The organism is Burkholderia sp. MSMB1498 (assembly GCF_001526245.1).
Taxonomy (GTDB): Bacteria; Pseudomonadota; Gammaproteobacteria; order Burkholderiales; family Burkholderiaceae; genus Burkholderia; species Burkholderia savannae.
In genome coordinates this window covers 1-54,118 of record NZ_LOYJ01000055.1, presented here as the reverse complement: position 1 = coordinate 54,118, position 54,118 = coordinate 1, and the positions used below count along the sequence as shown (strand labels likewise).

General features: G+C 68.3%; 43 protein-coding genes and 3 pseudogenes. 27 read left to right on the top strand and 19 right to left on the bottom strand.

What is annotated here, in order from left to right; all coding sequences use genetic code 11:
* On the bottom strand, positions 1-638 hold a 638-nt coding region (locus WS91_RS10440), incomplete at its 3' end, for a pyridoxal-phosphate dependent enzyme (RefSeq protein WP_156432348.1).
* Here WS91_RS10440 and WS91_RS37915 point away from each other — a divergent pair.
* Positions 627-712 (top strand): annotated as a pseudogene (locus WS91_RS37915) (DNA methyltransferase); the annotation flags it as partial. The gene WS91_RS10440 and the pseudogene WS91_RS37915 overlap by 12 nt on opposite strands.
* Before the next feature lie 158 nt (positions 713-870).
* Here WS91_RS37915 and WS91_RS38145 read toward each other — a convergent pair.
* Positions 871-1,272, bottom strand: a pseudogene (locus tag WS91_RS38145) (hypothetical protein).
* Here WS91_RS38145 and WS91_RS10435 point away from each other — a divergent pair.
* The 18 genes from WS91_RS10435 to WS91_RS10350 all read left to right on the top strand — a co-directional run bounded on the left by WS91_RS10435 (position 1,243) and on the right by WS91_RS10350 (position 23,528).
* Complete coding sequence (locus tag WS91_RS10435; RefSeq protein WP_038751218.1) at positions 1,243-5,262, top strand: DUF3683 domain-containing protein; 4,020 nt, start codon at positions 1,243-1,245, stop codon at positions 5,260-5,262. The pseudogene WS91_RS38145 and the gene WS91_RS10435 overlap by 30 nt on opposite strands.
* Positions 5,263-5,296: 34 nt before the next feature.
* On the top strand, positions 5,297-5,740 hold the full coding sequence (locus WS91_RS10430; protein ID WP_038751154.1) for an HIT family protein: 444 nt from the start codon (positions 5,297-5,299) through the stop codon (positions 5,738-5,740).
* Complete coding sequence (locus WS91_RS10425) at positions 5,737-6,150, top strand: gamma-butyrobetaine hydroxylase-like domain-containing protein (RefSeq protein WP_038751156.1); 414 nt, start codon at positions 5,737-5,739, stop codon at positions 6,148-6,150. The genes WS91_RS10430 and WS91_RS10425 overlap by 4 nt, the downstream gene beginning before the upstream one ends.
* A gap of 48 nt (positions 6,151-6,198) precedes the next feature.
* A complete protein-coding gene (gene ubiE, locus WS91_RS10420) occupies positions 6,199-6,930 on the top strand; it encodes a bifunctional demethylmenaquinone methyltransferase/2-methoxy-6-polyprenyl-1,4-benzoquinol methylase UbiE (protein WP_059670231.1) in 732 nt (243 codons plus the stop codon).
* Between the two features lie 42 nt (positions 6,931-6,972).
* Positions 6,973-7,992 (top strand): Tim44 domain-containing protein, encoded by a 1,020-nt coding sequence (locus WS91_RS10415; protein ID WP_052145131.1) that lies wholly within the window; start codon positions 6,973-6,975, stop codon positions 7,990-7,992.
* Positions 7,993-8,099: 107 nt separating this feature from the next.
* Complete coding sequence (locus tag WS91_RS10410) at positions 8,100-8,747, top strand: ubiquinone biosynthesis accessory factor UbiJ (protein ID WP_059670230.1); 648 nt, start codon at positions 8,100-8,102, stop codon at positions 8,745-8,747.
* Positions 8,748-8,759: 12 nt separating this feature from the next.
* The gene (ubiB, locus tag WS91_RS10405; protein WP_059644026.1) at positions 8,760-10,337 is read left to right on the top strand and encodes a ubiquinone biosynthesis regulatory protein kinase UbiB; all 1,578 of its coding nucleotides are present in this window, start codon (positions 8,760-8,762) and stop codon (positions 10,335-10,337) included.
* A 64-nt stretch (positions 10,338-10,401) separates the two neighbouring features.
* Entirely contained in the window at positions 10,402-11,166 is a 765-nt protein-coding gene (locus WS91_RS10400) for a methyltransferase domain-containing protein (protein ID WP_059670229.1), read from the top strand.
* Between the two features lie 101 nt (positions 11,167-11,267).
* Positions 11,268-11,606 carry an FmdB family zinc ribbon protein gene (locus tag WS91_RS10395; protein ID WP_059577298.1) on the top strand — a complete coding sequence of 113 codons (339 nt, stop codon included), beginning with the start codon at positions 11,268-11,270 and terminating at the stop codon, positions 11,604-11,606.
* Positions 11,607-11,673: 67 nt separating this feature from the next.
* Positions 11,674-12,324 (top strand): DUF502 domain-containing protein, encoded by a 651-nt coding sequence (locus WS91_RS10390; protein WP_059644015.1) that lies wholly within the window; start codon positions 11,674-11,676, stop codon positions 12,322-12,324.
* Positions 12,325-12,378: 54 nt separating this feature from the next.
* Entirely contained in the window at positions 12,379-14,181 is a 1,803-nt protein-coding gene (gene aspS, locus WS91_RS10385; RefSeq protein WP_038751170.1) for an aspartate--tRNA ligase, read from the top strand.
* A 266-nt stretch (positions 14,182-14,447) separates the two neighbouring features.
* Positions 14,448-14,924, top strand: a complete 477-nt coding sequence (gene nudB / locus WS91_RS10380; protein WP_059670228.1) for a dihydroneopterin triphosphate diphosphatase — start codon at positions 14,448-14,450, stop codon at positions 14,922-14,924.
* Complete coding sequence (gene clsB, locus WS91_RS10375) at positions 14,921-16,195, top strand: cardiolipin synthase ClsB (RefSeq protein ID WP_038751174.1); 1,275 nt, start codon at positions 14,921-14,923, stop codon at positions 16,193-16,195. Before nudB ends, clsB begins: the two co-directional genes overlap by 4 nt.
* Positions 16,196-16,393: 198 nt before the next feature.
* Positions 16,394-16,993, top strand: a complete 600-nt coding sequence (locus WS91_RS10370; RefSeq protein WP_004522799.1) for a TetR/AcrR family transcriptional regulator — start codon at positions 16,394-16,396, stop codon at positions 16,991-16,993.
* A 57-nt stretch (positions 16,994-17,050) separates the two neighbouring features.
* The gene (locus tag WS91_RS10365; protein WP_059644010.1) at positions 17,051-18,838 is read left to right on the top strand and encodes an acyl-CoA dehydrogenase C-terminal domain-containing protein; all 1,788 of its coding nucleotides are present in this window, start codon (positions 17,051-17,053) and stop codon (positions 18,836-18,838) included.
* Positions 18,839-18,953: 115 nt separating this feature from the next.
* A complete protein-coding gene (locus WS91_RS10360; protein ID WP_059670227.1) occupies positions 18,954-21,389 on the top strand; it encodes a 3-hydroxyacyl-CoA dehydrogenase/enoyl-CoA hydratase family protein in 2,436 nt (811 codons plus the stop codon).
* Positions 21,390-21,464: 75 nt separating this feature from the next.
* Positions 21,465-22,664 carry an acetyl-CoA C-acyltransferase gene (locus WS91_RS10355; protein ID WP_038751178.1) on the top strand — a complete coding sequence of 400 codons (1,200 nt, stop codon included), beginning with the start codon at positions 21,465-21,467 and terminating at the stop codon, positions 22,662-22,664.
* Between the two features lie 99 nt (positions 22,665-22,763).
* The gene (locus WS91_RS10350) at positions 22,764-23,528 is read left to right on the top strand and encodes an enoyl-CoA hydratase (RefSeq protein ID WP_059577287.1); all 765 of its coding nucleotides are present in this window, start codon (positions 22,764-22,766) and stop codon (positions 23,526-23,528) included.
* Between the two features lie 131 nt (positions 23,529-23,659).
* On the opposite strand, the gene fdhD is transcribed toward WS91_RS10350, so the two are convergent.
* A complete protein-coding gene (fdhD, locus tag WS91_RS10345; RefSeq protein WP_059577284.1) occupies positions 23,660-24,484 on the bottom strand; it encodes a formate dehydrogenase accessory sulfurtransferase FdhD in 825 nt (274 codons plus the stop codon).
* Positions 24,485-24,616: 132 nt separating this feature from the next.
* Between fdhD and WS91_RS10340 the strand changes: the two genes are divergently transcribed.
* Entirely contained in the window at positions 24,617-25,096 is a 480-nt protein-coding gene (locus WS91_RS10340; protein WP_038751184.1) for a nitrate reductase associated protein, read from the top strand.
* Positions 25,097-25,211: 115 nt separating this feature from the next.
* Here the strand turns inward: WS91_RS10340 and WS91_RS10335 are convergent, their stop codons facing one another.
* The gene (locus WS91_RS10335) at positions 25,212-25,625 is read right to left on the bottom strand and encodes an acyl-CoA thioesterase (protein ID WP_100185318.1); all 414 of its coding nucleotides are present in this window, start codon (positions 25,623-25,625) and stop codon (positions 25,212-25,214) included.
* 368 nt (positions 25,626-25,993) lie between these two features.
* Here WS91_RS10335 and WS91_RS10330 point away from each other — a divergent pair, with 368 nt between their 5' ends.
* Entirely contained in the window at positions 25,994-27,865 is a 1,872-nt protein-coding gene (locus WS91_RS10330) for an ABCB family ABC transporter ATP-binding protein/permease (RefSeq protein WP_059577310.1), read from the top strand.
* A 230-nt stretch (positions 27,866-28,095) separates the two neighbouring features.
* Here the strand turns inward: WS91_RS10330 and murU are convergent, their stop codons facing one another.
* Both murU and WS91_RS10320 read right to left on the bottom strand, forming a co-directional pair.
* Positions 28,096-28,830, bottom strand: coding sequence for an N-acetylmuramate alpha-1-phosphate uridylyltransferase MurU (gene murU / locus WS91_RS10325; RefSeq protein ID WP_038751188.1), 735 nt, complete (start codon positions 28,828-28,830; stop codon positions 28,096-28,098).
* A 3-nt stretch (positions 28,831-28,833) separates the two neighbouring features.
* A complete protein-coding gene (locus tag WS91_RS10320) occupies positions 28,834-29,868 on the bottom strand; it encodes an aminoglycoside phosphotransferase family protein (protein ID WP_059644003.1) in 1,035 nt (344 codons plus the stop codon).
* 214 nt (positions 29,869-30,082) lie between these two features.
* Between WS91_RS10320 and WS91_RS10315 the strand changes: the two genes are divergently transcribed.
* The 4 genes from WS91_RS10315 (at position 30,083) to rsmA (ending at position 35,798) form a co-directional block, all read left to right on the top strand.
* Positions 30,083-32,443, top strand: coding sequence for an LPS-assembly protein LptD (locus WS91_RS10315; RefSeq protein WP_059644000.1), 2,361 nt, complete (start codon positions 30,083-30,085; stop codon positions 32,441-32,443).
* A 66-nt stretch (positions 32,444-32,509) separates the two neighbouring features.
* Positions 32,510-33,856, top strand: a complete 1,347-nt coding sequence (locus WS91_RS10310) for a peptidylprolyl isomerase (RefSeq protein ID WP_059643997.1) — start codon at positions 32,510-32,512, stop codon at positions 33,854-33,856.
* Between the two features lie 15 nt (positions 33,857-33,871).
* Entirely contained in the window at positions 33,872-34,936 is a 1,065-nt protein-coding gene (gene pdxA / locus WS91_RS10305; RefSeq protein ID WP_038751196.1) for a 4-hydroxythreonine-4-phosphate dehydrogenase PdxA, read from the top strand.
* Between the two features lie 31 nt (positions 34,937-34,967).
* Entirely contained in the window at positions 34,968-35,798 is an 831-nt protein-coding gene (rsmA, locus tag WS91_RS10300) for a 16S rRNA (adenine(1518)-N(6)/adenine(1519)-N(6))-dimethyltransferase RsmA (RefSeq protein WP_038751198.1), read from the top strand.
* Positions 35,799-36,009: 211 nt separating this feature from the next.
* Here rsmA and WS91_RS10295 read toward each other — a convergent pair whose 3' ends face one another.
* Positions 36,010-36,951 (bottom strand): DMT family transporter, encoded by a 942-nt coding sequence (locus WS91_RS10295; RefSeq protein WP_038751200.1) that lies wholly within the window; start codon positions 36,949-36,951, stop codon positions 36,010-36,012.
* Positions 36,952-37,311: 360 nt separating this feature from the next.
* Between WS91_RS10295 and gloA the strand changes: the two genes are divergently transcribed.
* Positions 37,312-37,701 carry a lactoylglutathione lyase gene (gene gloA, locus WS91_RS10285; protein ID WP_059670225.1) on the top strand — a complete coding sequence of 130 codons (390 nt, stop codon included), beginning with the start codon at positions 37,312-37,314 and terminating at the stop codon, positions 37,699-37,701.
* Positions 37,702-38,182: 481 nt separating this feature from the next.
* Here gloA and WS91_RS10275 read toward each other — a convergent pair whose 3' ends face one another.
* The 5 genes from WS91_RS10275 to glyQ are packed head-to-tail and all read right to left on the bottom strand — an operon-like array spanning position 38,183 to position 43,652.
* Positions 38,183-39,079 carry a M48 family metallopeptidase gene (locus WS91_RS10275; protein ID WP_038751208.1) on the bottom strand — a complete coding sequence of 299 codons (897 nt, stop codon included), beginning with the start codon at positions 39,077-39,079 and terminating at the stop codon, positions 38,183-38,185.
* A gap of 47 nt (positions 39,080-39,126) precedes the next feature.
* Complete coding sequence (locus tag WS91_RS10270) at positions 39,127-39,906, bottom strand: lysophospholipid acyltransferase family protein (protein ID WP_038751210.1); 780 nt, start codon at positions 39,904-39,906, stop codon at positions 39,127-39,129.
* A gap of 42 nt (positions 39,907-39,948) precedes the next feature.
* Positions 39,949-40,512: a D-glycero-beta-D-manno-heptose 1,7-bisphosphate 7-phosphatase gene (gene gmhB, locus WS91_RS10265; RefSeq protein WP_059577267.1), complete on the bottom strand. Its 564-nt coding sequence runs from the start codon at positions 40,510-40,512 to the stop codon at positions 39,949-39,951.
* A 16-nt stretch (positions 40,513-40,528) separates the two neighbouring features.
* Positions 40,529-42,628: a glycine--tRNA ligase subunit beta gene (gene glyS, locus WS91_RS10260; protein ID WP_038751214.1), complete on the bottom strand. Its 2,100-nt coding sequence runs from the start codon at positions 42,626-42,628 to the stop codon at positions 40,529-40,531.
* 16 nt (positions 42,629-42,644) lie between these two features.
* Complete coding sequence (gene glyQ / locus WS91_RS10255) at positions 42,645-43,652, bottom strand: glycine--tRNA ligase subunit alpha (RefSeq protein ID WP_082758146.1); 1,008 nt, start codon at positions 43,650-43,652, stop codon at positions 42,645-42,647.
* Between the two features lie 754 nt (positions 43,653-44,406).
* Here glyQ and WS91_RS10250 point away from each other — a divergent pair.
* Positions 44,407-46,044, top strand: a complete 1,638-nt coding sequence (locus WS91_RS10250; protein ID WP_038751904.1) for a hypothetical protein — start codon at positions 44,407-44,409, stop codon at positions 46,042-46,044.
* 35 nt (positions 46,045-46,079) lie between these two features.
* Here WS91_RS10250 and lnt read toward each other — a convergent pair whose 3' ends face one another.
* From lnt to WS91_RS37275, 7 genes and pseudogenes are all read right to left on the bottom strand, one after another.
* Positions 46,080-47,792, bottom strand: coding sequence for an apolipoprotein N-acyltransferase (lnt, locus tag WS91_RS10245; protein ID WP_038751907.1), 1,713 nt, complete (start codon positions 47,790-47,792; stop codon positions 46,080-46,082).
* Between the two features lie 42 nt (positions 47,793-47,834).
* Positions 47,835-48,722: an HlyC/CorC family transporter gene (locus WS91_RS10240; protein WP_038751910.1), complete on the bottom strand. Its 888-nt coding sequence runs from the start codon at positions 48,720-48,722 to the stop codon at positions 47,835-47,837.
* A gap of 464 nt (positions 48,723-49,186) precedes the next feature.
* Complete coding sequence (locus WS91_RS10235) at positions 49,187-49,825, bottom strand: gamma-glutamylcyclotransferase (RefSeq protein WP_059670223.1); 639 nt, start codon at positions 49,823-49,825, stop codon at positions 49,187-49,189.
* Between the two features lie 21 nt (positions 49,826-49,846).
* A complete protein-coding gene (gene ybeY, locus WS91_RS10230; RefSeq protein WP_059575269.1) occupies positions 49,847-50,644 on the bottom strand; it encodes an rRNA maturation RNase YbeY in 798 nt (265 codons plus the stop codon).
* A 636-nt stretch (positions 50,645-51,280) separates the two neighbouring features.
* Positions 51,281-52,351, bottom strand: a complete 1,071-nt coding sequence (locus WS91_RS10225; RefSeq protein ID WP_038751919.1) for a PhoH family protein — start codon at positions 52,349-52,351, stop codon at positions 51,281-51,283.
* Between the two features lie 26 nt (positions 52,352-52,377).
* On the bottom strand, positions 52,378-53,751 hold the full coding sequence (gene miaB, locus WS91_RS10220) for a tRNA (N6-isopentenyl adenosine(37)-C2)-methylthiotransferase MiaB (RefSeq protein ID WP_038751922.1): 1,374 nt from the start codon (positions 53,749-53,751) through the stop codon (positions 52,378-52,380).
* Positions 53,748-54,118 (bottom strand): annotated as a pseudogene (locus WS91_RS37275) (hypothetical protein); the annotation flags it as partial. The pseudogene WS91_RS37275 and the gene miaB, both read right to left, overlap by 4 nt.

Genomic DNA, 54,118 nt, shown 5'->3' with positions numbered 1-54,118 from the left:
GCGCACGAATCGTCGGTCTGCACGCCGATCACCTTGATCTCGGGCCGCACCGCCTTCACGTACGCGGCCACGCCCGCCGCGAGCCCGCCGCCGCCGATCGGCACGAAGATCGCGTGGATTGGCCCCTGATGCTGGCGCAGGATTTCCATCGCGACCGTGCCCTGGCCCGCGATCACGTAAGGATCGTCGAACGGATGGACGAACGTGAGGCCGCGCTCGGCCTGCACCTTCACCGCGTGCGCGTAGGCGTCGCTGTACGATTCGCCCGCCTGGATCACCTCGACGGTCGGGCCGCCGTGCGCGCGCACCGCGTCGACCTTCACCTGCGGCGTCGTCACCGGCACGACGATCACGGCCTTCACGTTCATCCGCGCGGCCGAGAACGCGACGCCCTGCGCATGATTGCCCGCCGACGCGGTGATCACGCCGCGCGCGAGCGCGTCGGCTGGAATGTGCGCCATCTTGTTGTACGCGCCGCGCAGCTTGAACGAGAACACCGGCTGGTTGTCCTCGCGCTTCAGATAGACGGGGTTGTTCAGTCGCGCGGACAGATTGCGCGCGCGTTCGAGCTCGGTTTCGAGCGCGACGTCGTACACCCGGGCGGTCAGGATTTTCTTCAGATAATCGTGGGAGGCCATGAGAGGGCGTGAAAAGCGTGGATGCGGCGGAAAAAGGCAATGATAGCGCCAACCCTCGCCGTTTCGGCCTTAACTGAATGGTTACCGACCGTCCGGACGGCGAATCGGGCGCTTGCCGGGCGCCGTCGGGCGACTGAAAGGGGCGCGCGCCGCGCCGCGCCGCCGGCCGCAAACCCTCGTCGCCCGGGCGGCGCGGCGGATTCGACGGGTCATTCGGCCGCCGCGCCGACGATTAACGCGTTCGTCCAACCTGGGTTAGAATTTCGTTTTGAATCAAGGATCGGAAGATGCAAAGGCAGTCTCGGATCGTCCTGTTGAAGCCGTCGCCGCGCGCCGCGGGTCCTGCGGCGCAACGGCACGCGCGCCGCGCGCGATCGTGTTGACGGTACCGAGCGCCGCCGGGCCGTGTCGACCGGAGTCGCGCGTGAGCGCCTGCTCCGGCTCCTTGCGAAGCGGTCGTTCCGGAATCGCGCTCGAACGCGCGCTCCGGGCCCACGCAAAGCAGTCACGCGCCGGGTAACAGAAGATTTCCCCAAAATCGCGCACCACGCGCTTGCCGGATTCGCGCTCCTTCGTCGCGCGCCGGCCTCCGAATCGTCCGAACATGAACGCACCGCAAGTTTTCGATCCGCACGGCGCGGCAGCCGCCGTCGCCGCCGACCCCGCTCCGCGCCTGCGCGAAATCCCCTACAACTACACGTCGTTCTCCGATCGCGAGATCGTGATCCGCCTGCTCGGCGACGAAGCCTGGGCCGCGCTCGACGAGCTGCGCGCCGAACGCCGCACGGGCCGCTCGGCGCGGATGTTGTACGAAGTGCTGGGCGACATCTGGGTGGTGCGCCGCAATCCGTATCTGCAGGACGATCTGCTCGACAATCCGAAGCGCCGCGCGCTCCTCGTCGAGGCGCTGAACCACCGCCTGTCCGAGATCGAGAAGCGCCGCCGCGCGGATCTGTCCGAGCACGGCGACGTGGCGGGCCGCGAGCGCGCCGCGCGCGTCGAGATGCTCGCCGCGGCCGCGCAGCGCGCGGTCGACGAATTCGCGCACGAGTTCGAGAAGATGGCGGAGCTGCGCCGCCGCGCGACGAAGGTGCTCGGCCGCTGCACGCAGAAGGACAACATCCGCTTCGACGGTCTCGCGCGCGTGTCGCACGTGACGGACGCGACCGATTGGCGCGTCGAGTATCCGTTCGTCGTGCTGACGCCCGATACCGAAGCGGAAATCGCGAGCCTCGTGAAGGCGTGCTTCGAGCTCGGCCTGACCGTGATCCCGCGCGGAGGCGGCACGGGCTACACGGGCGGCGCGGTGCCGCTCACGCCGTTCTCGGCCGTGATCAACACCGAGAAGCTCGAGCAGCTGGGCGCCGTCGAGCTGACCGAGCTGCCGGGCGTCGCGCACAAGGTGCCGACGATCTTCTCCGGCGCGGGCGTCGTCACGCGCCGCGTGACCGAGGCGGCGGAGGCGGCCGGCTACGTGTTCGCGGTCGATCCGACCTCGCTCGACGCATCGTGCATCGGCGGCAACGTCGCGATGAACGCGGGCGGCAAGAAGGCCGTGCTCTGGGGCACCGCGCTCGACAACCTCGCGTGGTGGCGGATGGTCGATCCCGAAGGGAACTGGCTCGAAGTCACGCGCGTCGAGCACAACCTCGGCAAGATCCACGACATTCCGGTCGCGCGCTTCGAGCTCAAGTGGTTCGACGGCGCGCGCGCGCCGGGCGAGAAGCTGTTGCGCGCCGAGACGCTCGACATCGAAGGCCGGCGCTTTCGCAAGGAGGGCCTCGGCAAGGACGTGACGGACAAATTCCTCGCGGGCCTGCCGGGCGTGCAGAAGGAAGGCTGCGACGGCCTCATCACGTCCGCGCGCTGGGTGCTGCACAAGATGCCCGCGCACACGCGCACCGTCTGCCTCGAATTTTTCGGCCAGGCGCGCGAGGCGATCCCGAGCATCGTCGAGATCAAGGATTATCTGTTCGAGACGTCGAAGCAGGGCGGCGCGATCCTCGCGGGCCTCGAGCATCTCGACGAGCGCTACCTGCGCGCGGTCGGCTACGCGACGAAGAGCAAGCGCCAGGCGTTTCCGAAAATGGTGCTGATCGGCGACATCGTCGGCGACAACGCGGACGCGGTCGCGCACGCGACGTCCGAAGTCGTGCGGATGGCGAACGGCAAGAGCGGCGAGGGCTTCGTCGCGGTGAGCGCCGAGGCGCGCAAGCGCTTCTGGCTCGACCGCAGCCGCACCGCCGCGATCGCGAAGCACACGAACGCGTTCAAGATCAACGAGGACGTCGTGATTCCGCTCAACCGGATGGGCGAGTACACCGACGGCATCGAGCGGATCAACATCGAGCTGTCGATCAAGAACAAGCTGCAGCTCGTCGACGCGATCGAAGCGTTCTTCACGGCAGGCAGCCTGCCGCTCGGCAAGAGCGACGACGCGAGCGAGATCCCGAGCGCCGAACTGCTCGAGGACCGCGTGCAGCAGGCGCTCGATCTGATGAAGCGCGTGCGCGCGCGCTGGGAATTCCTGCGCGACAAGCTCGACATGCCGCTGCGCGAGGCGCAGCACTATCTCGTCGCGCTCGGCTGCGAGGCGCTCGCGGAGAAATTCGCGGACCGCGTCGACGCGCAGCCGGACGCCACCGTCTTCCACGTGGCGCAGGACCGCACGGTGCGCGTGTCGTGGAAGCAGGAAATTCGCGCCGAGCTGCGGCAGATCTTCAACGGCGGCGCGTTCAAGCCGATCCTCGACGACGCGCAGGCGATCCACAAGCAGGTGCTGCGCGGCCGCGTGTTCGTCGCGCTGCACATGCACGCGGGCGACGGCAACGTTCACACGAACATTCCGGTGAACTCCGACAACTACGAGATGCTGCAGGACGCGCACGCGGCGGTTGCGCGCATCATGACGCTCGCGCGCTCGCTCGACGGCGTGATCTCCGGCGAGCACGGCATCGGCATCACGAAGCTCGAGTTCCTGACCGACGACGAGATCGCCGAATTCCGCGCGTACAAGCAGCGCGTCGATCCGCAGGGCCGCTTCAACAAGGGCAAACTGCTCGAAGGCGCGGACCTGCGCAACGCGTACACGCCGAGCTTCGGCCTGATGGGCTACGAGTCGCTGATCATGCAGCAGTCCGACATCGGCGCGATCGCCGAATCGGTGAAGGACTGCCTGCGCTGCGGCAAGTGCAAGCCGGTGTGCGCGACGCACGTGCCGCGCGCGAATCTGCTGTACAGCCCGCGCAACAAGATCCTCGCGACGTCGCTGCTCGTCGAGGCGTTCCTGTACGAGGAGCAGACGCGCCGCGGCGTGTCGATCAAGCACTGGGACGAGTTCAACGACGTGGCCGACCATTGCACTGTCTGCCACAAGTGCGCGACGCCGTGCCCCGTCAAGATCGACTTCGGCGACGTGACGATGAACATGCGCAACCTGCTGCGCAAGATGGGCAAGAAGAAGTTCAACCCGGGCAGCGCGGCGGGCATGTTCTTCCTGAACGCGACGAATCCGCAGACGATCAACGCGACGCGCGCGGTGATGATGGGCTTGGGCTACAAGGCGCAGCGCCTGGCGAACGACGTGCTGAAGAAGGTCGCGCAGAAGCAGACGGCGCACCCGCCGTCGACGACCGGCAAGCGGCCCGCCGTCGAGCAGGTGATCCACTTCGTCAACAAGAAGATGCCGGGCAACCTGCCGAAGAAGACGGCGCGCGCGCTGCTCGACATCGAGGACAACAAGATCGTGCCGATCATCCGCAACCCGAAGACGACGACCGTCGATTCGGAGGCGGTGTTCTACTTCCCCGGCTGCGGCTCCGAGCGCCTGTTCTCGCAGGTCGGCCTCGCCACGCAGGCGATGCTGTGGGAAGCGGGCGTGCAGACCGTGCTGCCGCCCGGGTATCTGTGCTGCGGCTATCCGCAGCGCGGCTCGGGCCAGTACGACAAGGCGGAGAAGATCGTCACCGACAACCGCGTGCTGTTCCACCGGGTCGCGAACACGCTGAACTACCTCGACATCAAGACGGTGGTCGTGTCGTGCGGCACCTGCTACGACCAGCTCGCCGGCTACGAATTCGACAAGATCTTCCCCGGCTGCCGGATCATCGACATCCACGAGTTCCTGCTCGAGAAGGGGCTGAAGCTCGACGGCGTGACGGGCACGCGCTACATGTATCACGATCCGTGCCACACGCCGATCAAGACGATGGACCCGGTCAAGCTCGTCAACGATCTGATGGGCGCGCAGCACGACGGCTACAAGATCGAGAAGAACGAGCGCTGCTGCGGCGAATCGGGCACGCTCGCCGTCGCGCGTCCGGACGTGTCGACGCAGGTTCGGTTCCGAAAAGAGGAAGAGATCAAGAAGGGCGCCGCCAAATTGCGTAACATTCCGGTGGTGTCGGGCAACGGCGCGAACGGCTCGGCCGCCGGCGTGTCGGACGTGAAGATCCTGACGAGCTGCCCGGCGTGCCTGCAGGGCCTGTCGCGCTACAACGAGGACGCGAACATCGAGGCCGACTACATCGTCGTCGAGATCGCGCGCCACATGCTCGGCGAGAACTGGATGGCCGACTACGTCGCGCGCGCGAACAACGGCGGGATCGAGCGCGTGCTGGTGTAAGGTGACGAACGTTCCACCAGTGAAGGAATTGACGATGGATTGCGTATTCTGCCGCGAAGATGGCGGCGAGCTGCTCTGGAAGGACGACGCGGTGCGCGTCGTCCTCGCGACGACCGAAACCGATTACCCGGGCTTCTGCCGGGTGATCTGGCATGCGCACGTCGCCGAGTTTTCCGATCTCGACGAGGCCGAGCGCGCGCATCTGATGCGGATCGTCTACGCGGTAGAGAAGGCGGTGCGGCGGGTGATGCAGCCGACGAAGGTGAATCTCGCGAGCCTCGGCAACCAGGTGCCGCACGTGCACTGGCACGTGATTCCGCGCTTCTCGAACGACGCGCATTTCCCGCAGCCGATCTGGGCGCCGCGCCAGCGGTCGGTGTCCGACGCGCTGCTGCGGCTGCGCGCCGCGCAGGCGACCCTCTTGCACAACGCGGTGCACGAGGAGATCGAGCAGGCGGTGAGCGGAGGCCGGGCATGAGCGGCCAGGCTTCGACGGCGCCCGTGCCGTCCGGCGTCGTCGTCCATGCGGTGTCGCGCGTGCTGGAGTTGCAGTATCCGAGCGGCGAGAGCTTTCGCGTGCCGTTTGAGCTGATGCGCGTCTATTCGCCGTCGGCCGAAGTGCGCGGCCACGGGCCGGGCCAGGAGACGCTGCAGACCGGCAAGCGCGACGTGACGATCACGGCGCTCGAGCCGGTCGGCAACTATGCGCTCAAGCCGACGTTCTCGGACGGCCATTCGACGGGCATCTATTCGTGGGAGCTGCTGTACGAGCTCGCGACCCGGCAGGACGCGCTCTGGCGCGAATATTTCGACAAATTGAAGGCGGCGGGCGTCGAGCGAGACGCGCCAATGCCGGCGGACTCGCTGCCGCGAGGCCACCACCACTGAACGACGGCGCCGGGCGGCGCCGTTTGCCATTGATAGAGGATCAACGCGATGAGCAAAACCCACTTCGGCTTTGAGACCGTCGAGGAAAACGAAAAAGCGAAGAAAGTCGCGGGGGTGTTTCACTCGGTCGCGAGCAACTACGATCTGATGAACGACTTGATGTCGGCGGGCCTGCACCGCGCGTGGAAGGCGTTCACGATCGCGCAGGCGAACGTGCGGCCGGGCTTCAAGGTGCTCGACCTCGCGGCCGGCACGGGCGATCTGACGAAGGCGTTCGCGAAGGCCGCGGGGCCGACGGGAGAAGTCTGGCACACGGACATCAACGAATCGATGCTGCGCGTGGGCCGCGACCGCCTGCTCGACAAGGGCGTCGTCACGCCGTCGTTGCTCTGCGACGCGGAGAAGCTGCCGTTTCCCGACAACTACTTCGACGTCGTCACCGTCGCGTTCGGCTTGCGCAACATGACGCACAAGGACGCCGCGCTCGCCGAGATGCGCCGCGTCGCGAAGCCGGGCGGCCGCGTGATGGTGCTCGAATTCTCGAAAGTCTGGGAGCCGCTGAAAAAAGCGTACGATCTCTATTCTTTCAAAGTATTACCGTGGCTTGGCAACAAGTTCGCGAAAGATGCCGACAGTTATCGGTATCTTGCTGAATCTATCCGGATGCACCCGGATCAGGACACGCTGAAGACGATGATGGAACAAGCTGGGCTCGACGCCGTCAAATATTACAATTTGTCAGGTGGCGTGGTAGCTTTACACGTGGGAACCAAGTATTAAGGGGTTCCATCCATACAATTTCCTTTCAGCTTGGAGGCCAGGATGTCCGAATCGCGTTCGTCGTTTAACCGCAGCAGAGAGCCGAAGTCGTTGGCGCGGCGAATCGGCACGTTCCTGATGGTCGGCCTCCTCGCCGCCGGCACGTTCGCGTCGCTCGACGCCGAGGCGAAGCGCATGGGCGGCGGCCGCAGCGTCGGCCGCCAGTCGCAGACGCTGCAGCAGCGCCAGGCGACGCCGCCCGCGCAGCAGCCGATGCAGCAGGCGGCGCCCGCCCAGGCGCCGCGCCAGCAGCCGGCGCCCGCCGCGCAGCCGAATCGCTCGCGCTGGCTCGGCCCGATCGCGGGGCTCGCGGCCGGCCTCGGCATCGCGGCGCTGCTGTCGCATCTGGGGCTTGGCGGCGCGTTCGCCAGCATGATGGCGAACGTCATCGTGATCGCGCTTCTCGCGATGGTCGGCATTTGGCTCGTCCGCAAGTTCATGAACCGGCGCGGCGCGCAGCGGCCGGCCTACGCGGGCGGCCAGCCGTCGCTGAACCAAGGCGGTTACGGCCAGGATGCGGGCGCTCGGCGCGAGGCGTCGCCGAACGGCGCGTTCGGGGGCTCGGGCAGTTCGTACGCGGGCGAAGCGCAGCGCGTGTTCGGCGGCGCAGCCGCCGCGACGACGGCCGCTGCGGCCGCCGCGCCTGCGGTGCCGGCGGGCTTCGATACCGAAGCGTTCCTGCGTAACGCGAAGGTCTATTTCGTGCGCCTGCAGGCCGCGTGGGACGAGGGCAACCTCGCCGACATCCGCGAATTCACGACGCCCGAGATGTTCGCCGAAGTGAAGATCGATCTCGACGGCCGTGGCGCGGGCGCGAACCAGACGGACGTCGTGCAGCTCGACGCCGAGCTGCTCGCGGTCGAGGATCGCGGCAACGAGCACTTCGCGAGCGTGCGCTTCCACGGCCTCATCCGAGAGGCGCAGGGCGCGGCGGCCGAGCCGTTCGACGAAGTGTGGAATCTGTCGAAGGCCGGCAGCCAGGGCTGGCTCCTCGCGGGCATCCAGCAGGCGAGCACGCACTGACGGAAGTCGTGCCGAGCGTCGCGCCTCGCGAGGCCGCGGCCGAACCGACGTTACAATAGAAGCCCGCGCAGGCGCCCTGCCTGCGCGGGCTTTTCATTGCCAGCCAGATGACCCTTGCCGCCAAGCCGTTTGCCGCCGCCGTCAATCACCTGCTCGCCCGCGAATCCTGGGCGCGCGACCGCCTGATTCCCTATGCCGGCAAGACCGCCCGGCTCGAAGTCCCGCCCGTGACGCTCGTGCTGCTCGTGCAGCCGGACGGCTATCTCGCCGCCGTCGACGCGCACGACGCGCGCCAGTTCGACGTGTCGATCGCGCTGTCGAGCGGCGGCACGGGCGGCCCGTTCGACGCGGCGGCCGCGTTCGTGCAGGGCGGTCAGGCGGCCGTGATGAAGCACGTGAAGATCGACGGCGACGCGGAGTTCGCGACCCAGATCGCGAAGCTTGCCGAGCACCTGCGCTGGGAGCCGGAGGAGGATCTCGCGAAGATCGTCGGCGACGCGGCCGCGCACCGGATCGCGGCGTTCGTGCGTTCGACGGGCGAGCACGCGCGCCGTTCCGGCCGCAACGTGCTCGATTCGATCGCCGAATACTGGCTCGACGAGAACCCGCAGGTCGTGCGCAAGAGCGTGCTCGCCGATTTCGACGCGGAGCTCGCGCGGGCGCGGGACGCGCTCGCGCGCGTCGAGAAGCGGATCGAACGACTGGAGCAAAAAATCGACGCGCGCGCGGGCGGCAGCTCGCGACGCGCGCAGTGAGGGCCGCAAGGCATGCGCATTTTCCGTTTCGTCAAAATCGTCTTCACCGTCATCCGCTTCGGCCTCGACGAGGTGATGCTGTCGCGTATCGAAAACCGTCGCGTGAAGCTCCTGCTGCGCATCACGACGATCGGGCGCCGTTTCTCCGATCCGCCCGCGGTGCGGCTGCGCCGCGCGCTGGAAAGCCTCGGGCCGATCTTCGTGAAGTTCGGCCAGGTGCTGTCGACGCGGCGCGATCTGCTGCCCGTCGATTTCGCGAACGAGCTCGCGAAGCTTCAGGACCAGGTGCCGCCGTTCGATTCGGCGGTTGCGATCGGTCTCGTCGAGAAGGCGCTCGGCGCGCGCATCGACGAGCTGTTCGATGCGTTCGAGCGGGAACCCGTCGCGAGCGCGTCGATCGCGCAGGTGCACTTCGCGAAGCTCAAGCAGGGCGAGCACAAGGGCAAGGCGGTCGCGGTCAAGGTGCTGCGTCCCAACATGCTGCCCATCATCGATTCCGATCTCGCGCTGATGCGCGACATCGCGACGTGGGCCGAGCGCCTGTGGGCGGACGGCAGGCGGCTCAAGCCGCGCGAGGTCGTCGCCGAATTCGACAAATACCTGCACGACGAGCTCGACCTGATGCGCGAGGCGGCGAACGGCAGCCAGCTGCGCCGCAACTTCGCGGGGCTCGACCTGCTGCTCGTGCCGGAGATGTTCTGGGATTACTCGACGCCGAGCGTGCTCGTGATGGAGCGGATGGCGGGCGTGCCGATCAGCCAGGTCGACACGCTGCGCGCGGCGGGCGTCGACATTCCGAAGCTCGCGCGCGAAGGCGTCGAAATCTTCTTCACGCAGGTGTTCCGCGACGGCTTCTTCCATGCGGACATGCACCCCGGCAACATCCAGGTGAGCCTCGATCCGAAGCATTTCGGGCGCTATATCGCGCTCGATTTCGGCATCGTCGGCGCGCTGTCCGATTTCGACAAGAATTACCTCGCGCAGAACTTCCTCGCGTTCTTCAAGCGCGACTATCATCGCGTTGCGACGCTGCATCTCGAATCCGGCTGGGTGCCGCCCGATACGCGCGTCGAGGAGCTCGAAAGCGCGATCCGCGCGGTCTGCGAGCCGTACTTCGACCGCGCGCTGAAGGACATCTCGCTCGGCCAGGTGCTGATGCGCCTGTTCTCGACGTCGCGCCGCTTCAACGTCGAAATCCAGCCGCAGCTCGTGCTCTTGCAGAAGACGATGCTGAACGTCGAGGGGCTCGGCCGTTCGCTCGATCCGGAGCTCGATCTGTGGAAGACCGCGAAGCCGTATCTCGAGCGCTGGATGGCCGAGCAGATCGGGCTGCGCGGCTGGTACGAGCGCTTCAAGGTCGAGGCGCCGCAGTGGAGCAAGACGCTGCCGCAGCTGCCGCGCCTCGTCCATCAGGCGCTCACCGCGCATCACGAGGCGCCGCGCGCGATCAGCGACGACCTGATCCGGCAGATACTCGTCGAGCAGAAGCGGACCAACCGGCTGCTGCAGGCGCTCCTCGTGTTCGGGCTCGCGGTCGGCGCGGGCGCGGTGATCGCGCGGGTGCTGATCGTCATCGCGTACGGCGGCTGAGCGCGGGGCGCAGAATTCAGACGAGCGCCGCCCACAGCCGGCGCGGGAAAGGCGAGCAACGGGTATGACGAGCGAAACGAAGAAATCCGATGTGGCCGCGCATGCGGCGGGCGATGCGAAACCGGCGAGCGCGGCGGCTTCGGCGGTCCCGGCCGCTCCGGCTACTTTGACTACTTCGGGCACCACGGCCGCGCCTGCCGCGCCCGCCGCTCCGTCCGAATCGTCCGAATCGTCCGAGGCGAAATTCGCGACGCGTGACCCGGGCGACGCATCGTTCTGGGACGAGCGCTTCGAGCAGGGCTTCATCCCGTGGGACGCCTCGCGCGTGCCGGATGCGTTCGCCGCGTTCGCCGCGCGGCATCCGGCGCGCCCCGTGCTGATCCCGGGCTGCGGAAGCGCATATGAGGCGCGCTGGCTCGCGCGCGCCGGCTGGCCCGTGCGCGCGATCGACTTCTCCGCGCAGGCGGTCGCGGCCGCGCGCCGCGAGCTGGGCGACGACGCGGAGCTCGTCGAGCAGGCCGACTTCTTCACGTACGCGCCGCCGTTCGTCCCGCAATGGATCTACGAGCGCGCGTTCCTGTGCGCGATCCCGACAAGCCGCCGCGCCGACTACGCGCGGCGAATGGCCGAACTGCTGCCGGCGGGCGGCTTCCTCGCCGGCTTCTTTTTCATCGGCGCGACGCGCAAGGGGCCGCCGTTCGGAATCGAGCGCGCGGAGCTCGACGCCTTGCTTTGCCCATACTTCGCGCTCGTCGAGGACGAGCCCGTCGCCGATTCGCTGCCCGTGTTCGCCGGACGCGAGCGCTGGCTCGCGTGGCGCCGCTTGTAGCGGGCCCGCTGGCGCGGACCCGGGGTGGCGTCCGCCTTTCGGCTATAATTCAAGGCTTTGCAAGCCTTTTATACCGGTTATTGTTTCTGCGGGAAAATACCATGCCGATCTACGCCTATCGTTGCGAAGCGTGCGGTTACGCGAAGGATGTGCTTCAGAAGATGAGCGACGCGCCGCTGTCGCAGTGCCCGGAATGCGGGAAGGACGCGTTTCGCAAGCAGGTCACGGCGGCTGGGTTTCAATTGAAAGGTTCGGGCTGGTACGTGACGGACTTCCGCGGCGGTTCGGGCGGCAAGAGCGCGCCGGCAGGCGCGTCGGCCGCGGACGGCGACAAGGCGGGCGGCGACAAGGCGGCAGCGCCCGCTGCCGCATCGGACGGCGCGGCGGCGAGCGCGCCGGCCGCGCCCGCGCCCGCCGCCGCGCCCGCGAGCAGCACTTGACGGCTGCGCCGCCCGTGTCGGCGGCGCGCTCCGCGCCTGGCGAACCGGCGCGATTTTTCGACGGCAGATGATGAAAAAGACGACCCTCAAATCGGTGTTTTTGACCGGACTCCTGGTTCTCGTCCCGCTCGCGATCACGCTGTGGGTGCTCGGGCTCATCATCGGCACGATGGATCAGACGCTGCTCCTGCTGCCCGAATCGTGGCAGCCGGAGCGGCTGCTCGGCTTCCGGCTGCCGGGGATCGGCGCGGTGCTGACGCTCGCGTTCATCTTCGTCGTCGGGCTCGCGACGCAGAATTTCATCGGCCAGAAGCTCGTCACCTGGTGGAATGCGGTCGTGCGGCACATTCCCGTCGTCGGGCCGATCTACACGAGCGTGAAGCAGGTGTCCGACACGCTGCTGTCGAGCAGCGGCAACGCATTCCGCAAGGCGCTCCTCATCGAGTATCCGCGCCGCGGCTCCTATACGATCGCGTTCCTCACCGGCACGCCGGGCGGCGACGTGGTCAATCACCTGAAGGAGGAGTACGTGAGCGTCTACGTGCCGACGACGCCGAATCCGACGTCCGGCTTCTTCCTGATGGTGCCGAAAAGCGAGGTCGTCGAGCTCGACATGTCGGTCGACGCCGCGCTCAAGTACATCGTCTCGATGGGCGTCGTCGCGCCCCCGGCGCCCGCGGCCGCGCCCGCGCGCCGCCCCGTCGAGCCGCCTATGTAATGCCCGGGAGAGAGCGGCTCTCCCCGTTGACCACTACGAAAGAAAGCAAACATCATGTCGATGCGAACTGAATACTGCGGTCTCGTGACCGAACACCTGCTGGGCCAGACGGTGTCGCTGTGCGGCTGGGTCCAACGTCGCCGCGATCACGGCGGCGTGATCTTCATCGACCTGCGCGATCGCGAAGGGCTCGTGCAGGTGGTGTGCGATCCGGATCGCGCCGAAATGTTCACGGCCGCCGAAGGCGTGCGCAACGAGTTCTGCATCCAGGTGAAGGGCCTCGTGCGCAGCCGTCCGGAAGGCACGGTCAACGCCGGCCTGAAGAGCGGCAAGATCGAAGTGCTGTGCCACGAGCTGAACGTGCTGAACGCGTCGGTCACGCCGCCGTTCCAGCTCGACGACGACAACCTGTCGGAGACGACGCGCCTCACGCACCGCGTGCTCGATCTGCGCCGTCCGCAAATGCAGCACAACCTGCGCCTGCGCTACCGCGTCGCGATCGAGGCGCGCAAGTACCTCGACGAACAGGGTTTCATCGACATCGAAACGCCGATGCTGACGAAGAGCACGCCGGAAGGCGCGCGCGACTACCTCGTGCCGTCGCGCGTGAACGCGGGCCAGTTCTTCGCGCTGCCGCAGTCGCCGCAGCTCTTCAAGCAGCTCTTGATGGTCGCGAACTTCGATCGCTACTACCAGATCACGAAGTGCTTCCGCGACGAGGATCTGCGCGCCGACCGCCAGCCGGAATTCACGCAGATCGACTGCGAGACGTCGTTCCTCGGCGAGCAGGAAATCCGCGACCTGTTCGAGGACATGATCCGTCACATCTTCAAGACGACGATCGACGTCGAGCTCGACGCGAAATTCCCGGTGATGCCGTATTCCGAGGCGATGGCGCGCTTCGGCTCGGACAAGCCGGACCTGCGCGTGAAGCTCGAATTCACCGAGCTCACCGACGCGATGAAGGACGTCGACTTCAAGGTGTTCAGCACGCCCGCGAACACGAAGGACGGCCGCGTCGCGGCGCTGCGCGTGCCGAAGGGCGGCGAGCTTACTCGCGGCGACATCGACGGCTACACGGAATTCGTGCGCATCTACGGCGCGAAGGGTCTCGCGTGGATCAAGGTCAACGAGCGCGCGAAGGGCCGCGACGGCCTGCAAAGCCCGATCGTCAAGAACCTGCACGACGCGTCGATCGCGGCGATCCTCGAGCGCACGGGCGCGCAAGACGGCGACATCATCTTCTTCGCGGCGGACCGCGCGAAGGTCGTCAACGACAGCCTCGGCGCGCTGCGCCTGAAGATCGGCCACTCGGAGTTCGGCAAGGCGAGCGGCCTCGTCGAGTCGGGCTGGAAGCCGCTGTGGGTCGTCGATTTCCCGATGTTCGAATACGACGACGAGGACGCGCGCTATGTCGCCGCGCACCATCCGTTCACGAGCCCGAAGGACGAGCATCTCGAATACCTCGAGACCGACCCGGGCCGCTGCCTCGCGAAGGCGTACGACATGGTGCTGAACGGCTGGGAAATCGGCGGCGGCTCGGTGCGTATCCACCGCGAGGACGTGCAGAGCAAGGTGTTCCGCGCGCTGAAGATCGGGCCGGAAGAGGCGCAGGCGAAGTTCGGCTTCCTGCTCGACGCGCTGCAGTACGGCGCGCCGCCGCACGGCGGGATCGCGTTCGGCCTCGACCGCATCGTCACGATGATGGCGGGCGCCGATTCGATCCGCGACGTGATCGCGTTCCCGAAGACGCAGCGCGCGCAGTGTCTGCTCACGCAGGCGCCGAGCCCCGTCGACGAGCGCCAGCTGCGCGAGCTGCACATCCGCCTGCGCCAGCCGGAGCAGCCGAAGGCGTAAGGCGCGCCGCGCGCCGGCCGCGGCCGAATCCGGTTTCCGGATCGGCCCGCGCTCGGCGCGGCCGGCGGCAACCGACCGCATTCGGCCACTGTCTCCGGCCACCGCATTCGATGGCGTTTGGCTGGCATCGGCGGTAGCCGAAGGAAACCGCAGAAATGGGCGCGCAATGCGCCTTTTTCGTTTTTTGCGGTACAGTCGGACCCATGGTTTTTTGACGGTGCCGCGCTGCCCGCCGTTTCGCGCGGGCTGGCGCCGATGACTTCCCGATGACGAAACCGCCGAAAATCCCCGAATCCGTCCTCGTCGTGATCCATACGCCCGCGCTCGACGTGCTCGTCATCAAGCGCGCCGATCAGCCCGACTTCTGGCAGTCCGTCACGGGGTCGAAGGATGCGCTCGACGAGCCGATCGCCCAGGTCGCCGCGCGCGAAGTCGCCGAGGAGACGGGCATCGTCGTCGGCAGCCCAGGCGTTCCGCCCGCCGCGCTCGTCGACTGGCATCACGCGATCGAATACACGATCTACCCGCAATATCTGCACCGCTACGCGCCCGGCGTCACGCGCAACACCGAGCACTGGTTCAGCCTCGAGGTGCCGGGGCGCGTCGACGTGACGCTGTCGCCGCGCGAGCACACCGACTATCTGTGGCTGCCCTATCGCGACGCGGCCGCGCGCTGCTATTCGCCGTCGAACGCCCAGGCGATCCTGCAGTTGCCCGAGCGCCTCGCGTCGCGCGCCGCATGAGCGGCAAGACTCGCCACCGTCTCGCGCAGTTGCGGCAGATGTTCCTGCACGAGCGCGGCTCCGCGTCGCGGCTCGCGTTCACGTCCGGCAATGTGGTGCGGCTTTGCGACGGCGGCGCGGCGTTCTTCCCCGCGCTGATCGAGCGGATCGACGCCGCGCGCGAGCGCATCGCGCTCGAAACCTACATCTTTCGCGACGACGCGGTGGGCCGCGCGGTCTCCGACGCGCTGATCCGCGCGGCCGCGCGCGGCGTCCACGTGCGGGTCATCACCGACGGAATCGGCACCGAGCGCCTGCCGCTGTTCGGCACGTGGCCCGACGCGGGGGTCGAGCACCAGATCTACAACCCCTATCTGTTCGGCCGCTTCGGCTTCTCGCGCACGCACCGCAAGCTCGCGGTCGTCGACGACGCGCACGCGTTCTGCGGCGGCATCAACATCGTCGACGACTTCGAGCAGAACGGCGAGCGCCTGCCGTATCCGCGCTGGGATTTCGCGCTCGAGCTGCAAGGGCCTGTCGTCGCCGACATACGCGCGGCGTTCGAGGTGCAGTGGCACCGGATCGCGGCCGGCCACAAGCGCTTTGCGGAGTTCATGCCGCACGGCGTCGACAGCCCGGCGTTCGCCGCGCGCTTTCGCCGCTGGATGCGCAGCCACCGCTGGGTGAAGGCGGGCGCGCTGCGCAACGTGACCGAGCCTAGCGCCGCGTTCGTCGCGCGCGACAACGTCGTGAACCGGCGCGCGATCGAGAAGGCGTATCTCGCCGCGATCGGCCGCGCGCGCCAGTCGATCCTGCTCGCGAATCCGTACTTCATGCCGGGGCGCAAGCTGCGCCGCGCGCTTGCCGGCGCGGCGCGCCGCGGCGTCGACGTGCGGATACTGATCGGGCGCAACGAATTCGCGTCGCTCGATATGGCGGTGCCGTTCCTATATCATGCGTTGCTGCGCTCGGGCGTGCGGGTTGCCGAATACGACCGGACGATGCTGCACGGCAAGGTCGCGGTGATCGACGATCATTGGGCGACCGTCGGCTCGTCGAATCTGGACGCGCTCAGCCTGATGCTGAACAATGAGGCGAACGTCGTGCTCGTGCGGCACCGCGAAGAGACGGCCGCGCTGCGCGACGCGATCGCCGCCGCGTTCGCCGACGGCCGCGAGATCGACCCCGCGCTCTATGCGGCGCGGCCCGCCGTCGAGCGGTTCCTCAACTGGTTCGCGTACACCGCGTACCGGGGCGCGATGAAGCTTCTGACGGTCGGCGGATACGACTAAGCATTCGCTTCATTCGCTTGCGCAAGCGGCGCGCCGCGGCCTGCACAGGGCCTCCTCCCAAGGGCGCGCGACCCTGCAAAATAGCGGGGACGGTTAGAAACCGATTTCTAATAATTTCCTTGTTTCGCCGACGGCCGCACTCAATAATAGTACGGCCGTTCGATTTTATTCGGTCACCTTGAACGGTTATTAAAAGCTATGCGAAAAGGCGAACAGACGCGTGCCGCGATACTCGAAGCAGCATTGGACCTTGCCAGCCGTGACGGGCTCGAGGGCCTGACGATCGGCCTGCTGGCCGAGCGCATGCAGATGAGCAAGAGCGGCGTGTTCGCGCACTTCGGATCGCGCGACGACTTGCAGGTCGAGGTCGTGCGCGAGTACCACCATCGTTTCGAGAACGAGGTGTTCTTTCCGAGCCTGCGCGAGCCGCGCGGTTTGCCGCGCTTGCGGGCGATGCTCGCGCGCTGGATCGAGAAGCGCATCCAGGAAGTGACGACGGGGTGCATCTACATCAGTGGCGCCGTCGAATACGACGATCGCCCGGACAGCGCGGTGCGCGAGCAGTTGATCGCGAGCGTGAAAGCGTGGCGCGCCGCGCTGCTGCGCGCGATTTCGCAGGCGAAGGAAGAGGGGCATCTGCGTGCGGACACAGATCCGAACCTGATGCTCTTCGAGTTGTACAGCTTCACGCTCGGTCTGCATCACGACGCACGCTTCCTGCATCAGCCGGACGCCGTGCGCCTCACGTGGGCCGCGCTTGAAAAGACGATTGTTTCGTACCAGAGCGAGAGCCGTTAGCGGCGGCACGACCGCCGCCGGGGAGCTCGAGCCGATTGCCTTATCTTGGAGAGAGTCATGGGACAGTACGCCGCGCCGTTGCGCGACATGCAATTCGTGTTGCACGAGCTTCTGAACGTCGAAGCCGAGGTCAAGCAGATGCCCAAGCATGCTGATCTCGACGCCGATACGATCAACCAGGTGCTCGAGGAGGCGGGCAAGTTCTGCTCGGAGGTGCTCTTCCCGCTCAACCAGGTCGGCGACCGCGAGGGCTGCACGTATGTCGGCGACGGCGTCGTGAAAACGCCGACGGGCTTCAAGGAAGCGTATCAGCAGTACGTCGAGGCCGGTTGGCCCGCGCTCGGCTGCGATCCCGATTACGGCGGCCAGGGCCTGCCCGCGTTCGTCAACAACGCGCTGTATGAAATGCTGAATTCGTCGAACCAGGCATGGACGATGTATCCGGGCCTGTCGCACGGCGCGTACGAATGTCTGCACGCGCACGGCGCGCCGGAGCTGCAAAAACTCTATCTGCCGAAGCTCGTGTCGGGCGAATGGACGGGCACGATGTGCCTGACCGAGCCGCACTGCGGCACCGACCTCGGCATCCTGCGCACGAAGGCCGAGCCGAACGGCGACGGCACGTATTCGATCACCGGCACCAAGATCTTCATCTCGAGCGGCGAACACGACCTCTCGAAGAACATCGTTCACCTCGTGCTCGCGCGCCTGCCGGACGCGCCGAATGGCACGAAGGGCATCTCCCTGTTCATCGTGCCGAAGTTCGTCCCCGAGGCGTCGGGCGAGCCGGGCGAGCGCAACGGCGTCAAGTGCGGCTCGATCGAGCACAAGATGGGCATCCACGGCAACTCGACGTGCGTGATGAACCTCGACAACGCGAAGGGCTGGATGATCGGCGAGCCGAACAAGGGCTTGAACGCGATGTTCGTGATGATGAACGCCGCGCGTCTCGGCGTCGGCATGCAGGGCCTCGGCCTCACGGAAGTCGCGTACCAGAACTCGCTCACGTACGCGAAGGAGCGCCTGCAGATGCGCTCGCTGACGGGCCCGAAGGCGCCGGACAAGCCGGCCGATCCGATCATCGTTCACCCGGACGTGCGCCGCATGCTGCTCACGCAGAAGGCGTACGCGGAAGGCGCGCGCGCATTCACGTACTGGTCGGCGCTGCAGATCGACAAGGTGCTGTCGCACGGGGATGAGGCGGTGCGCAAGGAGGCGGAGGATCTCGTCGCGCTGCTCACGCCGATCATCAAGGCGTTCCTGACCGACAACGCGTTCGAGTGCACGAACCACGCGATGCAGATCTACGGCGGCCACGGCTTCATCTCCGAATGGGGCATGGAGCAGTACGTGCGCGACGCGCGGATCAACATGATCTACGAAGGCACCAACTCGGTTCAGGCGCTCGACCTGCTCGGCCGCAAGGTGCTGGGCGACATGGGTGCGAAGCTGAAGAAGTTCGGCAAGATCGTCGCCGAGTTCGTCGAGGCGGAAGGCGTGAAGCCCGAAATGTCCGAATTCGTCACGCCGCTCGCCGACATCGGCGAGAAGGTGCAGAAGCTGACGATGGATGTCGGCATGAAGGCGATGCAGAACCCGGACGAAGTGGGCGCGGCTGCCGTGCCGTACCTGCGCACCGTCGGTCATCTGGTGTTCTCGTACTTCTGGGCGCGGATGGCGCGCATCGCGCTCGACAAGGAAGCGTCGGGCGATCCGTTCTACAAGTCGAAGCTCGCGACCGCGCGCTTCTACTTCGCGCGCCTGCTGCCGGAAACGGCGGCGTCGATCCGTCTCGCGCGCGCCGGCGCGAAGACGATGATGGAAGTCGACGAAGCGCTGTTCTAACGCGACCGCCGGGCGGCGCGCGACGCGCACCGCCCGAACGACCGATTCTTAGCACTCACACGCCGCGCGCGCGTCCTCACGACCGGCGACGCGCGGCTCAATCCGGAGGAGTCCCGTGAGCAATTTCAACATTCGCAAGGTCGCCGTGCTGGGCGCCGGCGTGATGGGCGCGCAGATCGCCGCGCATCTCGTCAACGCGCGCGTGCCGGTGCTGCTGTTCGATCTGCCCGCCAAGGAAGGCCCGAAGAACGGCATCGCGCTGAAGGCGATCGAGAACCTGAAGAAGCTGTCGCCCGCGCCGTTCGGCGTGAAGGACGACGCGAAATATCTCGAACCCGCGAACTACGAAGACGACATCGCGAAGCTCGCCGACTGCGACCTCGTGATCGAGGCGATCGCCGAGCGGATGGACTGGAAGCACGACCTGTACAAGAAGGTCGCGCCGCACATCGCTTCGCACGCGATCTTCGCGACCAACACGTCGGGCCTGTCCATCACGACGCTGTCCGACGGCTTCGCCGACGAGCTGAAGGCGCGCTTCTGCGGCGTGCATTTCTTCAACCCGCCGCGCTACATGCACCTCGTCGAGCTGATCCCGACCACGCACACGCGCGGCGAAATCCTCGACCAGCTCGAAACGTTCCTGACGAGCGTCGTCGGCAAGGGCGTCGTGCGCGCGAAGGACACGCCGAACTTCATCGCGAACCGCGTCGGCATCTTCTCGATCCTCGCCGTGATCACCGAAGCCGAGAAGTTCGGCCTGCGTTTCGACGAAGTCGACGATCTGACCGGCAGCCGTCTCGGCCGCGCGAAGTCGGCGACGTTCCGCACGGCGGACGTGGTCGGCCTCGACACGATGGCGCACGTGATCAAGACGATGCAGGACAACCTCGCCGACGATCCGTTCTTCCCGGTCTACAAGACGCCCGCCGTGCTCGCGAAGCTCGTCGAGCAGGGCGCGCTCGGCCAGAAGACGGGCGGCGGCTTCTACAAGAAGGAAGGCAAGGCGATCAAGGTGCTCGACGCGAAGACGCTTTCGTACGTCGATTCCGGCGCGAAGGCGGACGAGACCGTCGGCCGCATCCTGAAGCGCCCGCCCGCGGAGCGCCTGAAGCTCCTGCGCGAGACGCAGCATCCGCACGCGCAGTTCCTGTGGTCCATTTTCCGCGACGTGTTCCACTACATCGCGTTCCATCTCGAGTCGATCGCCGACAACGCGCGCGACGTCGACCTCGCGATCCGCTGGGGCTTCGGCTGGAACGAAGGCCCGTTCGAAGGCTGGCAGGCCGCGGGCTGGAAGCAGGTTGCCGAGTGGGTGCAGGAAGACATCGCGGCCGGCAAGGCGCTCGCCGGCGTGCCGCTGCCCGCGTGGGTGCTCGAAGGCGTCGTCGCCGACCAGGGCGGCGTGCACACGGCCGAAGGCTCGTGGTCGCCCGCGACGAAGCGCTTCGCGCCGCGCTCGAATCTCGCTGTCTACGGCAAGCAGGTGTTCCGCGCGCCGCTGCTCGGCGAAGCGGGCCGCGATCCGAAGACGTTCGGCAAGACGCTGTTCGAAACCGACTCGGTGCGTGCGTGGGTGGACGACCGCGCGGGCGAGGACGACGTCGTGATCGTGTCGTTCAAGTCGAAGATGAACACGATCGGCCCGGGCGTGATCGACGGCCTCGCGCAGGCGATCGATCTCGCCGAGAAGGATTACAAGGCGGTCGTGATCTGGCAGCCGACGTCGCTCAAGCTCGGCAATCCGGGCGGCCCGTTCTCCGCCGGCGCGAACCTCGAAGAGGCGATGCCCGCGTTCATGATGGGCGGCGCTGCGGGCATCGAGCCGTTCGTGAAGAAGTTCCAGGAAGGCATGCTGCGCGTGAAGTACGCGCACGTGCCGGTGGTCGCGGCGGTGTCGGGCCTGGCGCTCGGCGGCGGCTGCGAGCTGATGCTGCATAGCGCGAAGCGCGTCGTGCACGTCGAGAGCTACATCGGGCTCGTCGAAGTGGGCGTCGGCCTCGTGCCGGCGGGCGGCGGCCTGAAGGAAGCGGCGCTGCGCGGCGCGGAAGCGGCGACGGCCGCGGGCATGACGAGCGAGCTGCTCAAGTTCCTGACGAAGTCGTTCGAGAACGCGGCGATGGCGAAGGTGTCGATGTCCGCGCACGAAGCGCGCGCGATGGGCTACGTGAAGCCGTCCGACACGATCGTGTTCAACGTGTTCGAACTGCTCGACGTCGCGAAGAAGGAAGCGCGCGGCCTCGCGGCGGCGGGCTACCGCGCGCCGCTGAAGGCGAAGGAAATCCCGGTGGCCGGCCGCTCGGCGATCGCCACCATCAAGGCCCAGCTCGTCAACATGCGCGACGGCCGCTTCATCAGCGATCACGACTTCCTGATCGCGAGCCGCATCGCCGAGGCGGTGTGCGGCGGCGACGTCGAGGCCGGCAGCACGGTCGACGAGGAATGGCTGCTCGCGCTGGAGCGCCGTGCGTTCGTCGAGCTGCTCGGTACGCAGAAGACGCAGGAGCGGATCATGGGCATGTTGCAGACCGGCAAGCCGGTTCGCAACTGATCGGGTCGAGCGGACAACTTTGCATGGGACCGGAGTCGGCGCTGAGGCGCCGGCTCCGGTCGACAGGAGCGAGAAATGAGCAAACAGTTGCAAGACGCATACATCGTCGCCGCAAGCCGCACGCCGATCGGCAAGGCGCCCCGCGGTGCATTCAAGAACACGCGCCCGGACGAGCTGCTCGTCCACGCGATCAAGTCGGCGATCGCGCAGGTGCCGGAGTTCGACACGAAGCTGATCGAAGACGCGATCGTCGGCTGCGCGATTCCCGAGGCCGAGCAGGGCCTGAACGTCGCGCGGATGGGCGCGCTGCTCGCGGGCCTGCCGAACACGGTCGGCGGCGTGACGGTGAACCGCTTCTGCGCGTCGGGCGTCACCGCGCTCGCGATGGCGGCGGACCGCATTCGCGTCGGCGAATCGGACGCGATCCTCGCGGCCGGCGTCGAATCGATGAGCATGGTGCCGATGATGGGCAACAAGCCGTCGATGTCGCCGCACATCTTCGATCGCAACGAAGACGTCGGCATCGCTTACGGGATGGGCCTCACGGCCGAGCGCGTCGCCGAGCAGTGGAAGGTGAGCCGCGAGGACCAGGACGCGTTCTCGGTCGAATCGCACCGGAAGGCGCTCGCCGCGCAGCAGGCGGGCGAGTTCAAGGACGAGATCGCGCCGTACACGATCATCGAGCGCTTCCCGAATCTCGCGACGGGCGCGATCGACACGAACACGCGCGTGATCGCGCTCGACGAAGGTCCGCGTGCGGACACGTCGCTCGAAGGCCTCGCGAAGCTGAAGACGGTGTTCGCGAACAAGGGCTCGGTGACGGCGGGCAACAGCTCGCAGACGTCGGACGGCTCGGGCGCGCTCCTCGTCGTGTCTGAGAAGGTGCTCAAGCAGTTCAACCTGACGCCGCTCGCGCGCTTCGTCAGCTTCGCCGTGCGCGGCGTGCCGCCGGAGATCATGGGCATCGGCCCGAAGGAAGCGATTCCGGCCGCGCTGAAGGCGGCGGGCCTGAAGCAGGACGACATCGACTGGATCGAGCTGAACGAGGCGTTCGCCGCGCAGTCGCTCGCCGTGATCCGCGATCTCGGCCTCGATCCGTCGAAGGTCAACCCGGTCGGCGGCGCGATCGCGCTCGGCCACCCGCTCGGCGCGACGGGCGCGATTCGCGCGGCAACCGTCGTGCACGGGCTGCGCCGTCGCAACCTGAAGTACGGGATGGTGACGATGTGCGTCGGCACCGGCATGGGCGCGGCGGGCATCATCGAGCGCCTCTGAGCGGAGCGCGCGACGCATGATGACGACGGTGCGCGGGCGGCCAGCTCGCGCACCGTTTTCTTTTGTTTATCGCAGGAAACAGCCATGGAGACGGCTCAGATGGATATCCAGGTCGAAAACGCGGGCGGCGTGCTGACGATCACGCTCGCGCGCCCGTCGAAGAAGAACGCGATCACCGCGGCGATGTACCAGACGATGGCCGATGCGCTCGCCGCGGCGCAGGACGACAAATCGGTGCGCGCGATCCTGATTCGCGGCAGCGACGGCAACTTCAGCGCGGGCAACGATCTCGACGATTTCATGAAGGCGCCGCCGAAGGACGAGAATGCGCCTGTGTTCCAGTTCCTGCGCCAGATCGCGAGCGCGCAAAAGCCGATCGTCGCGGCGGTCGCGGGCGTCGCGGTCGGCATCGGCGTGACGTTGCTGCTGCATTGCGATCTCGTCTATGCGGCCGACACCGCGCAACTGTCGCTGCCGTTCGCGCAGCTCGGCCTGTGCCCGGAGGCGGCGTCGAGCCTGCTGCTGCCGCGCCTCGCCGGCCATCAGGTCGCCGCCGAGAAGCTCCTGCTCGGCGAGCCGTTCGACGCGCTCGAAGCTCACCGGATCGGCCTCGTGAACCGCGTGCTGCCCGCCGCGGACCTCGACGCGTTCGCGGCCGAGCAGGCGGCGAAGCTCGTCGCGCTGCCGGCGTCGTCGCTGCGGGCGACGAAGGCGTTCCTGAAGAAGGGGGCCGGCGCGGAAGTCGCCGCGCGGATGTCGGAGGAAGGCGAGCAGTTCGGCAAGATGCTGCGCTCGCCCGAAGTGCGCGAGGCGATCACCGCGTTCTTCGAGAAGCGCAAGCCGGACTTCCGTCAATTCGACTGAGCGTGGCTGCGGCCGCTGCTGCTGCGGCGGCTGCGCGAGGCGGCGGCTTGCCGGCCGCCCCGTCCGCGTGCGAATTCCGGCGCGGCGGCTCGTCGCTCGCCGGCGCGTGCGAATGGCGATGCGGCGGCGCGCTACGCGGTGCCGTAGTCGACGTAGCCCGCCTCGCGGCAGAAGCTCACGAGCCGCAGTCCGGCCTGCCGCGCGATCTCGATCGCGAGCGACGACGGCGCGGAGATCGTCGCGACCATCGGAATGCCGACGCGCGCGGATTTGCGCACGAGCTCGTAGCTCGCGCGGCTCGACAGGAACACGAAGCCGTTCGTCATGTCGGCGCGCGCAAGCGTGAGCGTGCCGATCAGCTTGTCGAGCGCGTTGTGGCGGCCGACGTCCTCGAACGCATGGACGATCGCGCCTGCCGCGTCGCACCACGCGGCCGCGTGCAGGCCGCCCGTTTGCCGCGTGAGCGCCTGATGCGCGGGAAGATCGCGCGCCGCGCGTGCGATCGCATCCGGCGCGAGGCGCGCGAGAAAGCCGGTATCGGGCACGCGTTCCGGCACGAGATCGAGCAGATCGATGCTTTCGATTCCGCATACGCCGCAGCCGGTGCGCCCCGCGAGCGCGCGGCGCTTTTCCTTCAACGCGGCGAACGCCTGCTGGACGACCGTCAATTGCACTTCGGCGTGCGGCAGCGGCCCGTCGCCGTGCAGCACGACCTCGATGTCCTTCACGTCGCTGCCGCGCCCGACGATGCCCTCCGACACCGCGAAGCCGACCGCGAACGCCTCCAGATCGCGCGGCGTGCACATCATCACCGCATGCGAGATGCCGTTGAACACGAGCGCGACAGGCCATTCCTGGCCGACGCTGTCGACGACCGCCTCGAACGCGTCGCCGCGCCGCCTGCGCACCGCGAGCTCGACGATGCCGCGGGGTTCGACGGTTTCGGACAGGCTCACGGGGGGCTCCTTCGATTGGGCGGGATGGGCGAGCGGGGCGCGACGTCAGGCGGCACGCCCCGCTCGTCGCGAAGGTTCTAAAATACTCCAGACGGGCCAAACGTGCCGGCAAACGTCATAGTGGGTGCAAACATGGGACTGAGCGACGCGCCGTTGCTGTTCAATTTCGAAATCGAATCGTCGGAGGATCTGACTTACATTCCGATGATCGTCCGTTTCAACCTCGACCGCTTCGGGCTCAGGATCTCGCTCGAGCAATGGCAGATGCTGCCGATCGAGGATCGCAAGCTGCTCGCGCGCTTTCCGGCCGACGAAGACGTCGTGATCGAGCCGAATTTCGATCATGCGCTCTTCGAGATGCTGCGCACGCACGCGAACGTCGAGCCGACGTGGTTCCAGCCGGACGAGCATCCGGCCTGGCGCGGCGTCGAGATGGTGCCGGATGCGCTCGTCGCGCAGAGCGGGCTGGCCGGGCTGCCGGCGCCGTCCGCCGTGCAGTGGGCGACGCTCACGCCGTTTCAGCGCTACGTGCTCGCGAAGCTGTCGCGCAAGCCGAAGCTCAATCACGACTTCATTCCGGCGATGCGCGAGTTCGGCCTCGCCGCGCACTGAGCGGGCGAGGCAAAGCAAATCGCGGCGCGCATCGCCGCGGCGCCCCGTGCGCGGCCCGCGCGGCCCGCGCGCCGGTGCAACACGCGGGCGAAACGCGCGCAAAACGCGGCGGCGCTTATTCGAGCGGCGGCAGCGCGCGCGGGCGGCGATCGGAGTCGGTTGCGACGTAGGTGAGCGTCGCTTCCGTCACCTTGACGATCTCGCTCATCAGGCTCATCCGCTGCGCGTAGACCTCGACGTCGACCGTCACCGACGTGTTGCCCGTCTTCACGATGCTCGCGTAGAAGCTCAGCAGATCGCCGACGAACACCGGCTGCTTGAACAGGAACGAATTGACCGCGACCGTCGCGACCCGGCCGTTCGCGCGGCGGCTCGCCGGGATCGAGCCCGCGATGTCGACCTGCGCCATGATCCAGCCGCCGAACACGTCGCCGTGGACGTTCGCGTCGGACGGTTGCGGCACGACGCGCAGCGCGGGCGGTTTTTGCGGGAGTTGCAGGGACGAATCGGTCATGGTTGAAGCTTCCATCCTGTAAGAAAAACGGCCGGCTCGCGCGTTTTCGCGGACCGGCGCCTGCGAGGCGGCGGGCAGCGGCGCGAACCGGCTTCTGCGACAATGCAAAGTTATGAAATTGTACGAGAAAGTGTGAACTTGGGCCGCGCCGCACACGCCGCGTCGCGTAGGTCAGGCTGCGTAGGTCGAGCGGCGCACGCCGAGCCGCGCACGCCGGGCCGTGCTGGTCGCATGCGGGTTGTGCCTTCGCGCCATGCCATTCGACCATGCGCGACGATCTGCGCGATTCGGCCGCCGGAGCCCCGCCGCGTACGCCGCACCGCGCGACGGCTACGGCCCCAAGCACGCGCACTTTCACCGACGAAGCGAACCACGAACTCCCCATGCGCCGCTATCCCGCTTCCTCCGAGCCCGCGCCCGTCGTGACCGGGCCGCGCAACGACTGGCAGACGATCCGCTCGCTGCTGCCGTATCTGACTGCCTACAAGTGGCGCGTCGCGTTCGCGCTCGCGTGCCTGATCGGCGCGAAGGTCGCGAACCTCGGCGTGCCCGTCGTGATGAAGCGGATCGTCGACGGCCTCGCCGCCGTCCAGCAACTGACCGCGCTCGGCCGCGCCGAGCAGTCGGCGAGCATCGTGCTCGCGAGCGGGGTCGGGCTCCTCGTGGTCGCCTATGCGCTCGTGCGGCTGTCGACGTCGCTTTTCACCGAGCTGCGCGAAATCCTGTTCTCGAAGGTGACGGAGAGCGCGGTGCGGCGGCTCGCGCTGCAGGTGTTCCGGCATCTGCACGGCCTGTCGCTGCGCTTTCATCTCGAGCGGCAGACGGGCGGCATGTCGCGCGACATCGAGCGAGGCACGCGCGGCATCCAGCAGCTGATCTCTTATTCGCTCTACAGCATCCTGCCGACGCTCGTCGAAGTGGGGCTCGTGCTCGGCTTCTTCGTCGTCAAGTACGAGGCGTACTACGCGTACGTGACCTTCGCCGCGCTCGTCGCGTACATCGGGTTCACCGTGAAGGTGACCGAGTGGCGCACGCATTTCCGCCGCACGATGAACGAGCTCGATTCGCGGGCGAACTCGCGCGCGATCGATTCGCTGATCAACTACGAGACGGTCAAGTACTTCGGCAACGAGGAATGGGAGTCGCAGCGTTACGACGAAAATCTGAAGCGCTATCGGAAGGCTGCGATCCGCTCGCAGAATTCGCTGTCGTTCCTGAATTTCGGCCAGCAGGTGATCATCGGCACGGGGCTCGTGTTCATCCTGTGGCGCGCGACGCAGGGCGTGCTCGCGGGCAAGCTCACGCTCGGCGATCTCGTGCTCATCAACACGTTCATGCTGCAGTTGTACATTCCGCTCAACTTCCTCGGCGTTGTCTACCGAGAGCTCAAGCAGAGCCTGACCGACATGGACCGGATGTTCGGGCTGCTGTCGGCGGCGCGCGAAGTGGACGACGCGCCCGGCGCGAGCGCGCTGAAGGTGAGCGGCGCGCAGGTGCGCTTCGAGCGGGTCAATTTCAGCTACGAGCCGTCGCGGCAGATCCTGCACGGCGTTGATTTCACGATCGACGCCGGCACGACGACGGCGGTGGTCGGCCACAGCGGTTCGGGCAAGTCGACGCTGTCGCGGCTGCTGTTCCGTTTCTACGACCTCGATCGCACGGCGGGCGGCGCGATCACGATCGACGGCCAGGACATCCGCGACGTGAAGCAGGAAACGCTGCGCGCGTCGATCGGCATCGTGCCGCAGGACACGGTGCTCTTCAACGACACGATCTACTACAACATCGCGTACGGCCGGCCTTCGGCGACGCGCGACGAGGTGATCGCGGCCGCGCGCGCCGCGCACATCCACGCGTTCATCGAGAGCTTGCCGAAGGGTTATGACACGCCGGTCGGCGAGCGCGGGCTCAAGCTGTCGGGCGGTGAGAAGCAGCGCGTCGCGATCGCGCGGACGATCCTGAAGAACCCGCCGATTCTGTTGTTCGACGAGGCGACGTCCGCGCTCGATTCGCGCTCCGAGCGCGCGATCCAGCACGAGCTCGAGCAGATCGCGCGGCACCGGACGACGCTCGTGATCGCGCACCGGCTATCGACCGTCGTGCATGCGGACCAGATCATCGTGATGGACCACGGGCGCATCGTCGAGCGCGGCACGCACGCGCAACTGCTGCGCGCGGACGGCCTTTACGCGCAGATGTGGGCGCTGCAGCAGCAGCGCGCGGCGGCCGACGGCGCGGCGGCGGAAGAGGTTTGACGGCGGCGGCGGCCGCCGCGACGATGCGGCGCCGAAAAGCCGAAAAGCCGAGCAATCGCGAAACCGTGAAACTCACCGAAAGCCGCGCAGTCGAGCATGAGCGCAACGGGAAGCCAAGCGGCTGACCGGTCGAGCGCTCGAGCAGGCGTGCAGCCAAGCGATCGACCGGCCGAGCGGCCGAGCCAATCGATCAGCCGATCAGCCGAACGGCTAACCGGACATCCAATCGATCAGCCGACTGACCGGCCGGAGGGGGCCCTCAACGCCGCATCGAGTTCGCCGAGCTGCGCGGGCGTGCCGACGTTCTCCCACAGCCCCGTGTATAGCTCGCCCGTCGCGCGGCGCGCGGCGATCGTCTCGCGATAATAGGGCGTGAGCGCGCGGCGCGTGCCGGCGGGCAGAGCGCGGAACATCCGCGTGTCGTACAGCGCGATGCTGCCGAACGTGACGCGCGGCGCGCCGTCGAGCGACAGCAGGCCGTCGCCGTCGAGCGCGAAATCGCCCGCCTGATGGAACGGCGGGTTCGGCACCATCACGAGGTGCATGCCGGGCTCGGTGGCCGCCGCGAGCGCGGCCGCGCGCGTGCGCAGCGTCGCGTGATCGAAGTTCGCGTAGACGTCGCCCGCGACGCCGACGAACACCTTGGGGCCCGCGCCGTCCTCGATGAGCGGCAGCGCCTGGGCGATCCCGCCCGCCGTCTCGAGCGCCTCGCGCTCGGCCGAGTAGCGCAACCGCACGCCCCAGCGCGAGCCGTCGCCGAGCGCGGCCTCGATCTGCGCGCCGAGCCACGCGTGATTGACGACGATCGTGCGGATGCCCGCCGCGGCGAGCCGCTCGATCTGCCAGACGATCAGCGGCTTGCCGCCCGCGGCAAGAAGCGGCTTCGGCGTCGTGTCGGTGAGCGGGCGCATTCGTTCGCCGCGCCCGGCGGCGAAGATCATCGCCGTATCGAGTGTGTGCGTCATCGTTCAGAACGTGTAGCCGATGTCGGCCGTCTTGCCTTCGAGTTCGTCGAGGAGTTTCGCGAACGGCGCGAGCGGCCGGTAGCGCAGCGCGACGCGCCGCGCGTAGCCGAGAAAGCGCGGCAGGTCGGCGAGATAGTGCGGCTTGTGATCGCGGTAGTTGATCCGCGCGAACAGGCCGAGCACCTTGATGTGGCGCTGCAGGCCCATCCATTCGAGCTGCCGGTAGAACTCGCCGAAGTCCGGCTCGACGGGAAGCCCCGCCTTCCTCGCCTTTTCCCAGTAGTACGCGAAGCAGTCGAGCTCGAACTCCTCGTCCCAGCTGATGAACGCGTCGCGCAGGAGCGATACGACGTCGTACGTGAGCGGCCCGTAGACCGCGTCCTGAAAGTCGAGCACGCCGGGGTTCGGCTGCGCGATCATCAGGTTGCGGGGCATGAAGTCGCGCAGCATGTAGCCCTGCGGCTGCGCCTGCGCGCTCGCGATCAGCAGCGCGAAGGTGCGGTCGAGCACGCCGCGCGCGTCGTCCGGGAGCGTCTTGCCGAGATGCCGGCCGACGTACCACTCGGGCATCAGCTCCATCTCGCGGCGCAGGAACGCTTCGTCGAACGGCGGCAGCACGCCTTCGCGCGACGCGAGCTGCCAGCGGATCAGCGCGTCGAGCGCGTCGCGCATCAGCGGCCGCGCGGCGGCGGGCGCGGTGGGGTCGAGCGCCGAGATGTACGAGCGCGTGCCGAGATCCGTGACGAGCATGAAGCCCGCGTCGAAATCGTGCTCTAGCACTTTCGGCGCGTGCACGCCCGCCGCGTCGAGCAATTGCGCGATCTGCACGAACTCGCGGCACTTCTCGGGCGGCGGCGCGTCGACGGCGATCGCCGTGCCGCCCGGCGCGGCCGCGCTCGCGACGCGGAAATAGCGGCGGAAGCTCGCGTCGGCGGACGCCGGGGCGAGCGACGCCGGGTCGAGCGCGTAGCGGCCGGCGAAAGCGGCGAGCCAGGTGCGCAGACGGGTGAGACGGGGATCGGCTGGAGGCTGCGTCATTGAAAGTCGGGGAGGGGGAACGTCTTGCCATATAATACCCCACGACTTTTTTGACGCGTCCCGTGTCAATTCCCGCCGGCGCGGGCCCGCAGCCCGCTACGCCGTCCGTTTGCCCGTTTTCCCCCGGTATGCGCGAAGCCGCAGTCACGGTTCGATTGCGCGGGCTGCGGCGTGCGAAGGCCGGGTTTGACAGGGTCGATTCGCCGAACGATAGATGCCGCCTAAAACGTTATTCCCGCTCGTCCCAGCTTGCGATGCCGCGCCGCGCAAAAAACGGCTCGCGGTCGCGCTTTTGGCCGTACCGGGCCTCGTGCCGGCGGTGTCGCAGGCCCAACTGACGGGCGTCGCGGCCGAGCCGCAGACGTTCGGTTCGCCGTGGGACCTGCGCCTCGCGCCGCAGCTCGACGAGCATCCGCAAAAACAGAGCGGCAAGCCGGCGACGTTCGTGCTCGGCGACCACACGAGCGGCACGGCCGATCAGGATCTCGCCGCGAAGGGCTCGGCCGAGATCCGCCGCGGCAACGCGGTCGTCAAGGCGCAGGCGATCCACTACGAGCAGGACACCGACATGGCCGACGCGTACGGCAAGGTCACGGTGTCGAACGGCGGCACGACGTTCTCGGGCCCCGAGGCGCATCTGAAGGTCGAGGCGAACCAGGGCTTCATGACGACGCCGAAGTACCATTTCACGGCGACGGGCGGCTCGGGCAGCGCCGAGCGGGTGCAACTGCTCGACAGCGAGCGCTCGGTGTTCACGAACGGCACGTACACCGGCTGCCAGTGCTCGTCGAACCCGGCGTGGTACATCAAGGGCAGCGAGTTCGATTTCGATACCGGCGCGGACGAAGGCGTCGCGCGCAACGGCGTGCTGTTCTTCCAGGGCGTGCCGCTCTTCGGCAGCCCGTGGCTCACGTTTCCGCTGTCGGGCGAGCGGCGCAGCGGCTTCCTGCCGCCGACGTTCTCGCTCGATTCGTCGAGCGGCTTCGAGTTCGCGCTGCCGTATTACTTCAACATCGCGCCGAACCGCGATCTGACGGTCACGCCGCACATCATCTCGAAGCGCGGGATCTTCACGCAGGCGACGTTCCGCTATCTGTCGACGAACTACTCGGGCACGCTGACGGGCGAATACCTGCCGGACGACCGTGTCGCGAAGCGCAACCGTTACGCGATTTACTGGCAGCACCAGCAGAACTTCGGCAACGGCTTCGGCGGCTACGTCTATTACAACAAGGTCTCGGACAACACGTATCCGGAGGACCTGGGGTCGACGAACCAGTTCCTGAACGGGATCCAGACCATCTATCAGCAGGAAGCCGGCCTGACATACAACAACGGGCCGTGGTCCGTGCTCGGGCGCTACCAGCACTGGCAGACGCTCGCGCCGTCGGTCGCGCCGTACGGTCGCGAGCCGCAGTTGAACGTGAAGTACGCGAAGTACAACGTCGGCGGCTTCGACTTCGGCGCGGAAGCCGACTATTCGCGCTTCCGGATCACGACCGCCGATCAGCCGGAAGGCGACCGCGTGATGTTCAACCCGTACGTGTCGTACGGGCTGTACGGTCCCGGCTACTTCGTCGTCCCGAAGGCGCAGTTGCACATCGCGTCGTACGACCTGACGACGACGACGGGCGGCGTGCCCGGCCAGCCGAAGCGTTTCACCTATTCGATCCCGACGCTCAGCTTCGATAGCGGGCTCATCTTCGACCGCTCGGTGCGCCTGTTCGGCCAGGACTTCATCCAGACGCTGGAGCCGCGCCTGTACTACGTGTACACGCCGTACCGGAACCAGTCGGACGCGCCGCTCTTCGACACGGCTGTGTCGGACTTCGGGCTCGCGGAGATCTTCACGCCGAACACGTTCGTCGGCAACGACCGGATCGCCGACGCGAACCGCCTGACGGCCGCGCTCACGACCCGCTTCATCAATCCGGAGACGGGCGACGAGCGCGCGCGCTTCGTGATCGCGCAGCAGTACTACTTCACCGACCAGCGCGTGACGCTGCAGCCGACCGAGGCGCCCGCGACGGCGCGGCACTCGGACCTGATCCTCGGCGCGTCGGTCAAGCTCGGCGCGGGCTTCGCGTCGGAAACCGCGTTCCAGTACAACGTCGACAACAACCAGCTCGTGAAGTCGAGCGTCGGCTTCGGCTACAGCCCGGGCGAACGGCGCGTGATCAACGTCGGCTATCGCTACACGCGGCAGAACCCGACGCTCAGCAACGAGCCGATCAACCAGGTTCTCGTGTCCGCGCAATGGCCGCTCACGCGGCGGCTCTATGCGGTCGGCCGCTTCAACTACGATCTCGCGAGCAGCCGGGTTGTCGACGGTCTCGTCGGCTTCCAGTACGATGCCGACTGCTGGGCGCTCGGCGTCGGCGTCCAGCGCTACGCGAACGGCGTGAATACGTCGGGGCAGCAGAACTCGTCGACCCGCGTGCTCGCGCAACTCGTGCTGAAGGGTCTGACGAGCGTCGACAACGGCCTCGTGTCTGCGTTCAGGGCCGGCGTGCAGGGCTACACGCCGCTGCCGCCCGCGCCGGCGCCGCTGTCGCGCTTCAGCAATTACGATTAACCGCCGAGGAGGCGTTCGCGGCGAGCGGCGTTCGCGCAGCCCGCTTTCAATGGAGTACCTGTGGCAATGAAGAAAACCCTTCGCTTCGCGGCTATCGCATCCGGTCTGCTCGCGTCGCTCATCACGGTCGCGCCGGCCGCGTCCGCGCAGGCGCTGCGCGCGCAGGGCGCGTCGCTCGCCGACGAGGTGGTCGCCGTCGTCAACAACGACGTGATCACCGGGCGCGAGCTCGATCAGCGCGCCGGCCTGATCGCGCGCCGCCTGCAGCAGCAGAACGCGCCCGTGCCGCCGATGGACCAGTTGCGCGCACAGGTGCTCAACCAGATAGTGCTCGAGCGCATCCAGGTGCAACGGGCGAAGGACGACGGCATCGTCGTCGACAACGCCACCGTGCAGGCGACGCTCGGCCGCCTCGCGCAGGCGAACGGGATGTCGCTCGAGCAGTACAAGGCGCGCATCGTGGCGCAAGGCGTGCCGTGGGACGTGTTCGTGGGCGATGCCCGCACCGAGCTGATGCTCTCGAAGCTGCGCGAGAAGGAAGTCGACAGCAAGATCACCGTGTCGGACGCCGAGGTGGCGAGCTACATCGCGAGCCAGCGCGGCCCGAACGCCGGCTCGCAGCAGGATCTGCGGCTCGAGCACGTCTTCGTGAAGGCCCCGACGAGCGCGCCGCAAGCGGACATCGACGTCGCACAGAAGAAGGCGGAAGGCCTGCTGCAGCAGGCGCTCGCGTCGGGCGCCAATTTCGAGCGGCTCGCGAAGAACAATTCGGAGGCCGACGACGCGAAGAAGGGCGGCGATCTCGGCTTCAAGTCGCCGTCGTCGCTGCCGTCGGACGTCGTCGACGCCGTGTCGAAGCTGCGCCCCGGCGAGGTCAACCCGACGCTCATCCGCGTGCCGGACGGCTTCGAGATCGTGCGCCTCGTCGAGCGCCGCGCGAGCCAGAACCCGGCCGCGTCGCCGAAGATCGTGCAGACGCACGTGCGCCACATCCTGCTGCGCGTCGGCGAAGGCAAGTCCGAATCGCAGGCGCGCCAGCAGCTGATCGACATCCGCCGGCAGATCGAGGCGGGCAGCGATTTCGAGAAATTCGCGCGCACCTATTCGCAGGACGGCTCGGCTTCGCAGGGCGGCGATCTCGGCTGGATCAGCCCGGGCGAGACGGTGCCCGAATTCGAGCGGGCGATGAACGCGCTGCAGGACGGCCAGGTCAGCAACCCGGTGCGCACCGAGTACGGCTACCACCTGATCCAGGTGCTCGGCCGACGCGACGCGGAAGGCTCGGTGCAGCAGCAGATGGACATCGCTCGCCAGGCGATCGGTCAGCGCAAGGCCGAGCAGGCGTACGCGGACTGGCTGCGCGAGCTGCGCGATTCGTCGTACGTGCAGATCAAGCTGCCCGTCGCCCAGTAAGCGCATAGGCGCATCATGTCCGCCAGCCCGCAGCCGCTGCGCATCGCGATCACGACCGGCGAGCCGGCCGGCGTCGGCCCCGAGCTGACGGCCCGCGCGCTCGCCGACGCGGCGACGCGCTGGCCGGACGCGCGTTTCACGGTGCTCGGCGACGCGAATCTGATCGCGCAGCGCGCGGCCGCGGTCGGCGTCGACTGGGTGCGCGTGACGGCGGGCGGCGCGAATGCGGATGTCGCAGGCGCGCACGTCGGGAATGCGCATGTCGCCGACGCGCATGTCGCCGACGCGCATGTCGCCGTCGTGCATCGCGCGCTTGCCGCGCCGGCCGAAGCCGGCAAGCTGAATCCGGCGAACGGGCGCTACGTGCTCGATCTGCTCGATGCGGCGATCGACGGCGCGCTCGCCGGCGAATACGACGCGATCGTCACCGCGCCGCTGCAAAAGAGCACGATCAACGATGCGGGCGTGCCGTTCACCGGTCACACCGAATATCTCGCCGAGCGCACGCACACGCCGCGCGTCGTGATGATGCTCGCGGGCACGGGCGAGCGCCCGCTGCGCGTCGCGCTCGCGACGACGCACCTGCCGCTCAAGGACGTGTCGGCCGCGCTGACGATCGACGGTCTTGCCGATACGCTCGCGATCGTCGATCGCGACTTGCGCGGCAGCTTCGGTCTTGCCGCGCCGCGCATCCTCGTGACGGGCCTGAATCCGCACGCGGGCGAGAACGGTTATCTCGGCCGCGAGGAAATCGACGTGATCGAGCCGGCGCTCGAACGCGCGCGGGCGGCGGGCATCGACGCGCGCGGCCCGTACCCGGCCGACACGCTGTTCCAGCCTCGCTACCTCGAGCATGCGGATTGCGTGCTCGCGATGTTTCACGACCAGGGACTGCCGGTCCTCAAGTACGCGACGTTCGGCGAAGGCATCAACGTCACGCTCGGCCTGCCGATCATCCGCACGTCGGTCGATCACGGCACCGCGCTCGATCTCGCCGGCACGGGCCGCGCCGATCCGGGCAGCCTCGTCGCCGCGATCGACACCGCCGTGACGATGGCGCGCCATCGGCGCGCGGGCTGAGTTTTCGCGTCATTCGTTTTTCTATCTCTCGATGTCGAACAGCAGACAGCACCAAGGGCATTTCGCGCGCAAGCGCTTCGGGCAAAACTTTCTCGTCGATCACGGCGTGATCGACGCGATCGTCGCGGCGATCGATCCGAAGCGCGGCGAGCGGATGGTCGAGATCGGTCCGGGCCTCGGCGCGCTCACCGGGCCCGTGATCGCGCGGCTCGCGACGCCCGATTCGCCGCTGCACGCGGTCGAGCTCGATCGCGACCTGATCGGACGCCTCGAGGAGCGCTTCGGCGATCTGCTCGAGCTGCACGCGGGCGACGCGCTCGCGTTCGACTTCGGCTCGCTCGCGCGGCCGGGCGGCGCGCCGTCGCTGCGGATCATCGGCAATCTGCCGTACAACATCTCGAGCCCGCTGCTGTTCCATTTGATGTCGTTCGCGCCCGTCGTGATCGACCAGCACTTCATGCTGCAGAACGAAGTCGTCGAGCGGATGGTCGCCGAGCCGGGCACGAAGGCGTTCAGCCGGCTGTCGGTGATGCTCCAGTACCGCTACACGATGGACAAGCTGATCGATGTGCCGCCCGAATCGTTCCAGCCGCCGCCGAAGGTCGATTCGGCGATCGTGCGGATGATTCCGCACGCGCCGCACGAGTTGCCTCACGTCGACGTCGCGGTGCTCGGCGAAGTGGTGACGGCCGCGTTCTCGCAGCGCCGCAAGATGCTGCGCAACACGCTTGGGGGCTATCGCGACCTGGTGGATTTCGACGCGCTCGGCTTCGATCTCGCGCGCCGCGCGGAAGACGTCGGCGTCGACGAGTACGTGCGCGTCGCGCAGGCGGCCGGCGCCGTGCGGCGGACGGGCGGTTGAGAGGCGACTTGAGGGGCGACTGAGGGGCGGGCGGCCGGCGACGGGCGGCGCAAAGGGCGGCGCGTCGCGGGATCGCGCGGCCGGTGTCGGCATGTCGGCGCGTCCACGAAGCCGCCGGATCGGCAAAACGACTAAACGACTAAACGGCAAATCGGCAAATCTGCAACGCGTCCCGCCACGGCCGCCGGCCGGATAATCCTCCGTTTCCCGCCTACTTGCCGCGATCCCCTTTCGGCGGCGCGTTGACGAGCCCGATGCCCGCCAGCACGAGCGCGGCCGCCGCGCCGAAGCGTGCGTCGACCGAATCGCCGAGCAGCAGCACGCCGAAGCTCACGCCGAAGAGCGGCGCGAGAAACGTAAACACGGAAAGCCGTGCCGCGCTATAGCGCGTCAGCAGCCAATACCATGCGAGATAGCTCGCGAACGCGACAATCACGCCTTGATACGCGAGGCTCGCGACGGCGAGCGGCGTCACGTTCGCGAGCGTCGTCTGTCCGGTGACGACGGCCAGCCCGAGCAGCGCCGCCGCCGACACCGTCAGCTGGTAGAACAGCGTCTTGCTCGCGCTCGCGCGCGCGAGCGACGTCGAGCGCACGACGACCGTCGTCGCCGCCCACATCACGCCGCCGAGCACGCCGAGCGCGTCGCCCGCGAGCCCGGCGAGCGTCGATGCGCCGCCCGCGGCCGGCCGCGCGAAGCCGTCGGCGAATGCGACCGCGATGCCCGAGAACGCGATCGCGACGCCCATCCATTGCATGCGGCGCATCTTCTCGCCCGGCGCGAACAGGTGCAGGCCGAGCGCGGTGAAGCACGGCGCGGTGTAGAGGAAGATCGCCATGCGCGCGGCGCTCGTCAGCGTGAGGCCGAAAAAGAGGCAGACGAATTCGCCCGCGAACAGCGTGCCCGCGGCGACGCCGGCGCCGAACGTGCCGTCCGCGCGAAAGAGCGACGTGCCGCGCGCGCTCGCCCACGCCCACACGCCGACGGCCGCGATCGCCGAGCGCAGCCCGGCTTGGAGCATCGGCGGGATTGCGTGCGTCGCGCTCTTGATCGCGACTTGCTGGAAGCCCCAGATCGCGCATAGCAGGATCATCACGCCGATCGCGCGCAGATCGAGCGCCGGGCGTGCCGGCGCGTAGGCGACGGCGCTCATCGGACGCCCCCGAACGCGGTGGCGCGCGCCGTGGATATGCCGGCGGCCGGGCGCTCGGCGGACAAGCTCGGTTCGAGGAAGAAGGTTTGCACGGTTTGCGGGCCGGGGGAGCGGCTGTCGGAAAGGTGGTTCGATTCGTCGCGGGACGCGGCGCGGGCGGCCTCGTCGCGGGGTGCGGCGGGCGGCGATGCGGCGCGCATGCCGCACCGCTGCCTGCCGCGACGATCTTAACCGATCGCGCCGCGCGCCGCCTGCCGTCGTGCATGGCTTCCGCTGCCCGGATGGGCGGTGCGGCGGCCGGCGAGAATCGCGCGGGTCTGGTACATTCGCACGTTCAAGCAAGTCCCCACGGAGTACATCATGCGTTTGCTTCACACGATGCTGCGAGTCGGCGATCTCGACCGCTCGATCAAGTTCTACACCGAGCTGCTCGGCATGAAATTGCTGCGCCGCGACGACTATCCGGACGGGAAATTCACGCTTGCATTCGTCGGCTACGGCGACGAGCGGGACCACACGGTCATCGAGCTCACCCACAACTGGGACACGAAGTCGTACGACCTCGGCACGGGCTTCGGCCACCTCGCGCTCGAAGTCGACGACGCGTACGAGGCGTGCGAGCGGATCAAGGCGCAAGGCGGCAAGGTCACGCGCGAAGCCGGCCCGATGAAGCACGGCACGACGGTGATCGCGTTCGTCGAAGATCCGGACGGCTACAAGATCGAGTTCATCCAGCGCAAGCCCCACTGAGCGCTGTCCGGCCGCACGGGGCGCTGCGGCGCTCCGCGCCGGCTCGCATCCGGCGCGCGATGCGTTCGCGCCTGCGCGCCGAGTCGTTTTTCCTTTCCCACGATTCCTTTTCATGAACCCGTTTTGCTCGGGCTGCGAAGCTCGGCGGCGCGTTCGCGTTCGCGCTTGCGCGCGCTTCCGCGGGCGGCGGCGCGGTTCGGGCGATGCGCCGCGTCGTGCGCCGCGCCGCGCGCGGGCGTAGGCGGGCGAGTCGGCGCATGCATCGGTCGTGCGGCGCGGGACGACGGCGGCGAGAGGAGGGGCGGGCGCGGAAGCGCCGAATCGAATCGGTGCGGCGCCTGCCGCATCGAAAGCGCGCCGCGAAAATCGATGTCCGATTGCGGTTGCGCGCGGCCGCGTCCCCCGGGCTACCGCTCGCCGCGTTCGGCCGCCGCCCTTTCGATCGGGCGACGGGCGGCGCGCTTTTGCGAGCGCCGCGCGCTCAGAGCGCCGGCAGCAGCTCCGGCGGATGATGCTTGAGCGTATGCCGCGCTTCGCGGAATTCCGGAAAGATCGATTCGACCGTCTGCCAGAACGCCGGGCTATGGTTCATCTCGCGCAGATGCGACAGCTCGTGCGCGACGACGTAATCGACGATCGACATCGGAAAGTGGACCAGCCGCCAGTTCAGGCGGATCTTGCCGTCGCTCGAGCAACTGCCCCAGCGCGTCGCGGCCGACGACAGCGCATACATCGAATACGTGACGCCGAGCTTCTGCGCATACACCGCCAGCCGCTCGCCGAAGATCCGCTTCGCTTCGCTCTGCAGCCACCCCTGCACGCGGTCCTTGATCTGCTGCTCGCTCGCGTGCGCGGGCAGCCCGAGCTCGAGCGTCGCGGCGGCCGCGTCGAAGCTGAGCGCACCCTTCGCCGACGCGAGCGCGATGGTGACGGGCTTGCCGAGGTACGGAATCTGCGCGCCTTCCTTCCAGTCGATCTGCGGCAGCGCGCGCTGCTCGGCGCGCGTCTGCCATTCGGCGAGCTTGTTGAAGATCCAGCGACGCTTCTCGGCGATCGCCGCTTCGATGTCGGCGAGCGTCACCCAGCGCGGCGCGGTGATCGTGAGGCCGCTGCCGTCGATCGCGAAGCCGATCGTGCGGCGCGCCGAGCGCTTGAGCTTGTATTCGAGGACGCCGCCGTCGAGCGCGAGCGTGCGGCGACGGGAGCGGTCGGCGTCGGGCGGCGCAGCGGGGGCGGCGGGCGCAACGGACGAAGCGGGCGGAACGGCGGAAGGGGAAGCGGGAGACGCCGAGGCGGCCGGCCCGTCGAAGAGCGGCAGGTCGAGCTGGCGGTGATCGAGAGCCACGACGGCCGGCCGTGGCCTGGGACGCTTCGGCATCAGTTCGCTTCGTTTGGCAGTGCGCAATGGGTGAAACTCGCTTGACTTCAGGTACGCGCGGCGTCGGACGAGCGTGCGGCGCCGCGTGCGCCGTCGCGCTCGTGCCGGTACGCGTCCGGATCGATGCGGCGCATTTCCGCTTCGATCCAGTTCTCGACACGTTCGTTCAATTGATCGGGGGTGAGGCCTTGCGTGTCGATCGGCTTGCCGATCGACACCGTGACGGTGCCGGGATACTTCATAAACGAGTTGCGCGGCCACACGCGTCCCGCGTTGTGGGCGATCGGCACGACGGGCGCGCCCGCGCCGATCGCGAAGCGCGCGCCGCCCGTCTTGTACTTGCCTTGACTGCCGACCGGCGTGCGCGTGCCTTCGGGGAACATGATGACCCACGCGCCGTCCGCCATTCGCGTGCGGCCCTGGCGAATCACCGAATCGAACGCGTTCTTGCCGTCCTTGCGGTTGATGTGGACCATGTGCAGCATCCCGAGCGCCCAGCCGAAGAACGGCACGTACAGCAACTCGCGCTTGAACACGTAGCAGAGCGGCTTCGGCATCAGCGCGGGCAGCGCGATCGTCTCCCACGCGGACTGATGCTTCGGCAGCAGCACGGCCGGGCCGTCGGGCAGGTTCTCGTAGCCTTCGATGCGATAGCGGATGCCGTTCAGCCAGCGCGCGACGAAGAGCGTCGACTTGCACCAGCCGGCCGCCATCCAGTAGCGCGCGTTCGGGCGCAGGAACGGGAACGCGATGAAGCACGCGGTCGCGTACAGCGCCGTGTAGACGATGAAATAAACGAATAGCAGCAGGGAGCGGGCGAAGCGCATCGGCGTGACGTTACGGTGAGGGAGGACGCGCGCGGGTCGGCATCACTCGTGTTCTTCGGAAAGGAAATCGAGCGCGAACGCGCGCAGGTCGTCGTGCACGCGCGTGCCTTGCGGCAGCCCGCCCGCGGCGAGCGTCTTCTTGCCCTTGCCCGTCAGCACGAGGTGCGGCCGGAAGCCGAGCGCCGCGCCCGCCTGCAGGTCGCGCAGCGAATCGCCGACGACGGGCGTGTTCTGCGGATCGATCTCGAAGCGCTCGGCGATCAGCTTCATCATTCCCGGCTGCGGCTTGCGGCAGTCGCAGTGGTCGTCGGCGGTGTGCGGGCAGAAGAACACCGCGTCGATCCGTGCGCCGACCGCGGCCGCCGCGCGATGCATTTTCAGATGCATCGCGTTCAGCGTCGCCATGTCGAACAGGCCCCGGCCGATGCCCGACTGGTTGGTCGCGACGACGACGCGGTAGCCCGCGTGGTTGAGCCGCGCGATCGCCTCGAGGCTGCCGGGCAGCGCGATCCATTCGTCGGGCGACTTGACGAACGCGTCCGAATCGACGTTGATGACGCCGTCGCGGTCGAGGACGACGAGCTTCTTGCTGGGACTGGTCGGCATTGCGTGGCCCCCGGCTTCAGGCGGCGAGCTTCGAGATGTCCGCGACGCAGTTCATCTGCTGATGCAGCGCGGACAGGAGCGCGAGCCGGTTCGCGCGCAGCGCGGGGTCTTCGGCGTTGACCATCACGTCGTCGAAGAACGCGTCGACGGGCGCGCGCAGCGCCGCGAGCGCGGAGAGGGCGCCCGTGTACGCGCGCGCCTCGAGCTGCGACTGCACGCGCGGCGTGACCGCGGCGAGCTGCTCGGCGAGCGCCTTCTCGGCGGCTTCGACGAACAGCGTCGGCTGCACCGCGCCGTTCGCGCCGCTTTCCGACTTCTTCAGGATGTTCGAGATCCGCTTGTTCGCGGCCGCGAGCGCTTCGGCTTCCGCGAGGCGCGTGAATTCGCGCACCGCGTCGAGGCGCGCGATGATGTCGTCGAGGCGCGTCGGGTTCAGGCTCAGCACCGCGTCGACTTCGCCTGCCGTGTAGCCGCGCTCGCGCAACAGGCCGCGCAGGCGATCGATGAAGAACGCGTAGATCGCGTCGGTCGATTCGGCGACGCCCGGCACCGCCGCGAAGCGCTCGTACGCGGTGCGCAGCAGCCAGACGAGATCGAGCGGCAACTGCTTTTCGAGCAGCAGACGCAGCACGCCGAGCGCGTGACGGCGCAGCGCGAACGGGTCCTTCTCGCCCGTCGGCGCGAGGCCGATGCCCCAAATGCCGACGATCGTCTCGAGCTTGTCGGCGAGCGCGACCGCGGTCGACACGGGCGCCGTCGGCAGCGCGTCGCCGGAGAAGCGCGGCTGGTAGTGCTCGGTGCACGCGACCGCGACGTCTTCCGGCTCGCCGTCGTGGCGCGCGTAGTACGTGCCCATCGTGCCCTGCAGCTCGGGGAACTCGCCGACCATGTCGGTCAGCAGGTCGGCCTTCGCGAGGCGCGCCGCGCGGATCGCGATCGTCGCGTCGGCGCCGATCGCGGGCGCGATCTCGCCCGCGAGCGTTTCGAGGCGCTCGACGCGCGCGAGCTGCGAGCCGAGCTTGTTGTGATAGACGACGTTCGCGAGCAGCGGCACGCGCTCGGCGAGCGGCTTCTTCTTGTCCTGTTCGAAGAAGAACTTCGCGTCGGCGAGGCGCGGGCGCACGACGCGCTCGTTGCCCTCGACGATCTCGTCCGGCGTCTTCGTCTCGATGTTCGACACGATCAGGAAGCGCGAGCGCAGCTTGCCCGCCGCGTCGGTGAGCGCGAAGTACTTCTGGTTCGTCTGCATCGTGAGGATCAGGCACTCCTGCGGGACTTGCAGGAATTCGTCCTCGAAGCGGCACGGATAGACGACGGGCCATTCGACGAGCGACGTCACCTCGTCGAGCAGCGCTTCCGGCATCACGACCTGGTCGCCGTCGGCGTGCGCGGCGAGCTGCGTGCGGATCGCTTCCTTGCGGTGCGCGAAGTGCGCGATCACGCGGCCTTTCTCGCGCAGCGCGTCCGCGTACGCGCTCGCGTGCTGGATCGCGACGAGGCCGTCGGACAGGAAGCGGTGGCCGAGCGTCGTGTCGCCCGCGTCGATGCCGAACGCGGACACGGGCACGATGCGATCGTCGTGCAGCACGGTGAGGCGATGCACGGGGCGCACGAACTGGACGTCGGTGCCGTCCGGGCGCTGATAGGTCATCACCTTCGGGATCGGCAGCTTCGCGAGCGTTTCGTCGAGCGCGGCCTGCAGGCCGTCGGCGAGCGACGCGCCGGGCGCCGCGTAGTTGACGAAGAACGCTTCGGCCTTGCCGTCGTGCGCGCGCTCGAGATCGGCGATCGACAGGTTCGGGCGGCCGAGCGCGGCGAGCTTCTTCGCGAGCGGGGCGGTGGGCAAGCCTTGCGCGTCGAGCGCGACCGACACCGGCAGCACTTTTTCGCGGACCTGCTTTTCGGGCGCGACGGCGCGCACGTTCCGGACGACGACGGCGAGGCGGCGCGGCGTCGCGTAGCGCTCGAACGCGAGCTCGCCTTCGATCAGGTCGCGCGCGGCGAGGCGTTGCGCGATGCCTTCGGCGAACGCGTCGCCCAGGCGCGCGAGCGCTTTCGGCGGCAGCTCTTCGGTCAGCAGTTCGACGAGCAGGGAAGCGGAATGGTTTTGCGTCATGGTGTGAAGAATCTCGTCAGTCCTGATCGATCTTGCGTTCGGCCTTCAGCGGCGGCACCCACGCGGGCTGCGCGGCCTCTTGCGCGTCGGTGGTCAAGCCCGGCACGCCCGGCACCGGGTTGCCGATCATCGGGAAGCCGAGCTTCTCGCGCGAATCGTAGTACGCCTGCGCGACGAGCCGCGACAACGCGCGGATGCGGCCGATGTACGCGGCGCGCTCGGTCACGGAAATCGCGCCGCGCGCGTCGAGCAGGTTGAACGTGTGGCCCGCCTTCAGCACGAGCTCGTACGCGGGCAGCGCGAGCTGCGCGTCGATCATCCGCTTCGCTTCCGCTTCGTAGCTGCTGAAGAACGTGAAGAGCAGCTCGACGTTCGCCTGCTCGAAGTTGTAGGTCGACTGCTCGACTTCGTTCTGGTGATAGACGTCGCCGTAGGTCAGGCGGCGCAGCTCGGGGCCGTTCGGGCCTTGCTCTTCCCACTCGGTCCAGATCAGGTCGTAGACGTTCTCGACTTTCTGCAGATACATCGCGAGGCGCTCGAGGCCGTAGGTGATCTCGCCGAGCACCGGCTTGCAGTCGAGGCCGCCCACTTGCTGGAAGTACGTGAACTGCGTGACTTCCATGCCGTTCAGCCAGACTTCCCAGCCGAGGCCCCACGCGCCGAGCGTCGGGTTTTCCCAGTCGTCCTCGACGAAGCGCACGTCGTTCTGCTTCAGATCGAAGCCGAGCGCTTCCAGCGAGCCGAGGTACAGGTCGAGGATGTTCTCCGGCGCGGGCTTGAGCACCACCTGATACTGGTAGTAGTGCTGCAGGCGGTTCGGGTTCTCGCCGTAGCGGCCGTCCTTCGGGCGCCGCGACGGCTGCACGTACGCGGCGCGCCACGGCTCGGGGCCGATCGCGCGCAGGAACGTGTGCACGTGCGACGTACCGGCGCCGACTTCCATGTCGATCGGCTGGAGCAGGGCGCAACCCTGCCTGTCCCAATAGGACTGGAGCGTCAGGATGATTTGCTGAAACGTAAGCATGAGAGGCCTTCGTGGCGCTGGGCGCCGCGCTTCGGGCGGACGGCGCGAGCGGGGCTGGCGCCGGCAGCTCGCGCGGCGCGCGGCTTGGGTCTGTGCTGAAACGCGTAATTTTACCGGATCGGCGGGCAGGTGCGGCCGGAACGGGGTGGGGCAGCCCTCCATACGCGTTCGCGGGCGACGAAATCGCGGGAAAACGGGCGGATGCGCGGGGGCTGATCGGCGGCGCGCCGCCCCGCGATTCGCGGGCGGCCGCGGCGCGCACGGCGCGCACGGCACGCACGGCACGCACGGCACGCACGGCGCACACGGCACGCACGACGCACACGGCACACACGGCACGCACGGCACGCACGGCTCACACGGCTCACACGGCTCACACGGCTCACACGGCTCACACGGCTCACACGGCGCACACGGCGCACACGACGCACACGGCACACACGGCACACACGGCACACACGGCACACACGGCACACACGGCACACACGGCACACACGACGCACACGGCACACACGGCACACACGGCGCACACGGCGCACACGGCTCACACGGCTCACACGGCTCACACGGCGCGCGCCGCGCCGTGCGCGCGGGCGGCGCACGGCCCCAGCGGCGGATCGCCAGTCGGCCATTCGACGGACGCGCGCGGCGACGAAGCACCCGCGCATTTTCGAGACGCCGGGCGGCGGCGAGCCGGTAAGATGGTGGCTTCCGCGCCGCGTCGCGCGCCACGCCGTCTTCGTGACGATCGCCCATGTCCTCCGCTTCGCCCGGCCCGAACGTTCCGTTGCTGCCGCCCTTCGTCGCGATGCTTCGCCGGGCGCTCGACGCCCGCGGCGACGCGCGCGCGATCTGGCTCGAAGCCGCCGGCCTGCTGCATCCCGTCGACGACGGCGCGATCCATCGGCTGACGATGGCGCTCGTCGGCGACGGGCGCGCCGACGACGCGGTCGAACTCGCGCGCCTCTGCGACGCGCTCGCGCCGACGTCGCCCGCCGCCGCGTTCAACCACGGCTACGCGCTGCAGCACGCGGGGCGTCACGCGGAGGCGATCGCGCCGTACCGGCGCGTGCTGGCCGTCGAGCCCGCATGGCCGTCGCTGAAGAACAACCTCGCGATCGCCGTCCGGATGACGGGCGGCGACGACGCCGAGGAGCTCGCGCTGCTCGAAGGAGCGGCCGCCGGCGCGCCGTCCGAGCCCGATGCGTGGATCAATCTCGTTATCGCGCGGCTGCGCCGCCACGACCTGCCGGGCGCGCTCGACGCGTCGGCGAAGGCGCTCGCGCTCGCGCCCGACAGCCCGCTCGCGCTCACCAACGCGGCGATGGCGTACAAGGAGGCGCAGCGCTGGGACGACGCCGAGCGCGCGTCGCGGCGCGTCATCGAGCTTGAGCCCGGCGATGCGTCGCACCGCTTCAACCTCGCGCTGATCCGGCTCGCGCGCGGCGACTACGCGAGCGGCTGGCCGGCGCACGAACTGCGCTGGAGCGGCGCGCCCGAGCTGCGCGGCAAGCTGCCGGCGCTGCCCGGCCCGCGCTGGCGCGGCGAGCCGCTGGCCGGCAAGACGCTGCTCGTGTGGGGCGAGCAGGGCATGGGCGACCTGCTGCAGTTCGCGCGCTTCGTGCCGGCGCTCGCCGAGCGCGTGCATCGCGAAGGCGGCCGGCTCGAATGGAATGCGTTTCCGCAAATGGGCGATCTGCTCGTGCGCAGCCTCGGCGCGCACGTCGACGGCTATCGTGCGGGCGGCGGCGTCGACGCGCTGCCGCCGTTCGACTACGAGCTTGCGCTGATGAGCGTGCCGTGGATGCTCGGGCTCGGCGATGCGCTGTTCGGCGATACCGTCCCGTATCTGCGCGCCGACGACGCGGCGCTCGCGCGATGGCGCGCGCGCTTCGCCGAGTCCGCGCAGGCGGGGGCGACGCCGTTGCGCGTGGGGCTTGCGTGGACGGGCAGCCTCGCGCATCAGCGCAATCCGTTCAGGCGTGTCGGTCTCGACCGGTACGTCGCCGCGTTCGGCGGGATCGGCGGCGTGACGTTTCATTCGCTGCAGCCGGGCGCGTCGGCGGACGTCGCGGCAGCGCGCTCGGCGGGCTTTCCGATCGTCGACGACACGGCCGAGCTGCGCACGTTCGACGATACGGCCGCCTACGTCGGCGCGCTCGATCTGATCGTGAGCGTCTGCACGTCGGTTGCGCATCTGGGCGGCGCGCTCGGGCGCCCGACGTGGGTGCTGCTCGACGTCAATCCGCACTGGGTGTGGCAGCTCGGGCGGCGCGACAGCCCGTGGTATCCGAGCGCGACGCTGTATCGTCAGCGCGAGTTCGCGCGCTGGGAGCCGGTGATGGACGAGGTGGCGCGCGATCTGCGCGCATGGGCGCAGCGCGCGGGCTGAAGAACGCGCCGCCGGCGGGCGGCGCGCGGAGAGCGTCAGCCGCGCCGGCGCAGCCCCGGCCCGAACGCGAAACCGAACGCGAGGAACAGCAGCGACAGCGCGAGCACCGTCGCGTTGCCGCTCGTCACGTACGGCGTGCGTCCGGCCGTGCCTTCGATCCGCACGTCGAGCGAGCCGATCGTGTAGGGCTTCAGCTGGCCGAGCACGCGCCCTTGCGCGTCGATCGCGGCCGTCATCCCGGTGTTCGTCGCGCGCAGCATCGGCCGGCCGGTCTCCAGCGAGCGCATCCGCGCGATCTGCAGGTGCTGGTCGAGCGCGATCGTGTCGCCGAACCACGCGAGGTTCGTCACGTTGACGAGCACGCCCGGCGACACCGGATTGTCGCGGATCGTCGCCGCGATCTCCTCGCCGAAGATATCCTCGTAGCAGATGTCCGCCATCACCGGCTGGTTGCGCACGATGAACGGCTGCTGGACCGGCGCGCCGCGCGCGAAATCGCCGAGCGGCATCTTCATCAGGTCGACGAACCAGCGAAAGCCCCACGGGATGAATTCGCCGAACGGCACCAGATGGTGCTTGTCGTAGCGGTAGATGTCGCGCGAATGCGGCGTCACGCCGTACAGGCTGTTCGTGTAGTCGACGATCCGGCCGTCGGCCGTCACCGTGCCGCCGACCGCGCCGAACAGCACGGCCGTGTCGGTCGTGTCGCTGAACGCGCGCACCGCGCGCGCGAACGGCTCGGGCAGTTCCTGGATCAGCACCGCGATCGCCGTCTCGGGCGTGACGACGAGATCGGCCGGCTTCTCGGTGATCATCTTCTGATACATCTCGATCGCCGCCTTGATGCCCGCTTCCTCGAACTTGATGTCCTGCTTCACGTTGCCTTGCAGCAGGCGCACCGCGAGCGGCGCGTTCGCGGGCACGGTCCACGGCACGAGCGCGAGCAGCGGGCCGATCGCGACGAGCGCGACGGCCGCGAGCGCCGGCGCCGCGACGCGCGGCGCGCGGGACGCACGCGGGGCGGCCGTCGCGCTCGTCGCCGTCGCATCGGTTCGGCCGTTGCCGCGGCCGTTTCCGGTTCCATTGCCATCTTCGCGCGCGCGCACGATCGCCTGCACGGCGAGCGCCGCGACGAGCGCGAGCATCCAGCCGATCCCGTAGACGCCGACGATCGACGCGTAGCCGGCGAGCGGCCCGTCGACCTGCGCATAGCCGCTCGCGAGCCACGGAAAGCCGGTGAGCACGGTGCCGCGCAGCCATTCGCCGGCGGCCCATGCGCTCGCGAACGCGAACGCGCCGTGCCAGGTCGGCGAGAACGGGCGCGGCTCGGCGGCCTGGCCGTTTTGCGCGTGTCCCGCGCAGAACGACCAGAGCCCCGCCGAGAACGCCGGATAGATCGACAGATACAGGCAGAACAGCACGAGCGCGCCGCCCGCGAGCGGCGCGGCCATCTCGCCGTACACGTGCATGCTGATGTAGAGCCACCAGATGCCGGTGATGAAGTTGCCGAAGCCGAACGCGCCGCCCGTGGCCGCCGCGTGCTTCCAGCTCGTCGTGCGCGTGAGTTGCGCGAAGAGCCATGCGAATACGACGAACTGCAGCCAGCCGCCGTGAGGCGTCGGCGCGAACGTCAGCGTGTTGGCCGCGCCCGCGAGGAGCGCGGCCGGATAGTGCCAGACGGGCAGCGCACGGCCGGCGGCCGTAGAGGAGACGCTCGATTGCGAGCGGGTCGAGATCGGTTCGGCCATGCGTTGCGTCGAAGGAGCGGGTTGGGAAACGGAGGCCGCGCGTCAGTCTTCGCCGGCTGAGCTGCTGCGCCGGCCCGCGAGCGGCGCGCGGCGCACGAGCAGCACGTGGATCTGGCGGGCGTCGCCGCGCTGGATCTCGAACAGCAGGTCGCCGAGGCGCACCTTCTCGCCGCGATGCGGGACGCGGCCGAAATGGTGCGTGATGAGGCCGCCGATCGTGTCGACTTCGTCGTCGGAGAAATCGGTGCCGAACGTTTCGTTGAACTGCTCGATCTCGGTCAGCGCGCGCACGCGATAGCGGCCGTCCGGCGCGGCGATGATGTTGCCGGCTTCCTCGTCGAAGTCGTATTCGTCCTCGATGTCGCCGACGATCTGCTCGAGCACGTCCTCGATCGTGATGAGGCCCGCGACGCCGCCGTATTCGTCGACGACGATCGCGAGGTGGTTGCGGTTCACGCGGAAGTCGTGCAGCAGCACGTTCAGCCGCTTCGATTCGGGGATGAAGACGGCGGGGCGCAGCATCCCGCGCACGTCGAATTCCTCTTCCGCGTAGAAGCGCAGCAGATCCTTGGCGAGCAGGACGCCGATCACGTTGTCGCGGTTGTCTTCGTACACCGGGTAGCGAGAGTGCGCTTTTTCGAGCACGAACGGGATGAAGTCCTCGGGCTTGTCGGCGATGTTGAGCGCGTCCATCTGCGCGCGGGGCACCATGATGTCGCGCGCGCACAGATCGGACACCTGGAACACGCCCTCGATCATCGACAGCGAGTCGGCGTCGATCAGGTTGCGCTCGTGCGCATCCTGCAGGATTTCGAGGAGCTCGGCCCGCGAATCGGGCTCGGGCGAGATGAAGTCGGTCAGACGCTCGAGCAGCGAGCGCTTTTCATGCGGTTTGTCGGAGGATTTTCGACTGGGATACGAATCGTTCATGGTGGTGCGCCCTGCGTATCGAGGGCGCGCTGTCACGGAATTGGCAAGGATACACCAAGGCTATGGCGCGTCCGTGTCGACGGGCATGCGCGCGAGCCGCAGCGGCGCGTCGCGCGATTCCGGCCGAGCGGCGCGGCCTCGGGCGTCCCTCATCGTAGCGCAGAAACGCTCACGCGGGCAGCGGCGGAAAAAAACGGCGGATGCGAAGCGGCGCGCGGCCGGTGCGCGGGCGGGTGGGCTTGCGGGGCGCGCGCACGTCCGGCGCCGGTGGTGCGAGACGGCGTGCGGCGGCTGTGGCGGCATTTGGCGATCGCATCGCGCCTTCGCATCCCTCGTTTGGCATCCGGCAACCGGTACTCGGCGTTCGGCGCGTCGCGCGACCGCTCGCCGCACCGTCCGCCCACGCCCGCCGACCGACTGCGTTGACAGAGTCGGCGGCGTTGAGAGCGTCAGCCCTTCGGCCGCTATCTGCAGCGCGCGAGCAGCGCCTCGAGCGCCTGATCGGGCATTCCGCTGTCGCGCAGCGCGTCGACGGTGCGGCTCACGTAGTCGAGCGTGGTGCCGTAGCGGCCGCTCGCGCAGCCGAACACGATTCTCACGACGTCGTCGTGCAGCTTGCCGGTATAGGTCGGGACGTCGCGCCGCATGACGAACGCGAGCGCGCTGACCCGCTCACGGCCCGCGAGCGCGCACGGCAGCCACGCGGGGCGGTACGAGCCCATCGCCATCTCGCGCCGCCACAGCGCCTCGAGGTGCGGCATCGCGGTGCGGCCGGCGAGCCGGAACGCAAGCCCCGTGCACGAGCCGCCGCGGTCGAGCGCGAGCACGAGCCCAGGCTGCTCGGGCGTGCCGCGGTTCACGCGCGACCACAAATAGAGCCCGCGGTGGTAGCCGTGGACCTTCGCGCGCACGGACTCGACGGCGGGCATCCCCGGGTTCCAGATCAGCGAGCCATAGCCGAACAGCCACAGATCGCTCGTGCGATCCCAGCCGGCCAGCGTCGCGCCGAGCGACGCCGCGAGTTCGTCGTCGCTCAGGTAGCGCGCTTCGCCGAGCGACGGAGGGTATGGGCAGCGGCTGGGTGCGGGGGCGGGGCGGCTCACGGGCGGGCAGGGCGGCGCGAATCAGCGGTACGGATTCGGGAAGCCGAGCTTTGCGAGGATGTCGGTTTCGAGCGCTTCCATCTCGGCCGCGTCCTCTTCTCCGCGCTCGTGGTCATACCCCTGCGCGTGCAGCGCGCCATGCACGAGCAGATGCGCGTAGTGCGCGACGAGCGTCTTGCCCTGCTCGCGCGCCTCCTTTTCGACGACGGGGCAGCACAGCACGAGATCCGCGACGGTGACGCCGTCCGGCTCCTCGCCGTACGCGAAGGTCAGCACGTTCGTCGCGTAGTCCTTGTGCCGATAGCTGTGGTTGAGCGCGCGCCCTTCGTCGGCGCCGACGAAGCGCACGGTGAACTGCGCGTCGGAGAAGATCGCGGGCTCGAGCCATTCGGCGATCACCTTGCGCTTGGGCAGCGACTTGCGCTGCGCGTCGCCGATCTCGTCGCCGTACTGGACCGCGAGGTCGAGCTCGGGCTCGCGGTCGTGCGCGTCTTCGCCCGCGTCGCTCGTTTCGTCGTGAGCGAAGTCCGGATTCTCGTCGGCGCCGACTTCGACCGTCACGCTATCGTAGTGCTCGGGGCGCAGCGCGATCGTCGCGCGCAGCGACGGGTCCGCGTGCTGAGCGACGATCGCGACGGCCGCGTCGCCCGAACTGCCGGACAGGTCGAACATCAGGCTGCGGCCGTCGGCGAAGTCGACGCGCAGCGCCTGCGCGTCGACCGATTTGACTTTGCCTTTCGCATCGAACAGCGACAGGCGAGGAAATTCGGGTTGCGCTGCCTCGGCGCGCGCGGACTTGGTGGAACGGGACGATTTCATCACGCTGACGTCGGTTTGAACGCGGTTGAGGATACACCAAACGGACGAGCGTCCGGGGGCCAATTGGCGAGTTGTCGCGAGTGGGGAGGGGGCTTGCGCGCGGCATTTTTGGGCTCGCCCGGCGACGATTCGGGCGAGGCCCGGCGCGCAGTATCAGGCGCGTGCGGCCGGCGTGCGGCCGGCGGTTCTTGGGGGCGAGCGTTGCGCCGACACGCGCGGCAGGCGGGCGGGGCGCGCATCGGCCGGCATGGGACCGGTGCCCGAGCGCTGCGGATCGTCGACGGGGCGGCGGGCGCGCCGTCGACGGATTCGGATTGCGATCCGTCGCGCGTCGCCGTGCGCGAACCCGGTCGATGGCGTTGCCGTGCGGAACGGACGATCGGGCGACTGGTCGCTCAGGCGCTCCCCGGAAGATCCGCCGATCGACCGGCCGAGCGATCGACCAATCGAGCGGCCGAGCGGCCGATCACGCGAACGATGATCGCGCGACGAACGATCGAGTGATCAGGCGGCCTGCGCGAGCGGTGCGAGGCGCCGCCCGCGCAGGCCGTGCACGCCGCCCGATCGGCAAGCACGCTTCCGTTCGTGGCGCGCTTCGGCCCGATCGTCCCGCGCGGCCGCGCCGGCGCGACGCGTTCACTCGTCCTTGTGCTGCGCGTGGAACTCGTCGTAGGCCTCGACGATGCGCGCGACGAGCGGATGGCGGACCACGTCGGCGCTCGTGAAGCGCGTGAGCGCGATGCCGCGCACGCCGCCGAGCACCTGCTGCGCCTCGATCAGGCCGCTCTTCTGCGCGCGCGGCAAATCGACCTGGCTCGTGTCGCCCGTGACGACCGCCTTCGAGCCGAAGCCGATCCGCGTGAGGAACATCTTCATCTGCTCGGGCGTCGTGTTCTGCGCCTCGTCGAGGATGATGAACGCGTGGTTCAGCGTGCGGCCGCGCATGTACGCGAGCGGCGCGATCTCGATCATCTGCCGCTCGAACATCTTCGCGGTCTTGTCGAAGCCGAGCAGATCGTAGAGCGCGTCGTACAGCGGCCGCAGGTACGGATCGACCTTCTGCGCGAGGTCGCCGGGCAGGAAGCCGAGCCGCTCGCCGGCCTCGACGGCCGGGCGCGTCAGCACGATGCGCTTGACCTGGTCGCGTTCGAGCGCGTCGACCGCGCACGCGACCGCGAGATACGTCTTGCCGGTGCCCGCCGGGCCGACGCCGAACGTCACGTCGTGCGACAGGATCTGCTTCAGGTACTCGCGCTGCGCGGGCGTGCGGCCGCGCAGATCGGCGCGGCGCGTATAGAGCTTCGGCGCGCCATCGTCGATGTGCTCTTCGTCGCCGATGCGCACGACGGGCTCGTCGAACGGATGGTCCGGATCGCCGCGAAACCGCACGTCGACTTCGGTCCCGCCGTTGCCTTCGCCATGGCCGTTACGGCGCGGATTGCCCGGATGGCGGGCCTCGACGAGCGCGAGCTGGATATCGTCGACCGACAGCGGATCGCGCGCGCGGTTGTAGAAGTCCTCGAGCGCCGTCAGCGCGGTTTTCGCGCCGCGCCCGCGAATCGCGATCCGGTGGCCGCGCCGCGTGAGCGTCACGTCGAGCGCCTGTTCGATCTGCCGCAGATTTTCGTCGAGCGGGCCGCAGAGATTCGCGAGGCGCGCGTTGTCGTCGCGCGGCGCGGTGAATTCCAGTGCTTGAGCGGTTTTCAAAGTGGCGTCGGGTTCCTGTAGGGCATTCAGTGCGTGGCGGCGCTCGCGTCGTCGTGCGCGAGCACGAGCTCGCCGCGCAGCGAGTGCGGATACGCGTGATTGATCTTCACGTCGATCATCTGGCCGATGAGGCGCGGGTGCGAGGCGAGCGGTGCGGGGAAGTTCACGACCCGGTTGTTCTCGGTGCGGCCCGCGAGTTCGTTCGGGTCCTTGCGCGACGGTCCCTCGACGAGAATCCGCTCGACCCTGCCGACCATCGACTGGCTGATGCGTGCGACGTTCTCCTCGATCGTCGCCTGCAGATGTTGCAGGCGTTTGAGCTTGACCTCGCGCGGGGTGTCGTCGGCGAGGTTCGCGGCGGGCGTGCCGGGGCGCGGGCTGTAGATGAACGAGAAGCTCGTGTCGTAGCTCATCTCGTGGACGAGCGCCATCGTCTTGTCGAAGTCGGCTTCGGTCTCGCCGGGGAAGCCGACGATGATGTCCGTCGACAGCGACAGGTTCGGGCGGATCGCGCGCAGCTTGCGGATCACCGATTTGTACTCGAGCACCGTGTAGCCGCGCTTCATCGCCATCAGGATGCGGTCCGAGCCGTGCTGGACGGGCAGGTGCAGGTGATCGACGAGCTTCGGCACCTTCGCGTACACGTCGAGCAGGCGCTGCGTGAATTCCTTCGGATGCGACGTCGTATAGCGGATTCGCTCGATGCCGGGGACGTCGGCGACGTATTCGATCAGCGTCGCGAAATCGGCGATTTCGCCGGAGCCGGCCGCGAGCGGGCCCCGATATGCGTTCACGTTCTGGCCGAGCAGCGTGACTTCGCGCACGCCCTGATCGGCGAGGCCGGCGATCTCGGTCAGCACGTCGTCGAGCGGGCGCGACACTTCATCGCCGCGCGTGTACGGCACGACGCAGTAGCTGCAGTACTTGCTGCAGCCTTCCATGATCGACACGAACGCGCTCGGGCCTTCGACGCGCGCGGGCGGCAGGTGATCGAACTTCTCGATTTCGGGGAACGTGATGTCGACCTGCGCGCGGCCGCTCGCGCGGCGCGCGTCGATCATCTGCGGCAGGCGGTGCAGCGTCTGCGGGCCGAACACGAGATCGACGTACGGCGCGCGCGCGACGATCGACGCGCCTTCCTGGCTCGCGACGCAGCCGCCGACGCCGATCAGCAGTTCCGGCTTCGCCTCTTTCAGCTCGCGCACGCGGCCGAGATCGGAGAACACCTTTTCCTGCGCCTTCTCGCGCACCGAGCAGGTGTTGAAGAGGATGATGTCCGCGTCTTCGGGGGTGTCGGTCTTCTCGAGGCCTTCGGCGGCGTTGAGCACGTCGACCATCTTGTCGGAGTCGTACTCGTTCATCTGGCAGCCGAAGGTCTTTACGTAAACTTTCTTGGTCATGAGGATTCGCCGTTCGCAGTGGTTGACCTGGGGGCGTCGTTCAAAGTGGATCGGGGGACGGATCGGCGCGCCGCCAGCCGCGCGATGCGCGCGCCGCGTACGGGAAGATGCCGCCGGGAAAGCTTTCTATTATAGCTTTTCGGGCTTCGCGGAGCGGGCGGCGGCGCGTCGCGCGAGGCGGGGCGGCGTTTGGCCGATCGCGTGGCGGGCGCACGGGCAAGGGCGGCAGGCAGCGAATTGCGGCGGGGCGGCAGGCACGCGCGCCGCTTGGTGCGATCCTCGCGCCGACGAACCGACGAACCGACGAACCGACGAACCGACGAACCGACGAACCGACGAACCGACAACCGACAACCGACAACCGACA

What these genes read in the sequence shown, in the direction of transcription:
- WS91_RS10315 (WP_059644000.1), top strand. Translation starts at nt 30,083, where the DNA reads ATGCCGCCTAAAACGTTATTCCCGCTCGTCCCAGCTTGCGATGCCGCG.
- WS91_RS10395 (WP_059577298.1), top strand. Translation starts at nt 11,268, where the DNA reads ATGCCGATCTACGCCTATCGTTGCGAAGCGTGCGGTTACGCGAAGGAT.
- nudB (WP_059670228.1), top strand. Translation starts at nt 14,448, where the DNA reads ATGACGAAACCGCCGAAAATCCCCGAATCCGTCCTCGTCGTGATCCAT.
- WS91_RS10390 (WP_059644015.1), top strand. Translation starts at nt 11,674, where the DNA reads ATGATGAAAAAGACGACCCTCAAATCGGTGTTTTTGACCGGACTCCTG.
- murU (WP_038751188.1), bottom strand. Translation starts at nt 28,830, where the DNA reads ATGACGCACACACTCGATACGGCGATGATCTTCGCCGCCGGGCGCGGC.
- WS91_RS10320 (WP_059644003.1), bottom strand. Translation starts at nt 29,868, where the DNA reads ATGACGCAGCCTCCAGCCGATCCCCGTCTCACCCGTCTGCGCACCTGG.
- gmhB (WP_059577267.1), bottom strand. Translation starts at nt 40,512, where the DNA reads ATGCCGACCAGTCCCAGCAAGAAGCTCGTCGTCCTCGACCGCGACGGC.
- WS91_RS10370 (WP_004522799.1), top strand. Translation starts at nt 16,394, where the DNA reads ATGCGAAAAGGCGAACAGACGCGTGCCGCGATACTCGAAGCAGCATTG.
- WS91_RS10330 (WP_059577310.1), top strand. Translation starts at nt 25,994, where the DNA reads ATGCGCCGCTATCCCGCTTCCTCCGAGCCCGCGCCCGTCGTGACCGGG.
- WS91_RS10400 (WP_059670229.1), top strand. Translation starts at nt 10,402, where the DNA reads ATGACGAGCGAAACGAAGAAATCCGATGTGGCCGCGCATGCGGCGGGC.
- WS91_RS10310 (WP_059643997.1), top strand. Translation starts at nt 32,510, where the DNA reads ATGAAGAAAACCCTTCGCTTCGCGGCTATCGCATCCGGTCTGCTCGCG.
- WS91_RS10270 (WP_038751210.1), bottom strand. Translation starts at nt 39,906, where the DNA reads ATGCGCTTCGCCCGCTCCCTGCTGCTATTCGTTTATTTCATCGTCTAC.
- WS91_RS10365 (WP_059644010.1), top strand. Translation starts at nt 17,051, where the DNA reads ATGGGACAGTACGCCGCGCCGTTGCGCGACATGCAATTCGTGTTGCAC.
- WS91_RS10350 (WP_059577287.1), top strand. Translation starts at nt 22,764, where the DNA reads ATGGATATCCAGGTCGAAAACGCGGGCGGCGTGCTGACGATCACGCTC.
- miaB (WP_038751922.1), bottom strand. Translation starts at nt 53,751, where the DNA reads ATGACCAAGAAAGTTTACGTAAAGACCTTCGGCTGCCAGATGAACGAG.
- WS91_RS10355 (WP_038751178.1), top strand. Translation starts at nt 21,465, where the DNA reads ATGAGCAAACAGTTGCAAGACGCATACATCGTCGCCGCAAGCCGCACG.
- WS91_RS10435 (WP_038751218.1), top strand. Translation starts at nt 1,243, where the DNA reads ATGAACGCACCGCAAGTTTTCGATCCGCACGGCGCGGCAGCCGCCGTC.
- ubiB (WP_059644026.1), top strand. Translation starts at nt 8,760, where the DNA reads ATGCGCATTTTCCGTTTCGTCAAAATCGTCTTCACCGTCATCCGCTTC.
- glyQ (WP_082758146.1), bottom strand. Translation starts at nt 43,652, where the DNA reads ATGCTTACGTTTCAGCAAATCATCCTGACGCTCCAGTCCTATTGGGAC.
- WS91_RS10335 (WP_100185318.1), bottom strand. Translation starts at nt 25,625, where the DNA reads ATGGAAGCTTCAACCATGACCGATTCGTCCCTGCAACTCCCGCAAAAA.
- rsmA (WP_038751198.1), top strand. Translation starts at nt 34,968, where the DNA reads ATGTCGAACAGCAGACAGCACCAAGGGCATTTCGCGCGCAAGCGCTTC.
- WS91_RS10430 (WP_038751154.1), top strand. Translation starts at nt 5,297, where the DNA reads ATGGATTGCGTATTCTGCCGCGAAGATGGCGGCGAGCTGCTCTGGAAG.
- WS91_RS10340 (WP_038751184.1), top strand. Translation starts at nt 24,617, where the DNA reads ATGGGACTGAGCGACGCGCCGTTGCTGTTCAATTTCGAAATCGAATCG.
- WS91_RS10295 (WP_038751200.1), bottom strand. Translation starts at nt 36,951, where the DNA reads ATGAGCGCCGTCGCCTACGCGCCGGCACGCCCGGCGCTCGATCTGCGC.
- pdxA (WP_038751196.1), top strand. Translation starts at nt 33,872, where the DNA reads ATGTCCGCCAGCCCGCAGCCGCTGCGCATCGCGATCACGACCGGCGAG.
- gloA (WP_059670225.1), top strand. Translation starts at nt 37,312, where the DNA reads ATGCGTTTGCTTCACACGATGCTGCGAGTCGGCGATCTCGACCGCTCG.
- WS91_RS10275 (WP_038751208.1), bottom strand. Translation starts at nt 39,079, where the DNA reads ATGCCGAAGCGTCCCAGGCCACGGCCGGCCGTCGTGGCTCTCGATCAC.
- WS91_RS10410 (WP_059670230.1), top strand. Translation starts at nt 8,100, where the DNA reads ATGACCCTTGCCGCCAAGCCGTTTGCCGCCGCCGTCAATCACCTGCTC.
- WS91_RS10415 (WP_052145131.1), top strand. Translation starts at nt 6,973, where the DNA reads ATGTCCGAATCGCGTTCGTCGTTTAACCGCAGCAGAGAGCCGAAGTCG.
- aspS (WP_038751170.1), top strand. Translation starts at nt 12,379, where the DNA reads ATGTCGATGCGAACTGAATACTGCGGTCTCGTGACCGAACACCTGCTG.
- WS91_RS10250 (WP_038751904.1), top strand. Translation starts at nt 44,407, where the DNA reads ATGTCCTCCGCTTCGCCCGGCCCGAACGTTCCGTTGCTGCCGCCCTTC.
- WS91_RS10240 (WP_038751910.1), bottom strand. Translation starts at nt 48,722, where the DNA reads ATGAACGATTCGTATCCCAGTCGAAAATCCTCCGACAAACCGCATGAA.
- ubiE (WP_059670231.1), top strand. Translation starts at nt 6,199, where the DNA reads ATGAGCAAAACCCACTTCGGCTTTGAGACCGTCGAGGAAAACGAAAAA.
- clsB (WP_038751174.1), top strand. Translation starts at nt 14,921, where the DNA reads ATGAGCGGCAAGACTCGCCACCGTCTCGCGCAGTTGCGGCAGATGTTC.
- ybeY (WP_059575269.1), bottom strand. Translation starts at nt 50,644, where the DNA reads ATGAAATCGTCCCGTTCCACCAAGTCCGCGCGCGCCGAGGCAGCGCAA.
- WS91_RS10425 (WP_038751156.1), top strand. Translation starts at nt 5,737, where the DNA reads ATGAGCGGCCAGGCTTCGACGGCGCCCGTGCCGTCCGGCGTCGTCGTC.
- lnt (WP_038751907.1), bottom strand. Translation starts at nt 47,792, where the DNA reads ATGGCCGAACCGATCTCGACCCGCTCGCAATCGAGCGTCTCCTCTACG.
- glyS (WP_038751214.1), bottom strand. Translation starts at nt 42,628, where the DNA reads ATGACGCAAAACCATTCCGCTTCCCTGCTCGTCGAACTGCTGACCGAA.